50 protein-coding genes and 4 tRNA genes (1 of these 54 running past the window's edge) are annotated in these 57,671 nt (G+C 59.3%); 30 read left to right on the top strand and 24 right to left on the bottom strand.

Translation table 11 applies throughout. The annotated features are described in order from the left end of the window. Positions 1 to 137, top strand: a 137-nt coding sequence (locus HHJ18_RS11455) for an ATP-binding protein (protein ID WP_296913941.1), incomplete at its 5' end; no start/stop codon positions are given. Positions 138 to 147: 10 nt separating this feature from the next. Here the strand turns inward: HHJ18_RS11455 and HHJ18_RS11460 are convergent. The 5 genes from HHJ18_RS11460 to hpnC all read right to left on the bottom strand — a co-directional run bounded on the left by HHJ18_RS11460 (position 148) and on the right by hpnC (position 2,785). Then, positions 148 to 324 (bottom strand): hypothetical protein, encoded by a 177-nt coding sequence (locus tag HHJ18_RS11460; RefSeq protein WP_296915393.1) that lies wholly within the window; start codon positions 322 to 324, stop codon positions 148 to 150. A gap of 40 nt (positions 325 to 364) precedes the next feature. Further along, a complete protein-coding gene (locus HHJ18_RS11465; RefSeq protein ID WP_296915394.1) occupies positions 365 to 757 on the bottom strand; it encodes a hypothetical protein in 393 nt (130 codons plus the stop codon). A gap of 8 nt (positions 758 to 765) precedes the next feature. Beyond that, positions 766 to 1,203, bottom strand: a complete 438-nt coding sequence (locus HHJ18_RS11470; RefSeq protein ID WP_296915396.1) for a hypothetical protein — start codon at positions 1,201 to 1,203, stop codon at positions 766 to 768. A gap of 92 nt (positions 1,204 to 1,295) precedes the next feature. Beyond that, entirely contained in the window at positions 1,296 to 1,859 is a 564-nt protein-coding gene (locus HHJ18_RS11475) for a DUF2867 domain-containing protein (RefSeq protein WP_296915398.1), read from the bottom strand. Next, positions 1,856 to 2,785, bottom strand: a complete 930-nt coding sequence (gene hpnC, locus HHJ18_RS11480; protein ID WP_296915400.1) for a squalene synthase HpnC — start codon at positions 2,783 to 2,785, stop codon at positions 1,856 to 1,858. The genes HHJ18_RS11475 and hpnC overlap by 4 nt, the downstream gene beginning before the upstream one ends. 191 nt (positions 2,786 to 2,976) lie before the next feature. Here hpnC and HHJ18_RS11485 point away from each other — a divergent pair, with 191 nt between their 5' ends. The 11 genes from HHJ18_RS11485 to HHJ18_RS11535 all read left to right on the top strand — a co-directional run bounded on the left by HHJ18_RS11485 (position 2,977) and on the right by HHJ18_RS11535 (position 15,047). After that, complete coding sequence (locus HHJ18_RS11485) at positions 2,977 to 4,146, top strand: efflux RND transporter periplasmic adaptor subunit (protein ID WP_296915402.1); 1,170 nt, start codon at positions 2,977 to 2,979, stop codon at positions 4,144 to 4,146. 7 nt (positions 4,147 to 4,153) lie between these two features. Beyond that, positions 4,154 to 7,519, top strand: coding sequence for an efflux RND transporter permease subunit (locus HHJ18_RS11490; RefSeq protein ID WP_296915404.1), 3,366 nt, complete (start codon positions 4,154 to 4,156; stop codon positions 7,517 to 7,519). Positions 7,520 to 7,632: 113 nt separating this feature from the next. Beyond that, positions 7,633 to 7,719: transfer RNA gene (locus HHJ18_RS11495), tRNA-Leu, on the top strand. Between the two features lie 112 nt (positions 7,720 to 7,831). Continuing rightward, complete coding sequence (gene tig, locus HHJ18_RS11500) at positions 7,832 to 9,142, top strand: trigger factor (RefSeq protein WP_296915416.1); 1,311 nt, start codon at positions 7,832 to 7,834, stop codon at positions 9,140 to 9,142. Between the two features lie 92 nt (positions 9,143 to 9,234). Continuing rightward, positions 9,235 to 9,891: an ATP-dependent Clp endopeptidase proteolytic subunit ClpP gene (clpP, locus tag HHJ18_RS11505; protein WP_296915417.1), complete on the top strand. Its 657-nt coding sequence runs from the start codon at positions 9,235 to 9,237 to the stop codon at positions 9,889 to 9,891. 115 nt (positions 9,892 to 10,006) lie between these two features. Continuing rightward, a complete protein-coding gene (gene clpX / locus HHJ18_RS11510) occupies positions 10,007 to 11,272 on the top strand; it encodes an ATP-dependent Clp protease ATP-binding subunit ClpX (protein ID WP_296915419.1) in 1,266 nt (421 codons plus the stop codon). Positions 11,273 to 11,403: 131 nt separating this feature from the next. Further along, positions 11,404 to 13,833 (top strand): endopeptidase La, encoded by a 2,430-nt coding sequence (lon, locus tag HHJ18_RS11515; RefSeq protein WP_296915421.1) that lies wholly within the window; start codon positions 11,404 to 11,406, stop codon positions 13,831 to 13,833. 63 nt (positions 13,834 to 13,896) lie between these two features. Next, positions 13,897 to 13,972, top strand: a tRNA-Gly gene (locus HHJ18_RS11520). 150 nt (positions 13,973 to 14,122) lie between these two features. After that, positions 14,123 to 14,196, top strand: a tRNA-Cys gene (locus HHJ18_RS11525). Positions 14,197 to 14,262: 66 nt separating this feature from the next. Further along, positions 14,263 to 14,355: transfer RNA gene (locus HHJ18_RS11530), tRNA-Leu, on the top strand. 59 nt (positions 14,356 to 14,414) lie between these two features. Further along, positions 14,415 to 15,047 carry a DUF6806 family protein gene (locus tag HHJ18_RS11535; RefSeq protein WP_296915423.1) on the top strand — a complete coding sequence of 211 codons (633 nt, stop codon included), beginning with the start codon at positions 14,415 to 14,417 and terminating at the stop codon, positions 15,045 to 15,047. On the opposite strand, the gene HHJ18_RS11540 is transcribed toward HHJ18_RS11535, so the two are convergent. Beyond that, positions 15,044 to 15,727 (bottom strand): TetR family transcriptional regulator, encoded by a 684-nt coding sequence (locus tag HHJ18_RS11540; RefSeq protein WP_296915425.1) that lies wholly within the window; start codon positions 15,725 to 15,727, stop codon positions 15,044 to 15,046. The genes HHJ18_RS11535 and HHJ18_RS11540 overlap by 4 nt on opposite strands. A gap of 174 nt (positions 15,728 to 15,901) precedes the next feature. On the opposite strand from HHJ18_RS11540, the gene HHJ18_RS11545 reads away from it, so the two are divergent. Genes HHJ18_RS11545 through HHJ18_RS11555 form a run of 3 tightly spaced genes read left to right on the top strand, consistent with a single transcriptional unit; the run spans position 15,902 to position 21,866 of the window. Beyond that, positions 15,902 to 17,188, top strand: coding sequence for an efflux RND transporter periplasmic adaptor subunit (locus tag HHJ18_RS11545; protein ID WP_296915427.1), 1,287 nt, complete (start codon positions 15,902 to 15,904; stop codon positions 17,186 to 17,188). Positions 17,189 to 17,200: 12 nt separating this feature from the next. Continuing rightward, entirely contained in the window at positions 17,201 to 20,398 is a 3,198-nt protein-coding gene (locus tag HHJ18_RS11550; protein WP_296915429.1) for an efflux RND transporter permease subunit, read from the top strand. Beyond that, entirely contained in the window at positions 20,391 to 21,866 is a 1,476-nt protein-coding gene (locus HHJ18_RS11555) for an efflux transporter outer membrane subunit (RefSeq protein WP_296915430.1), read from the top strand. Before HHJ18_RS11550 ends, HHJ18_RS11555 begins: the two co-directional genes overlap by 8 nt. A 183-nt stretch (positions 21,867 to 22,049) precedes the next feature. On the opposite strand, the gene HHJ18_RS11560 is transcribed toward HHJ18_RS11555, so the two are convergent. The 9 genes from HHJ18_RS11560 to nosZ form a co-directional block, all read right to left on the bottom strand. Further along, positions 22,050 to 22,259: a DUF3079 domain-containing protein gene (locus tag HHJ18_RS11560; protein WP_296915433.1), complete on the bottom strand. Its 210-nt coding sequence runs from the start codon at positions 22,257 to 22,259 to the stop codon at positions 22,050 to 22,052. A 121-nt stretch (positions 22,260 to 22,380) separates the two neighbouring features. After that, the gene (locus HHJ18_RS11565) at positions 22,381 to 22,827 is read right to left on the bottom strand and encodes a c-type cytochrome (RefSeq protein WP_296915435.1); all 447 of its coding nucleotides are present in this window, start codon (positions 22,825 to 22,827) and stop codon (positions 22,381 to 22,383) included. Between the two features lie 85 nt (positions 22,828 to 22,912). Then, complete coding sequence (locus HHJ18_RS11570) at positions 22,913 to 23,617, bottom strand: hypothetical protein (protein ID WP_296915436.1); 705 nt, start codon at positions 23,615 to 23,617, stop codon at positions 22,913 to 22,915. Between the two features lie 34 nt (positions 23,618 to 23,651). Continuing rightward, complete coding sequence (locus tag HHJ18_RS11575) at positions 23,652 to 24,203, bottom strand: nitrous oxide reductase accessory protein NosL (RefSeq protein WP_296915438.1); 552 nt, start codon at positions 24,201 to 24,203, stop codon at positions 23,652 to 23,654. After that, positions 24,200 to 25,024 carry an ABC transporter permease subunit gene (locus HHJ18_RS11580; protein WP_296915440.1) on the bottom strand — a complete coding sequence of 275 codons (825 nt, stop codon included), beginning with the start codon at positions 25,022 to 25,024 and terminating at the stop codon, positions 24,200 to 24,202. Before HHJ18_RS11580 ends, HHJ18_RS11575 begins: the two co-directional genes overlap by 4 nt. Continuing rightward, positions 25,008 to 25,946, bottom strand: coding sequence for an ABC transporter ATP-binding protein (locus HHJ18_RS11585; RefSeq protein ID WP_296915443.1), 939 nt, complete (start codon positions 25,944 to 25,946; stop codon positions 25,008 to 25,010). Before HHJ18_RS11585 ends, HHJ18_RS11580 begins: the two co-directional genes overlap by 17 nt. Further along, positions 25,936 to 27,207, bottom strand: a complete 1,272-nt coding sequence (locus tag HHJ18_RS11590; protein ID WP_296915538.1) for a nitrous oxide reductase family maturation protein NosD — start codon at positions 27,205 to 27,207, stop codon at positions 25,936 to 25,938. Before HHJ18_RS11590 ends, HHJ18_RS11585 begins: the two co-directional genes overlap by 11 nt. A 10-nt stretch (positions 27,208 to 27,217) precedes the next feature. Next, positions 27,218 to 29,392: a 4Fe-4S binding protein gene (locus tag HHJ18_RS11595; protein WP_296915444.1), complete on the bottom strand. Its 2,175-nt coding sequence runs from the start codon at positions 29,390 to 29,392 to the stop codon at positions 27,218 to 27,220. 138 nt (positions 29,393 to 29,530) lie between these two features. Continuing rightward, positions 29,531 to 31,459, bottom strand: a complete 1,929-nt coding sequence (gene nosZ / locus HHJ18_RS11600; protein ID WP_296915446.1) for a TAT-dependent nitrous-oxide reductase — start codon at positions 31,457 to 31,459, stop codon at positions 29,531 to 29,533. A 130-nt stretch (positions 31,460 to 31,589) separates the two neighbouring features. On the opposite strand from nosZ, the gene HHJ18_RS11605 reads away from it, so the two are divergent. The 6 genes from HHJ18_RS11605 (at position 31,590) to oppF (ending at position 37,864) form a co-directional block, all read left to right on the top strand. Beyond that, positions 31,590 to 31,763 (top strand): hypothetical protein, encoded by a 174-nt coding sequence (locus tag HHJ18_RS11605; RefSeq protein WP_296915448.1) that lies wholly within the window; start codon positions 31,590 to 31,592, stop codon positions 31,761 to 31,763. A gap of 486 nt (positions 31,764 to 32,249) precedes the next feature. After that, positions 32,250 to 33,863, top strand: a complete 1,614-nt coding sequence (locus tag HHJ18_RS11610) for a peptide ABC transporter substrate-binding protein (RefSeq protein WP_296915450.1) — start codon at positions 32,250 to 32,252, stop codon at positions 33,861 to 33,863. 142 nt (positions 33,864 to 34,005) lie between these two features. Then, a complete protein-coding gene (gene oppB, locus HHJ18_RS11615; RefSeq protein ID WP_296915452.1) occupies positions 34,006 to 34,926 on the top strand; it encodes an oligopeptide ABC transporter permease OppB in 921 nt (306 codons plus the stop codon). 12 nt (positions 34,927 to 34,938) lie between these two features. After that, the gene (locus tag HHJ18_RS11620; RefSeq protein ID WP_296915454.1) at positions 34,939 to 35,865 is read left to right on the top strand and encodes an ABC transporter permease subunit; all 927 of its coding nucleotides are present in this window, start codon (positions 34,939 to 34,941) and stop codon (positions 35,863 to 35,865) included. Between the two features lie 9 nt (positions 35,866 to 35,874). After that, positions 35,875 to 36,882, top strand: coding sequence for an oligopeptide/dipeptide ABC transporter ATP-binding protein (locus tag HHJ18_RS11625; protein WP_296915540.1), 1,008 nt, complete (start codon positions 35,875 to 35,877; stop codon positions 36,880 to 36,882). Then, positions 36,875 to 37,864 carry a murein tripeptide/oligopeptide ABC transporter ATP binding protein OppF gene (gene oppF / locus HHJ18_RS11630; protein WP_296915541.1) on the top strand — a complete coding sequence of 330 codons (990 nt, stop codon included), beginning with the start codon at positions 36,875 to 36,877 and terminating at the stop codon, positions 37,862 to 37,864. The genes HHJ18_RS11625 and oppF overlap by 8 nt, the downstream gene beginning before the upstream one ends. Positions 37,865 to 38,288: 424 nt before the next feature. Here oppF and HHJ18_RS11635 read toward each other — a convergent pair whose 3' ends face one another. From HHJ18_RS11635 to HHJ18_RS11660, 6 genes are all read right to left on the bottom strand, one after another. Beyond that, positions 38,289 to 39,845 carry a hypothetical protein gene (locus tag HHJ18_RS11635; protein ID WP_296915456.1) on the bottom strand — a complete coding sequence of 519 codons (1,557 nt, stop codon included), beginning with the start codon at positions 39,843 to 39,845 and terminating at the stop codon, positions 38,289 to 38,291. A gap of 50 nt (positions 39,846 to 39,895) precedes the next feature. Next, positions 39,896 to 40,759, bottom strand: coding sequence for a glutamate racemase (gene murI / locus HHJ18_RS11640; protein ID WP_296915457.1), 864 nt, complete (start codon positions 40,757 to 40,759; stop codon positions 39,896 to 39,898). Continuing rightward, entirely contained in the window at positions 40,756 to 41,805 is a 1,050-nt protein-coding gene (locus HHJ18_RS11645) for a GSU2403 family nucleotidyltransferase fold protein (protein WP_296915459.1), read from the bottom strand. Before HHJ18_RS11645 ends, murI begins: the two co-directional genes overlap by 4 nt. Positions 41,806 to 41,901: 96 nt before the next feature. After that, a complete protein-coding gene (locus HHJ18_RS11650) occupies positions 41,902 to 43,452 on the bottom strand; it encodes a fumarate hydratase (protein ID WP_296915461.1) in 1,551 nt (516 codons plus the stop codon). Between the two features lie 80 nt (positions 43,453 to 43,532). After that, the gene (locus tag HHJ18_RS11655) at positions 43,533 to 44,213 is read right to left on the bottom strand and encodes an alpha/beta fold hydrolase (RefSeq protein ID WP_296915463.1); all 681 of its coding nucleotides are present in this window, start codon (positions 44,211 to 44,213) and stop codon (positions 43,533 to 43,535) included. Between the two features lie 106 nt (positions 44,214 to 44,319). After that, positions 44,320 to 44,931, bottom strand: coding sequence for a TetR/AcrR family transcriptional regulator (locus HHJ18_RS11660; RefSeq protein ID WP_296915465.1), 612 nt, complete (start codon positions 44,929 to 44,931; stop codon positions 44,320 to 44,322). A gap of 75 nt (positions 44,932 to 45,006) precedes the next feature. On the opposite strand from HHJ18_RS11660, the gene maiA reads away from it, so the two are divergent. From maiA to fumC, 3 genes are all read left to right on the top strand, one after another. Further along, positions 45,007 to 45,681 (top strand): maleylacetoacetate isomerase, encoded by a 675-nt coding sequence (gene maiA, locus HHJ18_RS11665; RefSeq protein WP_296915467.1) that lies wholly within the window; start codon positions 45,007 to 45,009, stop codon positions 45,679 to 45,681. 93 nt (positions 45,682 to 45,774) lie between these two features. Beyond that, positions 45,775 to 46,719 (top strand): MBL fold metallo-hydrolase, encoded by a 945-nt coding sequence (locus tag HHJ18_RS11670; RefSeq protein WP_296915543.1) that lies wholly within the window; start codon positions 45,775 to 45,777, stop codon positions 46,717 to 46,719. A 139-nt stretch (positions 46,720 to 46,858) separates the two neighbouring features. After that, a complete protein-coding gene (fumC, locus tag HHJ18_RS11675; protein WP_296915469.1) occupies positions 46,859 to 48,238 on the top strand; it encodes a class II fumarate hydratase in 1,380 nt (459 codons plus the stop codon). A 70-nt stretch (positions 48,239 to 48,308) separates the two neighbouring features. Here fumC and HHJ18_RS11680 read toward each other — a convergent pair whose 3' ends face one another. Next, a complete protein-coding gene (locus HHJ18_RS11680; protein WP_296915470.1) occupies positions 48,309 to 48,911 on the bottom strand; it encodes a YqhA family protein in 603 nt (200 codons plus the stop codon). Between the two features lie 158 nt (positions 48,912 to 49,069). Here HHJ18_RS11680 and acs point away from each other — a divergent pair, with 158 nt between their 5' ends. Then, on the top strand, positions 49,070 to 51,067 hold the full coding sequence (gene acs / locus HHJ18_RS11685; RefSeq protein WP_296915544.1) for an acetate--CoA ligase: 1,998 nt from the start codon (positions 49,070 to 49,072) through the stop codon (positions 51,065 to 51,067). A gap of 152 nt (positions 51,068 to 51,219) precedes the next feature. On the opposite strand, the gene HHJ18_RS11690 is transcribed toward acs, so the two are convergent. Then, positions 51,220 to 51,534, bottom strand: coding sequence for a c-type cytochrome (locus tag HHJ18_RS11690; RefSeq protein WP_296915472.1), 315 nt, complete (start codon positions 51,532 to 51,534; stop codon positions 51,220 to 51,222). Between the two features lie 133 nt (positions 51,535 to 51,667). Between HHJ18_RS11690 and HHJ18_RS11695 the strand changes: the two genes are divergently transcribed. Further along, positions 51,668 to 51,910 (top strand): TIGR04438 family Trp-rich protein, encoded by a 243-nt coding sequence (locus HHJ18_RS11695; protein ID WP_296915473.1) that lies wholly within the window; start codon positions 51,668 to 51,670, stop codon positions 51,908 to 51,910. A gap of 62 nt (positions 51,911 to 51,972) precedes the next feature. Here the strand turns inward: HHJ18_RS11695 and ilvD are convergent, their stop codons facing one another. Then, positions 51,973 to 53,667: a dihydroxy-acid dehydratase gene (gene ilvD / locus HHJ18_RS11700; protein WP_296915475.1), complete on the bottom strand. Its 1,695-nt coding sequence runs from the start codon at positions 53,665 to 53,667 to the stop codon at positions 51,973 to 51,975. A 124-nt stretch (positions 53,668 to 53,791) separates the two neighbouring features. Between ilvD and HHJ18_RS11705 the strand changes: the two genes are divergently transcribed. The 4 genes from HHJ18_RS11705 to HHJ18_RS11720 form a co-directional block, all read left to right on the top strand. After that, entirely contained in the window at positions 53,792 to 54,787 is a 996-nt protein-coding gene (locus HHJ18_RS11705; RefSeq protein WP_296915476.1) for a LysR family transcriptional regulator, read from the top strand. Positions 54,788 to 54,925: 138 nt separating this feature from the next. Continuing rightward, entirely contained in the window at positions 54,926 to 55,741 is an 816-nt protein-coding gene (gene lgt, locus HHJ18_RS11710; protein WP_296915478.1) for a prolipoprotein diacylglyceryl transferase, read from the top strand. 355 nt (positions 55,742 to 56,096) lie between these two features. Then, positions 56,097 to 56,765, top strand: a complete 669-nt coding sequence (locus HHJ18_RS11715; RefSeq protein ID WP_296915480.1) for a GntR family transcriptional regulator — start codon at positions 56,097 to 56,099, stop codon at positions 56,763 to 56,765. Next, a protein-coding gene (locus tag HHJ18_RS11720) for a malonyl-CoA decarboxylase family protein (RefSeq protein ID WP_296915481.1) crosses the window boundary here: on the top strand, positions 56,762 to 57,671 show its 5' portion. The gene runs 572 nt beyond the window's last position; the window shows 910 of its 1,482 coding nt (coding positions 1-910); it begins with the start codon at positions 56,762 to 56,764; its stop codon lies off the right edge, out of view. The genes HHJ18_RS11715 and HHJ18_RS11720 overlap by 4 nt, the downstream gene beginning before the upstream one ends.

Here is a 57,671-nt window from a genome sequence, read left to right on the forward strand (position 1 = left end):
CGGCCATGACGCTGGCTGCGGTTGACCGGCTGGTGCATCACGCAACCATTCTGGAGATGAACGTGGAGAGCTACCGCCGCCGCGCCGCACAGGCGGGGCATGCTCCGCCTGCCAGAAAGGCCCGTTCAACAACGTAACCAGTTCCATTCATTCCCCGCTTCCACCGGCCAGGATAGTTGTCGCCGAGCGGTCAAGATAGTTGACGTCGACCACGTTACCGGCTTTTAGAGCATCAATAAGGCCAAAGCCACTTGAAATTAAGTCACCAGTCTTATTGACACTAAAAAAAGCCTCTGCGGCCATTTGTAGATCGGCATACTTCAACAATTCGGCTGTAGTTGGTGTTGTCGTTTTTTAGCTCTCTTTATTTGGATGGTTTGAGTACTTTTTCTACGAACCGTGCTGCCTGATATGGCTGAGCGCTTGAACCATGTTTATCTGCAAATTGCGGACAGGCGTTATTGGCGGCAAACAACCAAGGTGATCGACCACCAGCCTGGCTCCCCTGCGCCCAGTCCACCATGTAGCCGATCCGTTCAGCAATAACTTCGTTGGTTTGCAGATCAATCACTTTCAGAGAGCTGCCTGCAATCCAGTATTCACGTTCTTCACGGGTGGAGATATCGTCATATGTCACGCCATAGCGGGGCGGTTTGCCAGAGGCAGGCGCACGATCCAGAACGAACCGATAAATGTTCGAGTCAAAGTTTGGGTTGCGTTTGAGATCGATTCGAACGTTGGGTGCATTCGCATCCATACGGCCTGTCACTTTAAAACACCTGTAAATCGATACTGCTGCCCATCTTTTGGATCTTTGGCTTCAATATAAGGATAGCCTCTAGGTCGCGTTGGCAAGTCGGCACTAGGATTTTCAACATGCGTAGCTGCATACTGCCCAAGAATAAAGCTTTCAATGTATCCAAGACCCCCCAAATCCCGCCCATACGGGTCATCCATCCTGAATTGATCGCCGTAATTAATATCACTGGGCCTCAGTTTGAGCAGATAAACTCCCTCCACACCCTCCACCGTCCGGTAAATCTTCTCCCCCGCCACCTTGCACCGCTCCTGCCACATCGCCATGGCTTTGGCCTGCCGTTCGCTGGGCTGGGCTGCACGGGGGCTGCTGGTACAGACCACCGGCAGCAGGGCCAGGCTCGGCAGCGGAGCAAGCCATTGGATGCGTTTGGCATTGGGCTTCATGCCGCTTGGCCCCTTGCGGCTTTTTGAGCTGGAGTACCGGCTTTGTGGCAATTCGTTACGTTACGTTACGTTATTGGGGTCAGGTCTTGCATTCATACTTTTTTCACTCCAATTTCAAAACCCGGCAGGCTCTTGGCAACCGCCCGGCTCGCCCGGCGCGTAATAGCGGGCGCTATCACTTTATGCGCCGGTCCAACAAAGGTCATGTAAACGCAGCCCAGGGTGTTGTGAATATGGACGACGGTGCTGATGGTGAGTTTGTCATGCGTGGTGTCATGGCTTTGCTTGAGCACTGACAGTTGCACCAGCAGGTGTTTGTCATCGTCTTGCAAAACCAGTTCGCTGGCCGACACGCTGACCACTTCAAACAAGCCCATGCGCTGGCCTGGCACGGCGGTGGCGCTGCGCGCGGCGGGCACGTTGGAGATGGCGCCTGCGTCTTTCAAGCCAAACGGTTGAACCAACCTGTTGCGCAGCCACATCAGGGCATTGACCCAGCCCGGAGTTTGCCGGGCCACGGCACAGTAAATTTCGGTCGCGCTGAGGTCTGATTTAGGCACCAGCGTTTCGTAGGCATCTGCAAAATCAGCGTCGTGCTGTGTGGGTGTGAGCTGGCAATTGGCGGGTAAAGGGACAGCGCGGGTGATGGAGGTCATGTTTTCCATTGGATGAGCGCCTTCCAGACAATCAGTAAGGCATCCCCTTTGCCAAGTGCGGGGCGCCGGGTGAGTGTGGCGTAGTTCATGGCTTCTATCTTGTCCAGAATACGCAGCCCGCCCTGAATGACGCAGCGCAATTCAAGCGCGGCTCGCCAGCCCGTGAAACCACCCAGCCGCCGACCGACCGTGGCCGGGAGTTCAGAGCCTTTTAGCATGCCAGCCCTTGCAGTACGGGCGCAGTCAGCTATCAAATTAATAGTGTTCTGCTTGCTTTCCAGGCGCAGCAGCTGGGCTTCGTCAACGCCGTGCCTGACCCAGGCGTCGGCCGGCAGGTAGATGCGCCCGCGTGGAATGTCGACGCTGAGGTCTTGCCAGAAATTGATGAGCTGCAGGGCGCTGCAGATGCAGTCGCTTTGCTGGAGCGAGGCCTTGTCATGCACGCCGTACAGGTGCAGCAGCAGCCGGCCCACCGGGTTGGCTGAGCGCGCGCAGTAGTCCAGCAGTTCGGCCGTGCTGGCGTAGCGCTGCTTAACGACATCCTGCTCGAACGCGCTGAGCAGGTCGGCCAGCAAAGAAACGGGCAGGGCGAACTGCGTGATCATTGGGCCCAGCCGCGTAAATACTGCGGCCCAGCGCGGCGAAGGCGCCTCGCCGGCCGCGGTAGCCAGCAGGTCGGCGCGGTAGGCTGCCAGATCGTCCAGGCGCGTTTGCGGTGCAGCGTCGCCTTCGTCGGCGATGTCGTCGGCGGTACGGGCGAACCAGTAGATGGCGGTGATGGCCGGGCGCAGCCGCGGCGGACACAGCCAGGAAGCCACCGGAAAGTTTTCGTAGTGGCTGACGCCTGTTGCGGCCAGTGTTTCGGCTAGTGGTTGAGACAGCGGTTCGTCGAGCGGTTTGGCTAGCGGTGGAGGGCCTTGATGCATGGCGTGGATTGTCGCTTGACAAGTTTTCCCGATTCCCCTAGATTACTAACCAGTCAGTCAGTAGCTGTGTTGCCGGGGCCTGTTTCGGCCTCGTTTATCAAGCCTCGCTTAAGTGCCAAACCGCTGCTGAACCGATTTCCCCTAATCTGCTTCCCCCGAGCTCTCATCGGATATTTCAGTCGAATCAGATCATGAAAAAAACTGTCTTTATGCTGGCCGGCGCAGCGCTGGTGCTGGCCGCCTGTTCACCAACGGCGCCACCCGATGAACCGGTTCGTGCCGTGAAAGTGCTGACGGTCGGTAGCGCCAGCATCGCTGCCGGCGACGAGTACGCCGGGGAAGTCCGGGCCCAGGTTGAGTCCAGGCTGGGTTTTCGGGTGGGTGGCAAGATCATCAAGCGGCAGGCTGAACTGGGACAACGCGTCAAGGCCGGTCAGGTGCTGGCACAACTCGATCCGCAGGATTACAAACTGGCTGCCGATGCGGCGCGCGCGCAGGTTGCCGCCGCAGCTACCAACCGGGACTTGGCGGCGGCTGATTTCAAGCGCTACAAGGCGCTGATGGAGCAGAACTTCATCAGCGGCGCAGAGCTGGAACGCCGCGAAACGGCCTTCAAGGCGGCCCAGGCGCAGCTCGAGCAGGCCCGCTCACAGCTTGCCGTGCAAGGCCATCAGGCCAGCTATGCCGCGCTGCTGGCCGATGTCTCGGGCGTCGTGACGGCCGTAGAGGCCGAGCCCGGCCAGGTGGTGCCGGCCGGCACGCCGGTGCTGCGCATTGCGGCTGACGGCGTGCGCGATGTGGTGTTTTCGGTGCCGGAGGACAAGCTGGCCGGTATCCGGGTAGGCGCGCCCGTCAAGATCAGGTTGTGGGCGCAAAACACCGAGCTGCCGGGACGGGTGCGCGAGGTGGCCGCCAGCAGCGATCCGGTGACGCGCACCTACCCAATTAAGGTGTCCATCGACGCCAAGGAACCGCCCGCACTGGGCGCCACGGTCTACGTGCTGCCGGCGCTGGCAGGCGGCGCAGGCGCAGCGGTCATCAAGCTGCCGACCACGGCCTTGTTCCAGATGGGGCAGTCCACGGCCGTGTGGCTGCTTGACCCGGCCAGCATGACCGTCAAGGCGCAGGTAATAGAGCTTGCCGCCACCGATGGCAACGACGTCATCGTGACCGCAGGCCTGCAGCCGGGCATGCGGGTGGTGAGCGCGGGCGCGCATGTGCTGTCAGCCGGACAGAAAGTCAGTATTTACCAGTCAAATAGGGCTGTAGCCCATACAGGACGGGCGCAAGCAGCTCCTGATTTAATAGCGAAACCGAGCCTGTCCGGGCCTGCCGCCAGCGCTGCATCGGCCGCGAAGTGAGGCCGGCATGACGCAGACAAGCAATCACAGCGGCGCGCCTGCCGGTAACGACGGCGGCAAAGGAAACGGCAACGGCAACGGCAATCCTCGCGCCGACCGCTTCAACCTGTCGCGCTGGGCGCTTGAGCATCCGGCGCTGACACGCTATTTGTTGCTGGTGCTGCTGCTGATGGGTTTTGTCGCCTACTTCCAGCTCGGACAGGATGAAGACCCGCCCTTCACCTTTCGCGCCATGGTGGTGCGCACCAACTGGCCGGGCGCCACTGCGCAACAGGTGGCCGAGCAAGTCACCGACAAGCTGGAGCGCACGCTGCAGGAGGTGCCCTACGCCGACAAGATCCGCAGCTACTCCAAGCCGGGCGAGTCGCAGATCATTTTCCAGATCAAGGACTCCTCCCGGGCCAGCGAAGTGCCCGGCGTCTGGTATGCGGTGCGCAAGAAAATCGGTGACATGCGCGGCACCTTGCCGGCCGGCGTGCAGGGGCCGTTCTTCAATGATGACTTTGGTGATGTCTTTGGTGTGATTTACGCGCTGGAGTCCGACGGTTTTAGTTACGCCGAAGTCAAGACCTTTGCCGACGAGGTGCGCCAGCAGCTGCTGCGCGTGCCCGACGTCAGCAAGGTCGAGCTGTTTGGCGTGCAGGATGAAAAAGTTTTCATTGAAATCTCGCAGAAACGGCTGGCGCAGCTCGGGTTGGACCTGAACCAGGTGCTGGCGCAGTTGGGCCAGCAAAACGCGGTGGAGCCGGCCGGGGCGGTGCAGACCCCGCTGGATGTGGTGCAGGTGCGGGTGGCGGGCCAGTTTGAGGCGATTGAGCAGTTGCGTGCCATGCCGATTCGCGGCGCCGGCTACGGCGCTGGCAGTACGGCCGCGGGCAGCCAGTTGCGGCTGGCGGATATTGCCGACATCAAGCGCGGCTACAGCGACCCACCGGTGGTCAAGGTGCACCACCAGGGCAAGGAGGTGATTGCCCTGGGCGTGTCGATGCGCAAGGGTGGCGACATCATTGCGCTGGGCCAGTCGCTGGCCAAACTGTCCGCCGGCCTGGGCAGGACGCTGCCGGCCGGCATCAAGCTGGTCAATGTGCAAGATCAGCCCCAGGCGGTGACCCGATCCGTCAACGAGTTCGTCAGCACGCTGATTGAGGCGGTGCTGATTGTGCTGGCCGTCAGCTTTGTCAGCCTGGGCCTGCATAAACGCCCAGCTGCGGCGGGCGACCAGAGCGCTGCCCGGTTGCCGCTGTGGCGGTGCTATTACATCGACATGCGGCCCGGCCTGGTCGTGGGCATCACCATTCCGCTGGTGCTGGGCATGACATTTGTCGCCATGTGGTACGCCGGCATCGGCCTGCACAAGATATCGCTGGGCTCACTGATCATTGCGCTGGGCCTGCTGGTCGACGACGCCATCATTGCCGTCGAGATGATGGTGCGCAAGATGGAAGAAGGCTACGACAAGGTGCGCGCCGCCACCTTTGCCTACGAACTCACCGCCATGCCCATGCTGACCGGCACATTGATCACCGCCGTCGGGTTTTTGCCGATCGGCCTGGCCAGATCGGTCACCGGTGAATACACCTTTGCGATTTTTGCGGTGACTGTGATTGCACTGGTGCTGAGCTGGATCGTCTCGGTGTACTTCGTGCCTTATCTGGGCACGCTGCTGCTCAAGCCGCCGCCGGGCCGCCCCAAGGCGGCGGCCCCCCCGGGGGGCAGCGACGCACACGCAGTGGCGAGCGTGGGGGCGAACCTGCCGCCGCATGTGAAGGAGGTGGCCGAGGGGCATGACAGGCCGCACGAGATGTATGACAGCGCGTTTTACATGCGTTTTCGCCGGACGGTGAACTGGTGCGTGCAGTACCGCTGGATCACGATTGGCGCGACGCTACTGATTTTTGCGCTGGGCATCGTCGGCATGGGCCGGGTGCAGCAGCAGTTTTTTCCCGACTCCAGCCGTCCCGAAATCATGGTGGACCTCTGGTTTCCCGAGGGCACCTCGTTTGCCGCCAATGAACTGACCGCCCAGCGCGTGGAGCAGCGCCTGATGCGCGAGCCCGGCGTGACGTCCGTGAGCACTTGGCTGGGCTCGGGCGTGCCACGCTTTTATCTGCCGCTGGACCAGGTCTTTCCGCAAACCAATGTGTCGCAGATGATTGTGTTGCCGAAGGACCTGAAGGTGCGCGAGTCCCTGCGCATCAAGCTGCCAGCCTTGCTGGCAACCGAGTTTCCCGAGGTGCGCGGCCGCGTCAAGCTTTTGCCCAACGGGCCGCCGGTGCCATATCCGGTGCAGTTTCGCGTGGTGGGACCAGACCCGCTGGTGCTGCGCGAGCGCGCCGACGAAGTCAAGGCGCTGATGCGGGAAAGCGGCAACACGCGCGGTGTCAACGACAACTGGAATGAATCGGTCAAGGTGCTGCGGCTGGAGGTGGATCAGTCGAAGGCGCGGGCCCTCGGCGTGACCAGCCAATCGATTGCGCAGGTCTCGCGCACCATTTTGGCGGGTACGCCGGTGGGCCAGTTCCGCGAAGGCGACAAGTTGATTGACATCGTCTTTCGCCAGCCGCTGGATGAACGCAATGCGATGACCGATCTCGGCAATGCCTATTTGCCGACGGCCTCGGGCAAGATGATTCCGCTGACCCAGATCGCCAAACCGGTGTTTGGTTGGGAGCCCGGTGTGATGTGGCGCGAAAACCGAGATTACGCCATCACGGTGCAAAGCGACATCGCCGAAGGCCTGCAGGGCGCCACCGTGACGCAGCAACTGCAGCCCAGGCTAAAAGCGCTGGAAGCGAAGTGGCAGGGCAGCGGCCTCGTTGGCTATCGCATCCAGGTGGCCGGTGCGGTGGAGGAAAGCAGCAAGGGGTCAGCCTCGATCGCTGCGGGGATTCCCGTCATGCTATTCCTGACCTTCACGCTGCTGATGCTGCAGTTGCAGAGCTTTAGCCGCGCGGTGCTGGTGTTTTTGACTGGGCCGCTGGGGATTGCCGGCGTGGCCGGCGCCTTGCTGCTGCTGGGTCGGCCCTTTGGCTTTGTTGCTTTGCTGGGCGTGATTGCGCTGATGGGCATGATCCAGCGCAATTCCGTGATCCTGATTGACCAGATCGAGCAGGACCGGGCGCGCGGCGTGCCGGCCTGGGACGCGATTGTCGAGTCGGCGGTGCGCCGCTCGCGCCCCATCGTGCTGACGGCCGCCGCTGCGGTGCTGGCCATGATTCCGCTGTCGCGCAGCGTGTTTTGGGGCCCGATGGCCGTCGCCATCATGGGCGGCCTGGTGGTGGCAACCGTGCTGACCTTGCTGACACTGCCGGCCATGTACGCGGCCTGGTTTCGCGTCAAGCGCGATGTGAGCGGGCTGCCGGCAAGGGCGTGACGGCATTCGCCAGGGTCCTCCAAGGGAGTTCTGATCGATACAGGCTAAAATCCAAAGTTGACCGATTTCAGGCGGGAGTTCGAAGTGTTCGAATTCCCGTTGTTATTTCAGGCGCGCGGGTGGCGAAATTGGTAGACGCACCAGGTTTAGGTCCTGACGGTAGCAATACTGTGCGGGTTCGAGTCCCGCCCCGCGCACCAACCCTGAGGCCTTGCTGGCGCAATCGTGCGTCCAGGCCTGCAGGAGTTGCTGCATCGCCGCAGCAAGTCAGGGCAAGCCCTGTTTTGATACTTTTGATTTTAGGAAACCATCATGGCCGTGACTGTTGAAACCCTTGAAAAGCTCGAGCGCAAAATGACGCTGACGCTGCCCCTCAATACCATTCAGTCGGAGGTCGATTCCCGTTTGAAGCGCCTGGCCCGGACCGTGAAAATGGACGGTTTTCGTCCCGGTAAGGTGCCAATGACCGTGGTGGCCCAGCGCTATGGCTATTCGGTGCATTACGAAGTCATGAACGACAAGGTTGGCGAAGCGTTTTCGGTGGCGGCCAACGAAGCCAAGCTGCGCGTTGCCGGCCAGCCCCGCATCAGCGAAAAAGAAGGCACGCCCGAGGGCGAACTGGTGTTCGATGCTGTTTTTGAAGTCTATCCCGACGTCAAGATCGCCGATCTGGCTGGTGCGGAAGTCGAGAAAGTCAGCGCTGAAGTCACCGATGCGGCCATCGACAAGACCATAGACATTTTGCGCAAGCAACGCCGCACCTTCGCCCAGCGCGCGGCCGATGCGCCCGCGCAAGACGGTGACCGTGCCACCATTGATTTCGAAGGAAAGATCGACGGCGAAGCCTTCGCTGGTGGCAAGGCCGAGGCTTTCCAGTTTCTGATCGGCGACGGCCAGATGCTCAAGGAATTCGAAGAGGCCGTGCTCGGCATGAAAAGCGGCGAAAGCAAGACCTTTCCCCTGAGTTTTCCAGCCGACTACCACGGCAAGGAAGTCGCCGGCAAACAGGCGGATTTCCTGGTGACCGTGAAGAAAATCGAGGCGGCGCATCTGCCTGAAGTCAACGAAGCGCTGGCCAAGTCGCTGGGCATTGCCGATGCGAGTGTGGAAGGTCTGCGCGCCGACATCAGGAAAAACCTGGAGCGCGAAGTCAAGTTTCGGCTGCTGGCTCGCAACAAAACCGCCGTGATGGACGCCCTGGTGGCCAAGGCCGAGCTCGACTTGCCCAATGCAAGCGTGCAGGCCGAAGTGGACCGCATGATTGAAGGCGCCAGAGCCGACCTGAAACAACGCGGCATCAAGGACGCGGACAAGGCTCCAATTCCTGACGACATCTTCCGTCCGCAGGCCGAAAAGCGCGTGCGCCTGGGTCTGGTCGTCGCCGAACTGGTGCGCTCCAACGACCTCCAGGCCAAGCCCGAGCAGCTTAAGGCCCATATTGAAGAGCTGGCTGCCAGCTACGAAAAACCGCAAGAAGTGGTGCGCTGGTACCTGAGCGACAACCGCCGCATGGCTGAAGTGGAAGCGGTCGTGATTGAGAACAACGTGACCGATTTCGTCTTGGGCAAAGCCAAGGTCACCGATAAAACCGTCTCATTTGACGAGTTGATGGGCCAGAACTGATTCCGCCCTGCGACTGCTGATGTTTTGGGGCTTGTGCTTTGCGGCACAGGCCCCAATTTATTTAGGTACAGTACAAATATCTTTGGAGAAACATGATGGTCCGAAACAGTATTTACGGCGGCGCCTACGTCAGCCCGCAAGCCGCCAGCCAAGAAGTGCAGGGCCTGGGCATGGTGCCGATGGTGATCGAGCAATCCGGCCGGGGCGAGCGCTCGTATGACATCTACTCGCGCCTGCTCAAAGAGCGCGTCATTTTCCTGGTCGGTCCGGTCAATGACCAGACTGCCAATCTGGTGGTGGCGCAATTGCTGTTCCTGGAAAGCGAAAATCCAGACAAGGACATTTCCTTTTATATCAACTCACCGGGCGGTTCCGTGACGGCTGGCATGGCGATTTACGACACCATGCAGTTTATCAAGCCGGATGTATCCACCCTTTGCGTGGGCATGGCGGCCAGCATGGGCGCGTTTTTGCTAGCGGCGGGCGCCAAGGGCAAGCGTTTTACGCTGCCCAATTCGCGCGTGATGATTCACCAGCCCTCTGGTGGCGCACAAGGCCAAGCTTCGGATATTGAGATTCACGCCCGTGACATCCTGAAAACCCGGGACCAGCTAAATCGTATTTTGGCGGCCAATACCGGCCAGACCATTGAGAAAATCGAACGCGACACCGAGCGTGACTATTTCATGTTTGCCGAAGAAGCCAAGGAATACGGTGTTGTCGATCAGGTCATCTCCAAACGCCCCTGAGTAAACAAGCTTAAGTTGCCTAGCAACAACGGCGTTTTCTGTAACAGAAGCGCCGTTTTTTATTGGTTATCATTGGGCAATAGTTATCTCACGGCACCTTAAAGGCATCCCAACAATGGCCGAGAAAAAAGGCTCCTCTAGCGAAAAGACCCTGTACTGCTCCTTCTGCGGTAAAAGTCAGCACGAAGTCAAAAAACTGATTGCAGGGCCATCTGTCTTTATTTGTGACGAGTGCATCGATTTATGTAATGAAATCATTCGTGACGAGCTGCCCGCTGGCGCCGATGTACGCGAAACGCGCAGTGACTTGCCGACACCGGCCGAAATCAAGTCGACGCTGGACGGCTACGTGATTGGTCAAGAGCCTGCCAAGCGAACGCTCGCCGTCGCCGTGTACAACCATTACAAGCGCCTGCGGCACAAGGAAAAAGCCAAAAAAGATGATGTGGAATTGACCAAAAGCAATATTTTGCTGATTGGCCCCACCGGTTCGGGCAAGACGCTGCTGGCGCAAACTTTGGCCCGCACGCTGAACGTGCCTTTTGTCATGGCCGACGCCACGACCCTGACCGAAGCCGGTTATGTGGGTGAGGATGTTGAAAACATCATTCAGAAGTTGCTGCAGAGCTGTAACTACGAAGTCGAGCGCGCCCAGCAGGGAATCGTTTACATTGACGAAATTGACAAGATTTCGCGTAAATCTGACAACCCTTCGATCACCCGTGACGTGTCGGGCGAAGGTGTGCAGCAAGCCTTGCTCAAGCTGATTGAGGGCACGATGGCGTCGGTGCCGCCGCAGGGCGGGCGCAAGCATCCGAACCAGGATTTCCTGCAAGTCGACACCACCAATATTCTCTTCATCTGCGGGGGTGCTTTTTCCGGATTGGAAAAAGTCATTGAGAACCGCACCGAGGCCTCCGGTATCGGTTTTGGCGCTGCCGTCAAAAGCAAAAAATCGCGTACCCTCACTGATGCATTCAAGGAAGTTGAGCCGGAAGACCTGATCAAGTTCGGCCTGATTCCCGAATTGGTGGGCCGCATGCCGGTGGTCGCCACATTGGCCGAACTGAGTGAGGATGCGCTGGTGCAGATTCTGACTGAACCAAAGAATGCGGTGGTCAAGCAGTTCAGCAAACTGCTCGCCATGGAAGGTGTGGATCTGGAGATTCGGCCCTCCGCGCTGAAAGCCATCGCCCGCAAGGCGCTCGCCCGTAAAACGGGTGCGCGCGGGCTGCGCTCCATCCTGGAGCAATCGCTGATTGACACCATGTTTGACTTGCCAAATACGAGCAATGTGGACAAAGTGGTAGTCGATGAGTCGACGATTGAAGAAAACAAGGCGCCTTTGCTGGTGTACCGCGAAACTGCCAAGAAGGCCTGAACGCCACACAGAGTTCTTCAGGCGTGCTTGAAAAGTGGCTGCCGTGCCCCACGTCTAGTTCTGACCACGTTGCGCGTGACCATGAGAGCGGTTTTCGCGTTTTGTCTAACGTCTAAGCTTTAAGGTTTTATATGTCCGGACAAACTTCATTGCCTTCCACCCCCATCGACCTGCCTTTGTTGCCTCTGCGCGATGTGGTAGTTTTTCCGCACATGGTGATTCCGCTGTTCGTCGGTCGCCCCAAAAGCATCAAGGCCCTGGAATCGGCCATGGAAGCCGAGCGCCGCATTATGCTGGTGGCTCAGAAGGCCGCTGCCAAGGACGAGCCCTCGGTGGAAGACATGTTTGAGGTCGGTTGCGTGGCGACGATCTTGCAGTTGCTGAAGCTGCCCGACGGTACCGTCAAGGTGCTGGTAGAGGGTCAGCAGCGTGCCAGGGTCAACAGGATTGACGAAGGCGAGCAGCACTTCAGCGCCAACCTCACGCCGGTTGAACCCGTCGTGGTGATTGGCGGCGACAAGAGCAGCGAAACCGAAGCCTTGCGCCGCGCCGTGATGCAGCAGTTTGATCACTATGTCAAACTGAATAAAAAAATTCCTCCGGAAATCCTGACATCGATCTCCAGCATTGACGATGCTGGTCGATTGGCTGACACCATTGCAGCCCATTTGCCGCTCAAGCTTGATGCCAAGCAGGTGATTTTGGGTCTCGACAACGTCAAGGCCCGTCTCGAAAACCTTTACGAGCAGCTTGAGCGCGAAGTTGACATCCTCAATGTCGACAAGAAAATTCGTGGTCGCGTAAAGCGTCAGATGGAAAAGAACCAGCGCGACTTCTACCTCAATGAGCAGGTGAAAGCCATCCAGAAAGAACTGGGTGAGGGCGAGGAGGGCGCGGACATTGATGAGATCGAGAAAAAGATCAAGGCCGCCAAGATGCCGCAAGAGGCGCGCAAAAAAGCGGAGAGCGAACTCAAGAAACTCAAGCTTATGTCGCCCATGTCAGCCGAGGCGACAGTGGTGCGCACCTACATCGAAGTCCTGACGGGCTTGCCATGGAGCAAGAAGACCAAGATAAAGCACGATCTGGTCAACGCCGAGAACGTACTCAACGAAGACCACTACGGGCTTGAAAAAGTCAAAGACCGCATTGTGGAATACCTCGCTGTGCAGCAACGCGTGGACAAACTCAAGGCGCCGATACTTTGCCTCGTGGGACCTCCGGGCGTGGGTAAAACCTCGCTGGGGCAGTCGATTGCCAAAGCGACGGGACGCAAGTATGTGCGCATGGCGCTGGGCGGTATGCGTGACGAGGCAGAAATTCGGGGTCACCGCCGCACCTATATTGGCGCCTTGCCCGGCAAGGTGCTGCAAAGCCTGGCCAAGGCGGGCACGCGCAATCCGCTGTTCCTGCTTGACGAGATCGACAAACTGGGCACCGACTTCCGCGGCGATCCATCCAGCGCCTTGCTAGAGGTGCTCGATCCTGAGCAAAACCACACCTTTGGCGATCACTACGTCGAGGTGGATTTTGACTTGAGTGATGTAATGTTCGTGGCGACCTCGAATTCGATGAATATTCCTCCCGCCTTGCTGGACCGCATGGAGGTCATTCGGCTGGCGGGTTACACGGAAGATGAAAAAACCAACATTGCCATGCGCTACCTGCTACCCAAGCAGTTGAAGAACAATGGCGTCAAGGAAACCGAACTCGATATCACCGAGCAGGCCGTGCGTGACATCGTGCGCTATTACACGCGTGAGGCCGGCGTTCGCTCGCTGGAGCGCGAGCTCTCGAAGATTTGCCGCAAGGTGGTGAAGGGCATCCAGCTTAAGAAAATGACGCCCAAAGTGGTCGTGGGGCCAGACAACCTCAACGAATTTCTGGGTGTTCGCAAATTCGATTACGGCCGTGCGGAGCAGAAAAATCAGGTGGGCCAGGTAGTCGGACTAGCGTGGACCGAAGTCGGGGGCGATTTGCTGACTATTGAGGCCGCCGTCATGCCGGGCAAAGGCGTAATCACGCGTACTGGCTCGCTCGGCGATGTTATGAAGGAATCGGTGGAGGCTGCCCGCACGGTGGTGCGCAGCCGCGCCAAATTCCTCGGCATCAAGGATGAAATGTTTGAAAAACGTGACATCCACATCCACGTGCCCGACGGTGCCACGCCTAAAGATGGCCCGAGCGCGGGTGCGGCCATGACCACAGCCTTTGTTTCTGCGTTGACCGGTATTCCGGTGCGCGGCGACGTCGCGATGACGGGAGAAATTACCCTGCGTGGCGAGGTGACGGCCATTGGAGGGCTTAAGGAAAAACTGCTGGCGGCTTTGCGGGGTGGCATCAAGACCGTACTGATCCCGCAGGACAACGCCAAGGATTTGCAGGAGATTCCGGACAACGTGAAAAGTGGTCTGGAGATCGTGCCGGTGAAATGGATAGACCAGGTATTGCAGGTGGCCCTTGAGCGTCAGCCCGTCGCACTGCCCGATGAAGATGCTGCCGTAGCGGCCCCGTTGCCGCTCGCGGCACCTGCCGAAATTGCGGGAACAGTGAAACATTAAATCAAGATTCTTCAGCGGCCCCGCTAAGGCGTTGAAACTGAGCTATAATTTGAGACTGAAATCGCGGGAGTAGCTCAGTTGGTAGAGCGCAACCTTGCCAAGGTTGAGGTCGAGAGTTCGAGACTCTTCTCCCGCTCCAATTTAAAGGGCAGCACTTCAAAATGCTGCCCTTTCTTATTGGAGTAATCGGTTGTAGTAGATAGAATCTGGACGGATGGAATTTTGAGTTGTCAGATGGAGTCATTAAGTCGGTAAGGCAAGCGAGCTTTGCCGCATCAGACAGAAACAAGGCGCGGTAACAAAGCGGTTATGTACCGGATTGCAAATCCGGCTAGCCCGGTTCGACTCCGGGCCGCGCCTCCAAAAAGTCATTGCCTTCAGCCCCAAGCATTGGGGCTTTTTTGTTTCACAATACTGTATTACGCTCTGGCCTGAGTGGTGAAATAGGTAGACACAGCGGACTTAAAATCCGCCGCTTCGTGAATAGCGGGCGTACCGGTTCGATTCCGGTCTCAGGCACCATTTACCACCGTTGACCCAGACAACAGGCGTTCTCTTGAAAACTGGGTAAGATAAATTCTATGGCCCGCTACAACACACCTTTTGAAATTCACGTCCACGGTGAGGTGCCTCTGCGTGCGGACGTCAACTTTGACCAGTTGCAGGAAGCGCTCAGGCCACTGTGGAAGTACGCCGGCTCCAAATCTCTGGCTGCGGGCGCTGCCAGTGCCTATGAAGAAGAGCCCGGGATTCAGTTTGATGTTCACAAGCACTTGCTGAACATCTGCTGGACCGTGCCGGGTGACGAGGATTTCCGTCAGGCGCTCGACGAAATGTGCATGGGCCTCAATGATCTGGCTGAAGCGGGTGCACCGATTGAAGTCACTTTTTACGATTCGGACTTTGACGAGGAAGAGGGCGCCGATGACGACGAAGCGCGTGATGACTTTGCCATGTATTTCGTAGGTCCCACGCCAGCCGCCATCATGCAGGTTCAGCGCGACTTGCTGGTGCAAGACATGATAGGTCTGCTGGAGCGGCATTTTGATGGCTCGGAGCTTGGCGAAGTCGTCGCGGCGGTCGACCGGTTGTTCGAGCAGCGCTTTGATGCCTTGGTCAATTCCATGCAACTCGGTAAGCCGCCGCGCGGATTGGGCGGCCCCCAGGGCGGTTCCGGCCATGGAGGCGGTCGCAAGCCACGTCACCTGCACTAGGCAAATTCAGCGGCTGACCCGGCCGGGAGTGCCGGGCAGGCTTCGTTGGCAAAGCCTAAACCGCGAAGATAAACGTTCATCGCTCCCTTGCCAACTTCCAGAAGATTAAAAGCTTGTGGGTCTAGCAGCCAGTTTTGTATCAGCCCATCGATCAGGGCGTGCAAGCCCTGCGCCGCCACTGAGGCAGCCAGAGGCAGTTGCAGGCCGGTCTGACGCGACGCCGCGTTCATGCTTTGTTCAATGCGGTCCAAAAAACCATTTCGGACGGCCAGATGCCGAAGCCGGACGGCCTGAAGTTCTTCCACGTATTCCACTTTCTGTGTCGCGACCTCGAGTACCCGGCGGGTTTGCGCGTCGGTGGCGATCTGCTGCAGGGCTTGGGTGGTGGCAAGCCGTATTTGATGAAGCGCGTTTTCGTCGGAATTATTAACCGCCCCGGCATCGGCATGTCCGGGGTTGAAAGACGCCTCCATCGGCAGCGTCACCCGCTCCATCATGGCGTTGAACAAGTCGGCTTTGTCCTTGAAATGCCAGTAGATAGCACCCCGCGTGGCGCCAGCGCGCCGGGCAATGTCCTGCAGACTGGTGCGCGACACCCCTTGTGCCTGAAACAGGTGTTCAGCTGCATCCAGCAGCTTGTTGCGGGTTGCCAGTGCTTCTTCTTTGGTTCGACGGGCCAATGCTGTCTCCTGAAAACCGATTCCTTAACAGAACTACATACATTCATAAATGTATGTAAACTATATCACTCGTAAAAACCCTTGCATTCTTCGGTTTCGACGCCCGTGCTTCGCCTTGATCTCAAAGGCAGCACTAATTCCTCTGCGCTTCCCTTCAAAAATTCCAGGAATAGCATGCCTACGTTTCGCGTTGTCCATTCATGTGTGTCGCCCCAAGTTATGCGCCGTCCGCTGCTGCTGCTGGCGATTGCCGCGCTTTCATTGCTTTTGGCGGCGTGTGGCAAAGGCGGCAATGCCCCTCCGGGTGTTGGCGCTACGCCGCCGCCGGCGCAGGTCGGTGTCGTGATGGTGACGCCAGGCGATGTCGGCCTGGTGACCGAATTGCCCGGTCGGCTCGAAGCCTCGCGAGTCGCCCAGGTCAGGGCGCGCGCTGCCGGAATTTTGCAAAAGCGGCTGTTCCGCGAAGGCAGTGACGTGAAAGCGGGTCAGGCGCTGTTCAGCATCGACGCCGCTCCTTATGCCGCGGCAGCGGCCAGCGCCAAAGCCGGTCAGGCGCGTGCTCAGGCCAACCTGGTGCTGGCCACCGGGCTAGCCGAGCGCTACAAACCGCTAGTGGAAGCCAATGCCATCAGCAAGCAGGAATACGCCAATGCCGTTGCGGCGCAAAAACAGGCTGAAGCCGACGTCGCTGTCGGCAAGGCCAGCGTGCAGACGGCCAGCATCAATCTTGGTTATGCCTCTGTCACGGCACCGATCTCGGGCCGCATAGGCCGGGCGCTGGTGACCGAAGGCGCTCTGGTCGGGCAGGGCGACGCGACCCAGCTCGCAGTGATCCAGCAGATCAACCCGATGTACGTCAACTTCACGCAGTCCGCGTCGGAGGTGATGAGGTTGCGCGCCGCGATGGACAGCGGTCAGTTCAAGCGTGCCAGCGGCGCGGATGCGGCCAGCGTGCGCATTGTGCTCGAAGACGGCACCGAATATGCGCAAGCGGGTCGTTTGCTTTTTTCTGACCTGACTGTTGATCCCACCACGGGTCAGGTGACCTTGCGGGCTGAGGTGCCCAACCCCGGCGGCCAGTTGCTGCCAGGCCTGTATGTGCGGGTGCGGCTGGAGCAGGCCCAGGCGACCAATGCCATCACACTGCCGCAGCAGGCTGTCACGCGCACGGCGCAGGGCGATTCGGTGATGGTGGTGGGCGCTGACGGCAAAGTCGCGCCACGCACCATCAAGATAGGCTCGGCCAAAGGCGCGCAATGGGTCGTACTGGAAGGCCTGAAAACCGGCGAGCAGGTAATGGTCGATGGTTTCCAGAAGCTGCAACCCGGCGCAACAGTTAAGCCCGTGCCCTGGCAGCCTGGTGGTGCCGCTGCTTCGGCGTCTTCCGTTACCGCCGCAGCCCCGGCTGCCAGCGCTGCGGCACCCGCTGCTTCAGTGACTGCTTCTTCGGCTGCGAAGTAAGGAGCACCGCGCATGGCCAAATTTTTCATTGATCGGCCGATCTTTGCCTGGGTGATTGCCCTTTTCATTCTGGTGGTAGGCAGCGTGGCGGTCACGCAATTGCCAATTGCCCAGTACCCGCCGGTAGCGCCTCCGTCGATTGTGGTGACAGCCAGCTATCCAGGGGCTTCGGCCCAAACGCTGGAAGACAGCGTGCTGAGCGTGATCGAACGCGAAATGAACGGCGCCCCCGGCCTGATTTATATGGAATCGGTAGCGCAGGCCAACGGCACCGGCAACATTACCCTGAGTTTTGAAACTGGTACCAATCCCGATCTGGCGCAAGTGGACGTGCAGAACCGCCTGGCGCGCGCCTCGCCGCGCCTGCCCCAGGCCGTCACCCAGCAGGGTGTGAGGGTTGACAAGGCTCGTTCCAACTTCCTGCTGTTTACCATTCTTTCCTCCACCAACCCGGCGATTGATCCGGTGGAACTGGGCGACTATGCTTCGCGCAATGTCATCCCCGAACTGCAACGCTTGCCCGGCGTTGGCCAGGCCCAGCTGTTTGGTACCGAGCGCGCCATGCGCATCTGGATTGATCCGGCCAAGCTCGCCGCTCTGGCGCTGTCGGCCTCCGATGTGACAAACGCCATCCGCGCGCAAAATGCCCAGATTTCGTCCGGCACGATAGGCGACTTGCCCAATGTGGCGGGGCAGGGCATCGCGGCCACGGTGGTCGTCAACGGCCAGCTCTCCAGCGTCGAACAGTTCGGCAACGTGGTGCTGCGCGCCAACATCAATGGCTCTACCGTGCGCCTCAAAGATGTGGCCCGCATAGAACTCGGCGCGCAGGCCTATGCCACCTCGGCGCGCCTTAACGGCAAGCCCTCCACCGGCATTGGCGTGCAGCTCACGCCCAGCGGCAACGCGCTGGCCGCCGCCAAGGCCGTGCGCGACAAGATGGAAGAGCTCACGCCTTACTTTCCGCCGGGCGTGAGCTACGTCATTCCTTACGACAGCTCGCGCTTCGTCAGTATCTCGATGCGCCAGGTGGCGGAAACGTTGGTCGAAGCGGTGGTGCTGGTGTTTTTGGTGATGTTCCTGTTTCTGCAAAACTGGCGCTACACCATCATCCCGACCATCGTGGTGCCGGTGGCCTTGCTGGGCACCTTTGCCACGCTGCTGGCGTTGGGCTTTTCCATCAACGTGCTGACCATGTTCGGCATGGTGCTGGTGATCGGTATCGTGGTCGACGATGCCATCGTCGTGGTAGAAAATGTCGAACGCATCATGAGCGAAGAAGGCTTGTCGCCGCTGGAGGCGACGCGCAAGGCCATGGGGCAAATTTCCGGCGCCATCATCGGCGTCACCGTGGTGCTGATCTCGGTGTTTGTGCCGCTGGCGTTCTTTGCCGGCTCGGTCGGCAATATTTACCGTCAGTTCTCCGCGGTCATGGTGTCGTCGATTGCGTTTTCAGCTTTTCTCGCGCTGTCGCTCACGCCCGCCCTGTGCGCCACGCTGCTCAAGCCGGTTGAAGCCGGTCATCACCATGCCAAAAGCGGATTTTTTGGCTGGTTTAACCGCGGCTTTTCGCGCACCGCCAAAGGCTATGAAGGACTGGTCGCGCGCTTGCTTAAGCGCGCCGGCCGCTACCTGATTATTTATGCTGCAATCATTGGCGTGGTGGTGCTGCTCTACACGCGCCTGCCAACGTCTTTTCTTCCCGGGGAAGACCAGGGCACCATGCTGGTCAACATCCAGCTGCCGCCGGGTGCCACGCAGGAGCGTACGCGCAGTGTCATCGAACAGGTCGAAGGCTTCATTCTTAAGCAGCCTGAAGTGCAAAGCATGGTCGGCGTGATGGGTTTCAGCTTCTCCGGTCAGGGGCAAAACGCAGCGCTGGCTTTCGTCACGCTGAAAGACTGGTCTGAACGCAAGGAAAAAGGGCAGTCCGCAGAGGCGCTGGCCGGACGGGCCTTCGGCGCCTTGTCAGGCATCCGCGACGCTTTCATCTTCCCCTTGAGTCCGCCGCCGATTCCTGAACTCGGATCTGCCAGCGGCTTTACCTTCCGCCTGCAAGACCGTGCCAGTGCCGGCCACGACGCCATGCTGGCGGCGCGCAACCAACTGCTAGGCATGGCCTCAAAAAGCCCGCTGCTGGCGCAAGTGCGGCCCGATGGCCTGGAAGACGCGCCGCAGTTGCAGATCGACATTGACCGCGACAAGGCCAACGCCCTGGGCGTGAGCTTTGACGCCATTAACAGCGTGCTGTCGACGGCGCTGGGTTCGAGCTACGTCAATGACTTTCCGAACCAGGGGCGTTTGCAACGTGTAGTGGTGCAAGCCGATGCGCCAGCGCGCATGCAGCCGCATGACCTGCTCGAACTGAATGCCAGCAACCGGCAGGGCCAGCAGGTGCCGCTGTCGGCATTTGCCACGACGCGCTGGGTCAAGGGCGCGATGCAGACCATTCGCTACAACGGCTACCCCGCGATGCGCATCAGCGGTTCCGCAGCACCGGGCTACAGCACCGGCGCCGCCATGGCCGAAATGGAAAAACTCGCAGCCCAGTTGCCGCAGGGCTTTGGCTATGAGTGGACCGGCCAGTCACGCGAAGAAAAGCTGGCAGGCTCGCAGGCCATCATCCTGTACGGCTTTGCCATCCTGGCGGTGTTTTTGTGCCTGGCCGCGCTGTATGAAAGCTGGTCCATCCCGATGGCGGTGATTCTTGTGGTGCCGCTCGGCGTGCTGGGCGTCTTGCTGGCCACCTTGCTGCGCGGCTATGCCAATGATGTGTACTTCCAGGTCGGCCTGATCACCATCATCGGCCTGTCCTCCAAAAATGCCATTTTGATCATCGAGTTTGCCAAAGATCTGCAGGCGCAAGGCAAGGGCGTGATCGAGTCGGCACTGGCCGCTGCGCATCTGCGCTTCAGGCCTATTGTCATGACATCGCTGGCCTTCACGCTGGGGGTGCTGCCGCTGGCGATTGCCACCGGCGCGAGTTCGGCCAGTCAGCGGGCCATCGGTACCGGTGTGATGGGCGGCATTTTGACCGGCACTGCGTTGTCGGTCATTTTTGTTCCGATTTTCTTTGTCGTGGTGCGCGGCCTTTTCAAAGGCAGCGAGCGGCAACGAAAAATTTATTCCAGGCATGCGCAAGACGCAGGCATAGAGGCAGAGGGCGGGCGTGAAGAAAATGGAAGCATCAAAGGTGCAGCGCATGAATAAGTGCAGGCTCCCGCAACTTCTGACGGCAGGCGCGCTGGCGCTGCTGGCGGGGTGCTCGATGATTCCTGCCTTTGAGCGACCCGCAGCGCCAGTGGCGGCCAGCTATCCGGCCTACGGCAGCGCCGCCCCCACTGCTGACGCGGCACCGGCATCCGCCGTGGCCTGGCAGGACTTTTTTGCCGACGCCAAACTGCGGCGCCTGATCGCGTTGTCACTGGACAACAACCGTGACTTGCGCGTGGCGGTGCTCAACATCGAGCAGGCCAAGGCCCAGTATCAGATCCGCCGTGCCGATCAGCTGCCCACGGTGAACGGTGTGCTCAGCGGCTTACGCACGCCTGCGGCCAATGGTGGTAGCACCAAGGTGTACAGCGTCGGGCTGGCGGTGACTGCGTATGAGATTGATTTCTTCGGCCGCGTCAACAGCCTGAAGGAAGCGGCGCTGAGCCAGTACCTGGCAAGCGAAGAGGGTCGCAAGACTGCGCAAATCAGCCTGATCGCTGCAGTGGCCAATAGCTATCTAAGCATTCTGGCCGACGAGGAGTTGCTGGACATCACGCGCCAGACCCTGATAACGCGCGAAGATTCCTTGAAACTCAGCAAGCTGCGCTTTGACAGCGGCGTGACCTCCGAGCTCGACTTTCGTCAGGCCGAGTCGCTGCTGGAGGCTGCGCGCGTGGCCTATGCACAGCAGCAGCGGGCGCGAGCGCTTGATGAAAATGCGCTGACCCTGTTGGTAGGCCAGCCGCTGGGCAGTGATCTGTTGGGCGATTTACCCAGCAGCCCCAGCGCTGTCGCGCAAGCCATGCCGCTGGCGCAAGCCCAACCCATGGCCGATGTGCCCGCCGGCCTGCCTTCCGACTTACTCATCAGCCGGCCCGACATCCGCCAGGCTGAGCAATTGTTGCTGGCCTCCAATGCCAATATTGGCGCTGCCCGCGCAGCCTTCTTCCCGCGGATTTCACTGACGGTGGGCGCCGGCAGTGCCAGCGGCCAACTGTCGGGGCTGCTGAAAAGTGGCTCCTGGGGTTTCACGATGGCGCCGCAACTGTTGCTGCCGATTTTTGACGCCGGGCGCAACCAAGCCGGGCTGGATTCGGCCAAAGTAGGCCGCAACATCGCCATCGCGCAGTACGAAAAAGCCATACAAACCGCGTTTCGCGAAGTCGCCGATGCGCTGGCCACGCGCACCACCCTGGTCGATCAGCTGCAGTCGCAGCAGGCGCAGGCCAATGCGGAGGCGATCCGCTTCAAGCTGTCCGACCTGCGCTACCGAAATGGTGTTGCCAGCTACCTTGATCTGCTAGATGCCCAGCGCTCGCTGTTCAGCGCCCGACAGGCCGTCGTGCAGACCCGCCTGGCGCAGCTGCAAAGCCAGGTCACGCTGTACAAAACGCTGGGGGGCGGCTGGAAGGAGGCTGATCAGGGCGCGCCGAGCTTGCGAACGGGCCATCCAACCAAACCTTGAGCGGCCGCCAGCTGGTCGGCCCCAAGCCCCAACCGGCACAGCGCAGCGGTTATATCAAAAAAAACCATCGTTTATGCCTGTAGCCCAATGAATACGGGAGCTAGCAGCTATTAAAAGTATAGCATTCAAACCGTCGACTGCGGTTTCAATGCCGACGCAAAGTCAATGCGCGCTTCGCTCCCGTCAGGGGTCAGTAGCTAAGGGCGGTATTGTTGCAACCACCACTTCTGTTCCTTGTTTGTTGCCCCACTCCAGCCAGTCCTCCCCAAAAAGTTCACACGGGTGGGGCGCGCGTTCGTTCGAGCATGCAAGCGAGTCGGCTGGGCAAAACTTGTCACAGCCCCAACAGATTCGCTCAGGATTGGCTGGATGAATGGGAAATTTTTTAGTCATTTCCAGGGGGAGAAATTAAGTCTATGGGGTTAGCGTGCGCTGGCGTTATACCTCTGATGCACAGGCAAGCATGGATTGCAAGAGCAGCATGCGTTCGAGTTGACCAGCGCGCCAGTCAAGGTCAGTTCACTTTGCTGACCATGTAGTCAACCGCAGCGTTCATTTCGTCATCTTTCAAGGCTGCGTTTCCGCCGCGCGCCGGCATCGTGTTGATGCCTTTAATGGAGTTGGCATAAAGCGTGTCCATTCCCTTGGCGATACGCGGCGCCCACATGGCCTTGTCGCCTAATTTTGGTGCGCCCAAAACGCCTGCACCATGACAAGCCGAGCAAGTGGCTGTGTAAATTTTTTCGCCTTTAGCCAGAACTTCAGCGCTAGGCGCCGGGCCCTTGGCTGCGGGTGCAACCGGTGGCGCCGCAGCAACTGCCGGAGCGGGTGTGGGGTCCGGCGCTGTAGCCGCAGGCGTCACCGCGGCCGGCGCCGTTGTTTGGCTGGTCGGAGAGGATTTGTCGCCGCATCCGGCCAAGGCCGCAGCGATCACGAGCGGCAAAATTTTGTAGACATTCATGAGTGAGTTCCTATTGGGTTAAAAAAGTTGAGACAGCAGAAAAATTATTGCCGGCAAAACGCCGGATGGGGCGGTGCGCTTTTGCTCAGTCATTGAAGCTGGCAACGCCATCTGTTGCAGCATGTCTTGTTGAGGCAGGCGCAGCCCCGAGCGTTTTCAATAAAGGATCTTGCAGCAGCAGATCAAGCAGCCCGGAAAGGTTTGGCCAGCAGTCCGTGTCAGCAGATGTCGCTACGGCAAGCACAAGCGTGCCATCTTCGCCGTGCAGATGGCGTGGAAAAGTCGTGCAGTCAGGGTGCGTTGGTGCGGTATCGATCCGCAACTCGGCATCACGCCAACGCCACATGATGGAATACTCTTGGGCGCTGAAATAGCGCACTTCCACGCTCAGGCCGGTATCGAACGAAAACATCAGCGCGTCTTGCGCAAGCCGTACTGGCTCAGCAAGGCGCAAGGCGTAATGGCTTTGCAGTTTTTCCTTGAGCCCCCAATGCACGCTGATGGACGGTATTTCGGACTCAGGCGCGTGCGTTAACTGCGACAGCATCTCTGCCCTGATCTGCATGCGGGTTTGCTCAAGAATCAAGGCACTAAGGTACAGCTCATAGGCGGGATGTTCGGCAACAGACGCGTGCCTGATTTTTGCAAGCAACTCCGCTTCGCTGCCGACGGCGTAACGCTGCAACACCGCCTTGCGTGACTCACGCAGCTGGTAGTTGATTTCCGAAAACAGCGCCTGCAGCGCTTCCGGGCTCATGTCGGCCTTCGCCATGTGATTTGTGCGGTCCAAGGGGTGGGATGGTTCTTGTATCGGCATGCGGGACTCAACGTGACATGGACGTGTCGTTCACCACACCGCCGCTCAAGTTGACCATGTCCTCCGTGATCTGGGCAAAACGCAGCGCCTTTCCGCCTTCTTGCTGAGCGAATTTTTCAGCGTCCGGCAGGCTGGAAAAAGATCCGAGGGTAGGGCCCATGGAGCCCCGTTTGCGGCTTCCGCTGACATAAAAGGCGGTCCTGGCATCGATCCAGTTGGCACTCGGATGCTCCCAATCGGTCTTGCCCATATCCTGCACCATCACCGCGGTGAGTGCTCGTTTTTGCTCTGGCGCCAGTAACGCACTAAACAACTCGTTCAAGTCACAGAAAAAATCGGGCGTTCCTTCAACATAGTGAATCTGCCCTTTGGGTCCGGGGAAATCCTTCAGCAGCATGCCGTCCAGCACGCAGACGGTGTCACTGCCAGGCTCCTGCGCCACAACCACTTGCGGCGCGGCGCGCTTGCAAGCCGGCAGCAGCGCCAGCAGCGCCAGGCTGCCGGCATATTTCAAAGAGGTGAACAGGCCGTGTCGCCTGCCGATATTGAGCGCTTTCACTTGAATCTCCAGTTGGCGAATAGAAATGGCACGATGATCCAGCCCAGCATGATGCCCATCAACACCATCGGGTTGGTCAGGCCGTCCGGCATCACAGTTGCAAGGCCATACATGGTTTGCACCTGCTGAGAACTGAAGATGTTCAGCAGACGGAAGACATCCGCCGGATTCAGCATCAGCAAGCTGGCAAAGACGGTGCTGCCCAGGCTTCCCTTGCTAAGCACCAGCAGGCCCATCAACAGCAAGTCAAACACCAGCACAAAGAAAAACCAGGTCCCGATGGCCATGCCACTGGCGCGCATGCGGTCTTGCGCCACCACCGACAGCCACAGCGAAAGACTTAAAAAAGCCATTCCCATCAGGATTGCCGAGAAAACAAAACCTGCGTAATGGTAGAAGTCGCGTAGCCCCAACTGAGACGCCATGGGCAGCAATCCCGCTCCGAATCCCACTGCCGTTGCGCATGCGAGCGCAGCCGACAGGCCAAGATATTTACCGAGAAGGATTTCAAAGCGGGTGATTGGCATCGACAGCAGCAATTCCAGGGAGCCGCGTTCCCTTTCCCCGACGATGGCGTCATAGCCCAGGATCATGGCGATCAACGGCACCAGATAAATGACCAGGCTGACCAGACTCGCGATGGTGACGTCAATGCCGTGGAACCCGACGCTGCCCTGCTGCGCCGAGCCGAAGTAGGCAATGGCCAACGCAAACAGCGCAAAAATTACCGCTACCGCCAGCACCCACCAGTTGCGGATGCGCTCACGCCATTCATTGCCGGCTATGACGCGTACCTGCGCCCACTCAACGCGCAGCAACATGCGAGCCTCCGTAACCGAGGAACAGATCTTCCAGCGATGGTTCGTGTATGGCGATGTCCTGCAACTTGCCTTTCAGCGCAAACAGCTGTTCGAGCACCGCAAGCTTTTGCGCTGGCATACAGGAAATGCGTGCGAGATTTCCGCTCATCATGACTTCCACGCCAGTGATGCGCGCCAGCGCAGTTTGTATCCATGCCTCCTGATCAGGCGGCAGCGTCACATGAATGACTGACGGCATGACGCGCTGCGTGCGCAGCTGCGCCAGTGTCCCCTGGGCAGCAACACGCCCATTTTGCAGAATCACCAGACGATCGACCCGTTCTTGAATTTCGGCCAGGATGTGCGAGGTCACGATGATGGTGGCACCATCGGCTTGCACCTGACGAAGAATCTCATAAAAATCATGGATGCCCTGCGGGTCCAGACCGTTGGTCGGTTCGTCGAGAAAAATAAGGTCCGGCTTGCCGAGAAGGACCTGGGCAAAACCCAGCCGTTGGCGCATTCCCTTGGAATAGCCGTTGACGCGCCGGGTCGCCGCATCGGCCAGTCCGACGCGCTCCAGCAGTGCCGCGCAGCTGCTGCGCGGCACCTGCTTCAAATCAGCAAACAAACGCAATACTTCCAACCCGGTCAAATTGTCGTAAGTCACAAAACTTTCCGGCAGGTAGCCGATGCGGCGGCGCACCGTTCTGAAATCGCGACCGTCGATCAGTACATCGTGCACCCGAATCTCGCCCGAGTCTGGCGCAATCAGCCCCAGCAGGAGCTTGAACAGCGTGCTTTTACCGGCACCATTGGGGCCGATCAATCCGAACATCTCGCCTTGCGCCACCGACAGGCTGATGCCGTCAACAGCTGCTACGTCGCCATACCTTTTGCTGACGCCAAGCACTTCAATCACGTTCATTTTTTCACTTGCCATTCCAGCGTCTCCAGTCTTTGTGCAAAGGCTCCATGCGCGGGGTCTTGTCCACAATGCTGGGCGCGCGCAAGACCGGGAACTGGCGCGCGACAAAACGCAGCGTCTGTATCGAGGGGCTAGACAACAGAAGTTTGAGCAGCGGATATTGCCAATTGAGCCGGTCCACCACATCGTTCGCTTCATAGGCCATGTCGCCAAGACCGTCGGCGTTCTGGTCCCAGCCGTTGTAATTACTCCAGTAATTGCCTTGACTGCGGCCCCACTGCACATCGCGCGAAGCCACGTACTTGACTTGCTCCTGGTTGCCGATGAAGTCGTTGCCGTCAACCTTGTTGTTGCCCGAACCGGCCGTCAGGTGGATGCCCACGCGGTTGCCTATGACCAGATTGGCTTTGACGGTGTTGTACTCGGCGTCATAGATAAAAAACCCGCGGCCGTTGCCCGCGACCACATTATTTTCAATCACCGAGTCCTGAATCGTGCGCAGCATGATGCCGTGATCGGTATTGCCCCAGGCAACGTTGTTGCGAACTGTCAGGTCGCGCACTTCCATCAGTGCCAGGCCACCGCGATTGAGGTAGGACTCGTTGTTTTCCCAGGTGCTGTGATGGGTATTCATGTAGTGCGTGCCATAACGCAAATGATGAATCTTGTTGCCGCGAAAAAGCGCATTGCTTGATACGTCGACATATATGCCATCGCGCGTGAAGCTGATGTTGTTGTCAAGAATCTGCACCCCGTTCATGTTGAAGACCTGAATGCCATTGCCGCGCGCCGCCGACAGCAGATCTCGCTTGCCGGTAATGACATTGCCAATCACGCGCGCATCTTTGGATTTCTCAAGCCACACGCCAAAGAGGTTGTAGACCAGCGCGCAATCGCGTACCAACGCGCGATCCGAACCCGCCTCTAAAAAAACGCCGGCGTCTTTGGCGCTCAGATCAACCCCGCTGTCGCGAAGGATGAAACCCTGGATCTGCACATCGGGCGCGCGCACCCGTATCACATGGCCGGTGCCTTGGGCGCTGATGGTGGGCCGGTCAATGCCTTGCAGCGTAAGCGGCTTGTCGATCAACAGCTGTTCGGCATAAAAGCCGCGTGCCACCTGCACCGTGTCGCCCGGTTGGGCGGCGTGGATCATCGCGGCAATCGACTCGCCGGGCTTGACCAGAAGCACGGCGCTCCAGGCCGCCTTGGCCGACAGACCGAGACATCCGGCCAGCAGCGCCGTTGTGGCTAACCTGCTGAATAGCAACGACATGTTCACGACGCTATGCTTTCCTGCTGGCCAGTTCGGCTGTTTTGTCGGACAGATTGCGACGCACGCTGTCAAGGGAAATAAAGTAACCCCCGGCATTAATGGGCGTCAGCGGCAGTCCTTGGTTTTCGCGTGATTTGCGCTCCTTGACCAGCGGTGGACAGGCATGGTCGTCGTAATACAAAACCATGCAATCGAGGCACGTCATGCATTCCATCGGGTCTATCTTGCCGGCCGCATCAATCGCATGGGAGCCGCATCCGGCTGCGCAGGCATGGCAGGTTTGGCATTCCGCCTTGCGCTTGAGCCGGAACAATGGAAACTTTCCGGGAATGGCCAGACCGGCCCCCAAAGGGCAGATGTATTTGCAGTACGGGCGTTCGCTGAAAAACGACCAGCCGAGAATGCCGCCGATAAAAACCCAAAACGGCCAGGTCCGGTTCCACACGCCGACAATGAACGTCGTCTTGAACGGCTCGATTTCAGCCAGCTTTTCGGCCGTCTCCATTGAATAAAACGACACGCCGAGCAGGATGAAGAAGACGCCGTATTTAATCCATTTCAGTTTGTCATGCAGCGCTTTAGGCAGCAGGCGCTGAAATCGCTTCAGGCCCAGCCACTGACCGGCGCTGTGCATGAGTTGCTGCAGTGATCCGAACGGGCACAACCAACCGCAAAACACGCCACGCCCCCAAACCAGCACCGTGACAACGATGAATACCCAGAAAATAAAAATGAACGGGTCCGACAGGAACAACTCCCACTTCCACTGGTTTAGCATCGAATGAAACCAGGTCATCACCTGCGTGATGCTGGGCTGCGCCTTAAGGTAGAAGCCCAGGAAACCGACGCTGGCAATCCATAGTAGATGGTGCGGCACCGCTGTCCAGGGTTTGTGTTTGCGGGTGGACCGGCGCACCAGTTTGTCGCGCAGCGCATACAGCAAGGCAGTCGCGCCGAGGATCAGAACGAACAGGGTGATTTCAATTTTTTGATTTTTCCAGATTGATTTCCATGCCGCCTGAGGCCGGTCCACCTGTGGGCGCCCCCCTTCTAGGTAACGCGCAGGCAACCAGAATTCCTGGTCGAAATGCACGAAGGTCTTGCCGCCGGCGCTATTGGCCTTGTTGGCAAGCACTGTCAACTGCCACGGCCAGGCCGGATTAAAGTTGGGCGAGCGAATGATAAAAATCGCCGACTCTTTGAAACTCGGCACATCGGCCGGCTGCAAATGGTAAAGATTCAAGTAGTCGGTATCGCGAAAAGTGAAGGTCACAGGATCCTGGCGCACCTGTACGCGGTCAAAAATGCCACCACGCACATAACCCGAGCCTTTGAAGGTTTCCTGCCCATTACCAATGATAAAGATGGCGTGCTCATCAGGTTTCAAATCGTCCATCAGCCGCTTGTAGCCATGTTCGCCCAGCAAGCTGCGGCCGATTGACGGCGCATTGAGATAGCCGAAGTACAAGTCCATATAAGGACTGGACTGGTCCGCCAGGCCCATGTCAGACGCTCGCACCACCAGATGCTGCAAGCTGCCTTCTTTCAGCAAGGCTGCCCAGTCGAGCTCCTCCTTGACTGCGGTAAAGCGTGCTGGTGGCCGGGGTGTGCTTTTGATAAGACCAACCTGTCTACCGATTTCATAGGCGCTGCGTGAAATCACCTGGTTTTCGGCTATCGCAGTGACGGTCGCGCCGCTGATGGCATCCAGGCCGATGGCCTTTTCATCCTCCCGATCGCGGCCAATCACCAGCCTGGAAGCGGCAGTTTTTCCAATGTACTGGTCAATAAATTTAAGTAGCGCCGATTCGGGAATTCCGGCCAGCAAGATGGGCTCGGAATGCTTGAGAATGCGCACCCCGGTAATGACGCCGCTGGTGTCCATGCCGATCAACGTGATGATCGGCTTGCCGGAATAAGCAGGAATATCCACCACGTCGGTCGAGAGAAAAACATAACCGACCAAACGAGTTTTCCCGCCTTCGATCGCATATGCATCCACGTAACTGGGTGCGCCCTTGCGCTTGGAAAACTGCTGCGCAGCAGGCATGACGTCGCGGCAGGGCGCTGCCGCGCACAGGTCGGGCCCGTGCAGGGTTTGCTCGGACAACTCGGCGTCGTAAATGGCCGCGTCAGCGTGCGCTGCAAACAGCTGGCTGAACAGGATGGCCAATACGATCAACATGGGGCGCAACAAGCGCCCGTAGTGCACTAAATGTTCCATACGAAAACTACGGTCCAATTGCGTCAGTATCCGGCCCGACGATGTATTGAAGCCAAGCCAGTTGCGCGGTGCGCGCCCTGCTTGGCCTCCGGCGCGAAATTACGCCTCAATCAGCAAGCGGCTGCGCATTTCGAGGTGCAGCGCATGGCAAAAGTGAGTGCAGTAAATCCAGTAAGCACCGACCCGGTCCGCCTTGAATGTCACCGACTTGGTTTCTTGCGGATTGACGATAAAGCAGATGTTGTAAGTCGGAACCGCACACCCATGGGTCAGGTCCTCGACCTTGTCATGGTTGGTCAGGGTGATCGTGACTTCGTCACCCTTTTTGACCTTGATGATCGGCATGCTGAAGGCGGGTGCCTGCGACATCAGGCGCACATGAACCTTGTTACCCTTGCGTTCAATACCGGCGTTCTCGGCCTTGACCGCATTCGGGAAGTCGTCCATGTTGTAGATCTGGCGTGTCTTGACGACATCACGGCGCACGATGATGCCGTCATGTGGCTCGGGATAAGCTGTGTGCTCGGCAATCGTCGCCATTTTTTCGCCACTGATGTTGATCAGCTGTTCGGTCTCCGGATGCAAAGGGCCGACCGGCAAGAAGCGGTCTTTGGAAAACTTGTTGCCCGAATTGAAGTACTTGCCGTCCGATTCCTTGGTTTCACCCATCGACGAATAACCGTGACCGGGCTGAAAATTCACGTCGATCCGGTCGAGCACTACTTTGGCCGCCTTGTCGCCTTTGAACTGGGCGATGGCCTGAGCGATGTTCCATTTGACGACCTGGCTGTCAAGGAACAGGGAGGTGTAGGCGTTGCCCTTGCCATCAAAAGCGGTATGCAGCGGTCCCAAGCCAATTTCTGGCTGAGCCACCACCACCTCTTTCAAGTCTTTCAACTCGCCAGCAAACCATTTCAACACCAGCGCCAGCTCAATCACGGAAGCGGTCGGCGACAGCTTGTCAGCGGTTACAAAATATTTTCCGTCCGGTGAGGCATTCACGCCATGCGGATTTTTTCCCAGTTGGACATAACAGGTGACGGCTGCTTTCGGGTCTGCATTGGCGGCTTTGCGGCCATCGACCACCGGCACCTTGGAGCTGCCTATGGTGGTGAATTTTCCATCCTTGACCATTTTCTCGATGCGCTCGATGTGAAAGAACGTGCAGGCATCGCGTTCGGCCGTCATCATGCCCGCCAGATCCATGGCATTTTCGGTGTTGTAGTTGGTTGAGCCCGCCAGCTTGCCGTCATACGAAGTGGCAACCAGTTCCATGTTGCCATCGATCCGGCACTGCCAGCGCACTTCCATTGTCTCTGCGTCAACGCAGCTGAACAGGCAGCCCCACTTGCTCGGGTCCTCTAGATCACGCCCGTCGTTGGGCAGCGGCGTATGAAATTCCTGACCGCAAAACACGCGTGTGGTGTAGTTAATTTTTTCATCCACCGGATCTCGCTTGTCGGTAAAAATGCCGTGAAAACCCATCACGTTCGGCAACTCGGTAATCTTGTCGCATTCCATGGTGTCCATGCGAATGCGCGCCAAACGGGAATGGATCTTGTCGTTGGTGAACAACCAGCGGCCGTCGTAGGTGCCATCCTTGTAGCTGCCATGCACATGGTGGGTGTCGCCGGTGGTGTACTTCAGGCTGCCATCGGGCTTGGTGCCCATGATCGCCTTCGACTCATTCGTAATGCCCCAACCGACCATTGGATCAATGTTGAAGATGGGAATGCGGCGCAGCGTCCGGCCGGAAGGCACGCCCAGAATTCGGGCTTCGCCTGAGTGGCCGCCACTGGAAAAATGGTAGTAGTCATCAAGTTGCCCTGGCGCCACTTCACGCCCGAGCGCGGGCGCGCTCGCTGCCGCAGCGGCCGGCTTGGCAGCAATTTCGTCCTTGCAACCAGCCAGACCCAGTGACACGCCGGCGCCGGTTAATCCTAGCAAGGCACTTTTGCCGAGGAAGTTTCGGCGCCCGTTGGCTTTCAAGAGGTCTTCATCGAGCCGGTTTTTTTTCACTTCTGTCATCGGTTTTTCCTAACTTTAGTAACTGAAAATTTGCTCTGTCTGCAGCCATGCAGGGGCCGCGAATTGATGGTCTGGCCTTGTCGTGTTGTACCGCGCCGCGAAGGTAGATATGTTGTCATCTCATGCCGTCATGAAAACGATCAGCATTGGTGCGTATCGCGAAGATCCAAAGTTTCCTATTGTCCGGCGGGTGCTTACCTTGCGTTCGTTCGATAGCGAACTTAGTATTGCTTTCTTACAAGTTCTGTCGGTTCGTGCGCGCGCTAAAAACATTTTTTTTAAAACAAATTATTTATGCATTTGAAATGCATCTTATCACAGATGACATGTTCAACTGTTGGATTGCAAGCTGGCGACCATACGGTCCATCTACTTTTTCCGTTTCAGAAACTTTGTCTTGGCCCCTGTCTGGCGACGCCAAAATCGCCAAGTGGTTGCTGCGTCTATGTACACGCTCAACTTTTTCATAGATGCAGTTGCATAACTATTTATGCCTGTAGCCCAGAAAAAACAAGCGCAAGCTGCTATCGAAGTAATAGCAAGTTCGCCAGCTTTTAAAGTTTGGATTCCTGGCGGTCTGAACTGTATTGGCGCCGCGCGAGTGACTGATTTCCGCGAAATGTGCGCGCTCTCAGTCGCTCTGTTCGGCGATATTAAGGCCGGTGATGCTGGGTGTATAGTCGCGGCCAAACTAAAGCCAAGCGTGCTCGTTCCTAACCAGAGCAGGGTCACGGCACAAAACCTTGGGGGCCAAAAGCTCGCCAATTTTTTAACTATGAGTAAGGCAAGCATGAACTCGAAATGCTCTTTGAAGGCGCTTAGCAGCGCCCTGTTGCTGGCATGCGCAGCGCTGGCCCATGCCGCAACGGTGCCTGCTGGCGTCAAGTTGCACGACAGCCAGGAATTGGTTCGCAACAATGGCTCGGAACCCGAAACGCTGGACCCCGCTTTGGCTTCCGGGGTACCGGCTAACAATGTCATCCGCGATCTTTTTGAAGGCCTGACGGCGACTGATGGCCACGGCAAGGTGGTCCCCGGTGTTGCCGAGAGCTGGAAGCAGAGCGACAAAAACACCTGGCTTTTCAAGCTGCGCAAGAACGCCAAATGGTCTAACGGCGACGCGGTGACCGCCGCAGATTTTGTTTACGGCATTCGGCGGTTTGTTGATCCGGCCACGGCGTCAACGTATGCGGCCACTTACGGCATCTTCCTGCTCAACGCCAAGGAAATCACTGCGGGAAAAAAGCCCGGCAGCGAACTTGGCGTGAAGGCGATTGATCCGTACACGCTGGAAATCAAGACACCTTTTCCCGTCGGCTTTCTGCCCGATGTTCTCTCCAACCTGCAGGTCGGTCCGGTACACAAGGCGAGCGTTGAAAAATTCGGCAAGGACTGGACCAAGCCGGCCAATATCGTCGGCAATGGTGCTTTCATGCTGAAAGACTGGCAGGTCAACAGCAAAATCACGCTGGCCAAGAGCCCCACGTACTGGGACGCAAAAAATGTGCAGTTGAGCAAGATGACCTACCTGTCGGTAGAAGACGGCAACGCCGATGTCAAGCTGTACGAATCGGGCGAGAACGACTGGGTCTACCAGCTGCCGCCGGGCAGCTATGAAAAATACAAGGCGCAGTACCCAAAAGACATTCGCAACACCGACATGTTGGGCCTGCGCTACTACTCGCTCAACAATGCAGACCCGGCGTTCAAAGACGTTCGCGTGCGCAAGGCGCTGTCGATGGTGATTGACCGCGACATCCTGGCCAAGCGTGTGACGGCCGATGGGCAAACACCGGCTTACGGCGTGATTGTCAAGGGCACTTCAGGCGCCGATGTCACCGCGTATGACTGGGCGACCTGGCCCATGGACAAACGCCTGGCCGAAGCGAAAAAGCTGATGGCGGCTGCCGGCGTTGCGCCCGGCACGAAATTCAAATTTGCCTACAACACCAGCGACTACCACAAGAAGATGGCCATTTTTGCGGCCTCCGAATGGAAAACCAAGCTGGGCATTGATGTGCAACTGGAGGCACTGGAGTTCAAGGTGCTGATCAAGAAGCGCACCGACAAAGACTACCAGATCGCCCGCAACGGCTGGGTGGCCGACTACAACGATGCCACCACCTTTTTGACGCTGGTGCAGTGCGATTCGGACCAGAACAACCAGGGCAACTGCGACCGCAAGGCCGCCGCGCTGATCGATGAGGGCAACCAGTCCATGGACCCGGCCAAGCGTAAAACGCTGCTGACCCAGGCTGCCAAAATGATCATGGACGACTACCCCATGATTCCCTTGCTGCAGTACACCGTGCCGCGGCTGGTCAAGCCTTATGTCGGCGGTTACTCCAACACCAACGCGCTGGACCGCTACCGCGCCAAGGACATGTACATCATCAAGCACTGATGGTGGGCGCCTGATTGGGTGTCATGAGAAAGTGAAACAGGCGCTGCGTGGCGCCTGCATTTTTTTAATTCACCCCGACGAGGTGGGCGCCGTATCAATGATTCAACGTGTACGGCATTAGGTTCCTTCGGAGAAAAGTTTCATGTGGTCCTACACCTTCAGGCGCATTCTCGCGACGATTCCGACGCTGCTCGCCGTTGTGACCGTTTGCTACCTGCTGCTGCATGCCACGCCGGGTGGGCCGTTTGACGCCGAGCGTAAGGTTTCTGCGGCAGTCCTGGCCAATCTGCAGGCCAAGTACCACCTTGATCAGCCGCTGTGGCAGCAATACCTGCATTACCTCAACAATTTGCTGCATGGCGACTTGGGCGCCTCGTTTCGCTACGCCGACTGGTCGGTCAATGAACTGGTCGCCAACGCGCTGCCGGTCTCAGCGGCGATAGGCGGCGGGGCGATTGTGATTGCGCTGTTTGTCGGGATTTTTCTCGGCACGATTGCCGCCTTGCGCCAGAACAGCGCGGTCGACTACTTGGTGATGCTGCTCGGCAACGCCGGCCATGCGTTCCCGTCGTTTGTTGTTGGACCGGTGCTAATTCTGGTGTTCGCAATCTGGCTCAGGCTGCTACCTGCCGGAGGCTGGGATAATTTTTCGCCGCGCTTCATGGTCTTGCCCATGCTGCTGCTGGTGTTCATCAACGTCGCGACCATCGCCCGCGTCATGCGCGGCAGCCTGATTGAAGTGCTGCACAGCAACTTCATCCGTACTGCGCGCGCCAAGGGCCTGCCCATGCGCACCATCATCCTGCGCCACGCCCTCAAGCCCGCCTTGCTGCCGGTGGTGTCCGTCATTGGCCCGCTGGCCATTTCCTCCATCACTTCGGCCATCGTCACCGAGTCGGTGTTCTCGCTGCCGGGCTTGGGAAAACTGATTGTGAACGGAGCTGCCAACCGCGACTACACGCTGGTGCTCGGGCTGGTGGTGCTGGTGACGGTGATTGCGGTGCTGTTCAATCTGCTGGTCGATCTGGCTTACGCCGTGCTCGATCCGAAGATTCGCTATTGAGCGGGGGCTGACATGCTGTTGAAGAATAAAAACGATTCGCTGGTTGCCGCCTTGGGCGGTAGCCTGGGCCAGAGCCTGGAGGGAGCGGTGGTGGGACGCAGCCCGTGGGCCGATGCGCGCGGCCGCTTTGTGCGCAACAAGGCGGCCCTAATCAGCCTGTGCCTGCTGCTGCTGATCACGCTAACCTGCATCGTCGGGCCTTGGCTGCTGCCTCACGCCTTTGACAGCGCTGACTGGGACGCCATGAGCCTGCCGCCCAGCCTGAAGAACTGGCACTTGTTTGGCACCGACGAGGCCGGCCGCGACTTGCTGGTGCGCAGTCTGGTGGGCGGCCGCATCTCTCTGATGGTTGGTTTTCTGGCGACCCTGTCTTCCGTCACGCTGGGCATTGTCTGGGGTGCGACGGCCGGCTTCATGGGCGGCAAGGTCGATGCCTTCATGATGCGCGTGGTCGACATGATGTACGCCGTTCCGTATTTGCTGATTGCCATTTTGATGGTGACCATCCTGGGGCGCGAGTTTTACCTGGTGGTGCTCACCATCACGGTGTTCTCCTGGATGGACATGGCGCGGGTGGTGCGTGGCCAGACCCTGTCTCTGCGCTCCAAAGAATTCATCGAGGCGGCGCGCGCCCTGGGCGTGCCGACGCGCCGCATCATCTCGCGCCACATCGTTCCCAACCTGCTTGGCGTGGTGGTGATCTACACCACGGTTACCGTTCCCGGCGTGATATTGACCGAGTCGGTGCTGTCCTTTCTGGGCCTGGGTATCCAGGAGCCCATGACGAGTTGGGGCGTGCTGATTCACGATGGCGCGGCGGTCATGGAAGTGTCGCCCTGGATGCTGCTGTTTCCGGCGGGCTTGTTGTCGGTGACGCTGTACTGCTTTAACTATATCGGCGACGGCCTGCGCGATGCGCTCGATCCCAAGGACCGTTGAGGCAACCACATCATGAGTCTGCTAGAAGTCAAAAACCTCGGTGTCCGGTTTCAAACCCAGGACGCGCTGATCTACGCCGTCAACGGCATCAACTTTTCGCTCGAACGCGGCCAGACCCTGGGCATAGTCGGCGAAAGCGGCTCCGGCAAAAGCCAGAGCGTGCTGGCCATGATGGGCCTGCTCGCCCGCAACGGCGCGACCACCGGCCAGGCGTTTTACAAGGGCGAGGATTTGCTGACGATGAAGCCGGTAGCGCTCAACAAGATACGCGGCAACCGCGTGGCGATGATTTTTCAGGACCCGATGACCTCGCTCAATCCCTATCTGACGGTGGAGCGGCAGATGACCGAGGTGCTGCAGTTTCACAAGGGAATGAATCGCAAGTCGGCGCGCGCCCGCTCGGTCGAACTACTGGACGCCGTGAAAATACCCGAAGCGGCGAGCCGCATCACGATGTACCCGCACGAATTTTCCGGCGGCATGCGCCAGCGCGTGATGATCGCGATGGCGCTGCTGTGCGAGCCTGAAGTGCTGATCGCCGACGAGCCGACGACCGCGCTAGACGTCACAGTGCAGGCGCAGATCCTGGCGCTGCTGCGCGACTTGCAGCGGGACTTCGGCACCGCCATTGTCATGATCACGCACGATCTGGGCGTGGTTGCCGGCTTGTGCGACGAGGTGATGGTGCTGTACGGCGGGCGCGTAATGGAGCAGGGCGCGGCCGAGAGCATTTTCTACAGCGCCTCTCATCCCTACACCGTGGGTTTGCTCAAGGCCATACCGCGACTCGACGCCGACGATGCCGCGCTGGTCGCCATTCCAGGGGCGCCGCCCAACATGGCCAGGCCGCCTCTCGGCTGCCCGTTCAACGAGCGCTGCGCGCTGGCCAGCGCCGATTGCCGCGAAACCCTGGCGCCCTTGCAGGCCGCCGCCGGCCATCCCGGCGTGCTGCGCGCTTGCCACCAGTCAGTGCAGGCGGTGGCCGAACTGAGCGCCGGGGATGTCAGCCATGCTTGATGCGGCCCAGCCCATTTTGTCGGTGCGCGACTTGAAAGTGCACTTCCAGGTCAAGAGCGACAAGGGCTGGCCCTGGTCGCCCGCCCGCACCTTGAATGCGGTCGATGGCGTTTCCTTCAACATCCGCGCCGGCGAAACATTGGGCGTGGTCGGTGAGTCGGGTTGCGGCAAATCGACGCTGGCACGCGCCGTGCTCAACCTGATTCCGGCGACTGCCGGCAGCATTGTCTGGATGGGGCAGGAGATGAACGGCGCCTCGCCCCAGCGCTGGCTGGCGGCGCGCAAGGACATCCAGATGATTTTCCAGGACCCGCTGGCCTCGCTGGACCCGCGCATGACGATTGCGCAAATCCTTGCCGAGCCGCTGCAGACGCACCACGCCGCCATGCCGCGCGACCAGGTGATGGCGCGCGTCAAGGCCATGATGCTGCGCGTCGGCCTGTCGGCGCAGCAGATCAACCGCTACCCGCACGAGTTTTCAGGCGGGCAATGCCAGCGCATCGGCATTGCGCGGGCGCTGATTCTTGAGCCCAAGCTGATCATTTGCGACGAGCCGGTGTCGGCGCTCGACGTCTCGATTCAGGCGCAAATCATCAACCTGCTCAAGGAGTTGCAGCAGTCCATGGGCCTGGCGCTAATTTTCATCGCCCATGACCTGGCGGTCGTCAAACACATCAGCGACCGCATTTTGGTGATGTATCTGGGGCACGCGATGGAGCTGGCGCACAAGAAAGCGTTGTATGCGACGCCGCGCCATCCGTATACGCGGGCGCTGCTGTCGGCCATTCCGATTCCCGATCCGCGGCTTGAGCGGCAAAAAGTCATCCAGATTTTGCAGGGCGATTTGCCGTCGCCGATCAACCCGCCCTCGGGCTGTGTGTTTAGAACCCGCTGCCCGCAGGCGATAGAGCGCTGCGCCAGCGAGGTGCCGGAACTGCGCCGGCTGGATGGGCTGAGTGAAGCGGCTTGCCTGCTGGCTTGAGGGCTGAGTTCGCCTGTTTAGGGGTCTTCTAGGCCTCTAGCCCAATAGCCACGGGCGCAAGCAGCTATCAAAATCATAGTATTCGTAGGTCGGGTTAGCGCAGCGTAACCCGACGATTGCGCGTATGGCGGTGCTGCCTTGAGCGGGATTTTTGATTTTGGCCGGATGAGTACTGGAAGAATAATTGCATGATTACAAGACCTGACCCCGGGCCTTTGACCCCGAGACCCTGGATGAGTAAATGCTTGACTACAAAATCTGACCCTGATGATCCCCAATTAGCGTGCCGCAGCTCTTTGAATTAGGATTTCTAATCTCGGCCGAACGGTTAACGGTTACAGGGTGAGTAACTGCATGATTGGGGATACCTCACCGTGGAGCGTCCACTTCAGTAAAGTGCGAATCACGAGAATTTTCATGTACGTTACTTTAATTTCACCAAGCCGCTATCAATCGACACCATTTCAAAAACTAAGCCCTGCCCTCGCGACGATAAACTTTTAAGTTCGGGCTCAATATTGCCAATCCTTGCGTTTTTTCGCAGGCTTTTACGGTAAGCAGCCAACATGGTTTCAGGTCCAGGCTCCATGGACAACACTGCAGGTAGCGCCGAAATGCGCATGTTTTTAGTTGCAACAAATCTGCTTGCCTCGTCCAGCGACGTGAATGTCACCCGGACAAAAGGCTGATCAGGGTATTGCCCGAGCATGGCCTTGTCCCAACGCTGCATAGATTCTGAGCAAGGGGCACAAACTGCATCAGACGCGAGCATTTGCACTATGAATCGCTGGTTGCGATCAATCATCTGAGTCAATGAAGCTATATCAATCACCTTAAATCCAGGCGACTCCGTCATTCCATTGCCAGCAGGATTATTCGCAGTGAACAGTTTCTTTTGCAGATCTAATACGCTCAAATCGCCATCGACCCGATTGATCAAACGGCCATCCTCGTACAGTAAATACGTGGGTATGCCGACAATACCTTGTGCAACCAAAATTTCGTGTTTAAAGGCCTCTAGCCATGGCTCCCAATACACAGCAATGTATCGCCCTGAATTGGGATTGAGTTTCGATAACTCCGAATAACGCCCAATGGCGCGCGTACAAAAACCGCAGGCCTTGTCATGCGAAGACAAAAGTACGATCAATTTGCCTCTCGTCTGACTAATGGCCGCTTGCAGCCTGCCCGGAGCGATATTTTCCACGATGTCGATTTCAGCGGGCGCCTTACTGGTTGTAGGAGTAGCGGTCTGAGTGGAATTTAATGGCAGTAGTGTGGCGATGTAATCGTCCAGATCACGGCGGTTGGTGATTTTCCCATCAATAATTTTGATGAATGAAGAGTATCTATCGTCCCCCCAGCGCCCAATCGCTACAACGGCAATCGCATTCTCTTTGTACGCCACCAAGTAGCTTGGGTGATTTGGGAAAAACAACCGGCTGACCGCACGAGATGGATCTAGCATTGGCATCCAGTTGTTCTCATAGCCGCCAGACGCACAAGGTATCGCGCACGCGATGAAACGATTAAACCCGTGCTGGGCAAAAAGAGTGTCATAGTGCCGCTGAATGAGCGTGGGAGAGTCGTCGCGCTGATGCAAATACTGCAAAATAGTGGTTTGACCTTCAACTGCTACGGCGTAGCGAGCCGAGGTGGCACCCGCCTCGGGCATCGATAGCGGAATTGTTGAGGCTTCAAATGGATTAAAAAATTCCTTTTTTAGTTCTGCGCGTGGGTAAGCCGACAACCAATCTGGTTGATAACGTTTACCGATTTGAGGTGTACTAGTTGCGGCGCTGTCGCTTAGCCTGTCCATATTAGCTGGACTGCCTGAGTTACCTCCCGCCAACCCATCGCCTGCAAATTTTTGAACTTGCCCAATGACTTTGAAAATATCATCCAAACCGGCCGCAAACGAGACTGAGCCGACTGAGGAAATGGAAAAAATCCAAAAACCAACGACTATTCTTTTAATCATGACTTCCCTTGAATTCTAGTAAACCTACTAATTATTTTATTGCAACAGAATCAACTGGAGGGCGTCGAGTGCAAGCTGTTCGAGCGTGTTGGGAGCAGATCAACCGGCTCATGCAGAGCCAGCCAGTGCGCCGCAGCCGCCTTTAGGGTGTACGCATCGCCCGTGGTGAGCAAGCTGATACGACCTGGGCCAGTTACTGCCGGGCCGATGCTGCCTGCAGCGGCGCGCAGCAAGCGCTGCGTTTGCCGCGCCACAGCCTCGCCTGTTTCTACCAGCGTCACGTCGGCGCCCACCAGCGCCTGCAGGTGATCGCCGGCGAAGGGGTAGTGGGTGCAGCCCAGTACCAGCGTGTCGATCTCGCCATTTTCAAGGCCGAATTGGCCCATAGCCCTTATGTTACGGGCACAGGCAGCTATGATTTCAGTAGCGCTTTCGGCCCCGGCCTGCGCCTTGATGCCGCGCTCGATGGCGTCTGCTAGGCCGTCGCAGGGCTGAAGCACAAACTCCGCCTGGCTTGCCAGCGAGTCCAGCAGCAGCTTGAAGCGGCTGCTGGCCAGCGTGCTGCGCGTGGCCATGACGCCTATGCGCCTGGTCCGGCTCAGCAGGGCGGCGGGCTTAAGGGCCGGCTCAACGCCGATGATGGGTAACTGCGGATATTCGGCGCGCAGCTGGTTGATGGCCGCTGCGGTGGCGGTGTTGCAGGCAATCACCACTGCCTTGACGTTTTTTTGGACCAGGTGAGCGGTGAGGGCGCGCGAGCGCGCCAGCACATGCGCGTCATCGCGCTCGCCATAAGGCGCGTGGCCGCTGTCGGCAATGTAGATGAAGTCTTCGAGCGGCAGCTCGGCCCGCAGCGCCTTCAGAACGCTCAGGCCGCCTATGCCGCTGTCGAAAACGCCGATGGGGGCGTTCATGCTGCGGGAATGAACTGGCGCTCCGCGCACCATGCGTCGAAGGTGTGCCTAAGGTCGTCAGGAACCGAGAACAGAAAATCGACGTTGAGGGGGTGGCTCGCCACCATGAAGTGGCGCACGGCGTCGAGCAGAACATCGCCTTGCCGGCGGTCTTTGTCGCGCTTGACGGGGTTGCGCTCGGGTTTGTCGGCCAGCCAGAGCTTGTGTAAGCCCATGAAGCGGGGGTCGGGCACCGTCAGCGGACAGGCTCTGCCGCGTTCGGTGGCGACGACAGCGCTTACTGGGCTGCCCAGTAACAGCCATTCTTGCTCGATTAATGTTTGCATGGGTAAAAAGGCTTCTTCTTTTGGCAAGGGGTGGCAACTGGGTGCCGCCAAAAGCTCTACCTCGTAGCCGTCAGCGTCCAAGGCCTGGTAGGGCTTGCGCGGGTTGATTTTGTAGCTGGGGTCAATGCTTCTTAAAACGCTGAAAAGGGTTTTGCGCGTTCCTTTTTTTTTGAAATCGGTCCCTGCGAAGGTCAACGACGCCGGAGTGTCCCGGCACCACGTCAAGTCAAAGTCTTGCGTTTCTTCGTTGCCTGCTGGAAAGATGGCATTGGCGGCCCATTCATAGCCCGAAAATGCGTTTGTCCCCACGACCATCAGGTCCGTGCCCAGCAAACCTTCAATATCCAGCTTACGCAGGATTTCAGCCTGCTTGTCGGGTAGCGTGGGCATCCGCAAGCGGCGGTATAGCGTTGCGCGGGTTTGAATCAGCGCGTCTGCGGAAGCTGCCCGCTCAAGCGCCTGCTTTTTCTCTTCGGTAAACGATGCAAACGTCTGCTCGGTTTCTGGGCTTCGCGCGCCGTGGCTGGTGCCGTTGTCAGTTCCGTTTTGTTTGACGTACAGGTACTGAGTGCCCGAGCGTTCGGCCCAGTACATTGACGCTGGTAGAGCCTGCAGAGACTGACGAGCGCTCAGCCAGAAGCTGTAAGCCTGTTCAAGATTGGCTGCTATGCGTTGTGCGTCGCTCGAAAACGGCAAATACTGATGCTTTTCATAGATCATAAGTCTATGATTTTAAACGATTTGCACCGAAAGCGCGGATTTTGACGTGAATCCGGTGCAAAACGGCGGCGAATGGGTGTTACCGCCAGAGTGCACTCACCCCGCAGCGACCGCAATCCCCTTGAATTCGCCGCTGGCAATCTTTTTTTGCCACTCCGCCGGGCCGGTGTTGTGCACGCTCGTTCCCCCGGCATCGACCGCCACGGTGACGGGCATATCGACCACGTCAAACTCGTAAATCGCTTCCATGCCCAGGTCGGCAAAGCCCACGACTTCAGCATGCTTGATCGCCTTGGACACCAGGTAAGCGGCGCCGCCGACCGCCATCAGGTAAGCGCTTTTGTGCTTCTTGATGGCTTCAATCGCGACCGGGCCGCGCTCGGCCTTGCCGACCATGGAGATCAAACCGGTCTGCGCCAGCATCATCTCGGTGAAGCCGTCCATGCGGGTCGCCGTCGTTGGGCCGGCTGGGCCAACGGCTTCGCCCTTGACCGGATCGACCGGGCCGACGTAGTAAATCACGCGGCTGGTGAAATCGACCGGCAGCTTTTCGCCCTTGGCCAGCATGTCGGCAATGCGCTTGTGCGCGGCGTCGCGGCCGGTCAGCATTTTGCCGTTGAGCAGCAAGGTCTCGCCCGGCTTCCAGCTAGCGACTTCTTCACGGGTCAAAGTGTTGAGGTCAACCTTCTTGCTCTTGACGTAATCAGGCGTCCAGTTCACGTCGGGCCAGGTATCGAGCGATGGCGGCGTCAAGTACACAGGGCCGCTGCCGTCCATCACGAAATGCGCATGGCGCGTGGCGGCGCAGTTCGGAATCATGGCGATCGGCTTGCTGGCCGCGTGCGTCGGGTACAGCTTGATCTTGACGTCGAGCACGGTGGTCAGGCCGCCCAGGCCCTGCGCGCCGATACCCAGCGCATTGACCTTTTCAAACAGTTCCAGGCGCAGCGCCTCGACCTTGGTCAGCGGTGCGCCGGAGGCGGATTTGGCCTGCAACTCGTACATGTCCAGGTCGTCCATCAGGCTTTCCTTGGCCATCAGCACGGCCTTTTCGGCGGTGCCGCCAATGCCGATGCCGAGCATCCCCGGCGGGCACCAGCCGGCGCCCATGGTCGGCACGGTCTTGAGGACCCAGTCGACTACCGAATCGCCGGGGTTGAGCATGGCCATCTTGCTTTTGTTCTCGCTGCCGCCGCCCTTGGCCGCCACGGTCACTTCCATCGTGTTGCCGGGAACGATTTCAGTGAAGATCACGGCCGGCGTGTTGTCCTTGGTGTTCTTGCGGTCAAACTGCGGATCGGCCACTACGCTAGCGCGCAGCGTGTTGTCGGGATGGTTGTAGCCTTGGCGTACGCCTTCGTTGATGGCGTCGTCAATGCTGCCGGTGAAGCCGTCCCAGCGCACATCCATGCCGACTTTCAAAAACACGTTGACGATGCCGGTGTCCTGGCAGATCGGGCGGTGCCCGGTCGCGCTCATCTTGCTGTTGGTCAGGATCTGCGCAATGGCGTCCTTGGCGGCCGGGCTTTGCTCGCGCTCGTAGGCGCGCGCCAGATGGGCGATGTAGTCGGCCGGGTGGTAGTAGCTGATGTACTGCAGGGCGGCGGCAACGGATTCGATGAGGTCGGCTTGTTTGATCGTGGTCATGGCGGGTTCTGTGGGTTTTTGGATTCCGGCGATTATCCCCCCGGCAAAACCGCAGGCCACGCCAAACAAGCTGGACCGCTTCAGTGAGCGTTGCGAAGAAAGTTGGCGAAGAGCGCTGCCGATTCCGCCGGCTTTTCGAGCGTCGGCAGATGGCCGCAACCCGCCAGCTGGTGGAACTTGGCGTTCGGCAGGGCATCGGCCAGCTTGCGCCCGATAGCGGCCGGGACCAGTACGTCTTCTGCACCCCACAACGCCAGCACTGGCATCTTCAATTCTTTCAGGCGAGCGGTGAGTTCTGCCCGCACAGCCAGTGCCCTGGCTTGGGCGGCACCCGCAGCGCCGCCAACCGCCCGCGCCATCTCTAGAAAAGTTACTGCCGAACCGGTGGCTTCCTTGTGCACTACCAAGCCGGCCAGCATGCCATAGACCGCGTCGGGCGTCGCTTCAAGACCGCTGGCCAGATCGGGACCGCCAGCTTGCGGCGCTGCAGGGTCGCAGCCCATCAGCCAGAGCGCCGTGACCCGCTCGGGCGCCGCCAGGGCGATTTCCATGGCCAGGTTGCCTCCGTAAGAGGTCCCGACCAGCGCAAACGTTGCGGGTGCTCTCGCCAGGATGTCAGCCACGCTGTCGGCTAAAAGAGGCTTGGGTGACATCATTACCCGGGCGTCAATCTGGTCGCCCAATTTGGCGATCACGTCGCTGTACAGGCGTTCGTCGCACAGCAGTGCGGGAATGAAGAGGGTCGCAATGGAGGTGGACATTGGCAGCTTTCTGAATAACGAAGGGAGGGTTAGATATCAAGGGATCAAAATCAGCTCGGTGTCAGGCCGAAGGCTGGTGGCGCCCGTGCCTGAATGAAGGCAGCGGTCATGGCAAGGCCAGCAGCATCTGCGCCTGATCCAGCAGCATCTTGATGCGGGCCGCAGGAATCCCGGCCTTGCGCAAGGTGATGGCGCCCATGGCCAGCGCCAGCGCTGCGCCGGCACGGTCTTGCGCAAGCTGCGGTGCAAAACCGGCGCGCACCAGCAAATCCGTGACGAGCGCGGCAACCCTGGCGATGTGGCCCTGGCTGTAGGCGGTGAGTTCCACATCGTGAGGCGCAAGTTCGGTCACCGAGTTGACGAAAAAGCAACCACGCGTCCCGCCGTCGACATCGGCGACAGCGGCCAGCACGGCCCGCACGGCGGCAAGCGGGTCAGGCGCGGCCTCGGCGGCGGCGCTGAATGTGGTGAAGCATTCATCGGCATACGCATGGACGGCCGCTGTGAAAACTCCCTGCTTGGAGCCGAAGCAGCCGTAAAAACTCGACCGGCTGAGCCGCATGGCACCTAGCAGGTCATCCAGCGAGGTCGCCTCGAAGCCTTTGCGCCAGAACAACTCAAGGGCGGTTTGTAAAACAGTTTCCGGCAGGAACTGGCGCGGCCGGCCCGCAGCGACAGGCGTTTTTTGCAGATGAACGGAGGCAGCGATTGGCAACATGCCGTACATTATGGACCAATCAGTCCGAAAATCTGCGGATTTAATTCAATCCACTTCAACCCCATAAAGGTCATCATGAACAGCCCGCAAAACCAGCCGCACTTTGAACTTTTCGCCTTCTGGCGCACCTCGGCCACCTACCGCGTGCGGGTAGCCCTGAACCTCAAGGGATTGACCGCGCATGAACGCATCGTGAACCTGGACGCTGGCGAGCAGCGCAGCGAAGCATTTTTGAAGATCAATCCGCTGGGTGCGATTCCGGCGCTCGTGGAGCCTGGCCATGCGCCGCTGACCCAGTCGCTGGCGATTCTGGAATTCCTCGATGAATTTCAGCCGGCCCCGCCCCTGCTGCCCAAGGACCTGCATGGCCGGGCGCGCGTGCGTTCGCTGGCTGCCATGCTGGCGGCCGACACGCACCCGCTGATCACCCCGCGCGTGAAGAAATACCTGGCGTCTTCGGCAGCCGGTTTTGACGATGCCGCCTGGCGCGCCTGGCAAATCCAGTGGTTCGGCACCGGCCTGGCCGCTGTCGAGCAGCGTCTGGCCGCTGACCAGGAAACCGGCTCGTTCTGCCATGGCGACACCCCCACCGTGGCCGATATCGTGCTGGCCAGCATCGTGGTGATGACTCGCCTGTTCAAGATCACGGTGCCCAACACGCCCACCATAGACCGCATCATGCAGTCGTGCGATGCGCACGCCGCGTTCGCCAGCGCGGAGCCTGCCCGCCAGCAGGGTGCTCCGGCCTGAGCCGTTCTGGATGCGATTTGCCCTTTTTCTTTTTCCTCAACTTCCCAATCTCTCATGAAAACCCACACAAGCAAACAGTTCCGCACCTACTTGATGGCTGCCCTGACCGCCAGCGCCACCCTCGGGCTTGCACCGCTGCAAAGTGCGCATGCCGCCGCGCCATTCGTTAAAACGTCGGCACCCGGCTACTACCGCATGATGCTGGGCGACTTTGAAGTCACCGCCTTGTCGGACGGCACCGTGGACTTGCCGGTGGCCAAGCTGCTGACCCACACCACACCGGCCAAAGTCAACAAGGCACTGGCCCAATCGTTCATGAAAGCCCCGGTCGAAACATCGGTCAACACCTACCTCATCAACACCGGCAGCAAACTGGTCCTGATTGACACCGGCGCGGCCAAACTGTTTGGCCCGACCCTGGGCAACCTGCTGGCCAACCTGAAAGCTGCAGGCTACCAGCCCGAACAGGTCGATGAAATCTACATTACCCACATGCATCCTGACCACGTCGGCGGCCTGATGGACGGCGACAAGATGGCCTTCCCGAATGCGACGGTGCGCGCTGACAAGCACGATGCTGATTACTGGCTGAGCCAGGCCAATCTGGACAAGGCTGCGCCTGAGGCCAAAGGTTTCTTTCAAGGCGCGATGGCGTCGTTGAATCCTTATGTCAAGGCCAGCCATTTCTCGACTTTTGAAGGCAGCACCAACCTGGTGCCCGGCATCAAGGCGGTCGCCGCGCCCGGCCATACCGCCGGCCACAGCGCCTACATGGTGGAGAGCAAGGGACAAAAGCTCCTGCTGTGGGGGGATGTGGTTCACGCGGCGGCGGTGCAATTTGACGATCCTGCCGTCACCATCGAGTTTGACGGCGATGCCAAATCAGCAGCGGTGCAGCGCAAGCAGGTCTTTGCCGACGCCGCCAAAAACGGCTACCTGGTGGGCGGCGCCCACATTTCGTTTCCAGGCATTGGCCATGTGCGTGCGAGCGGCAAGGGTTACGCCTGGGTGCCCGTGAACTACGCCGTGGTTCGCTAGACCCGACGCGCGTCATCCGATAAAAGGGAAGGACCGCTTTGCGGCCTTTCCCATTGCCGGCACAGGCATCTTGGGGTGACATCGGGTGGTTTTGGACTGATACTTGCCGTCCCACCATTCGACAGCCCCAGGCTCTGCCATGAAGACACGTACCGAACGCGATACCTTTGGCCCGATTGAGGTGCCCGCCGAAAAATTATGGGGGGCGCAAACGCAGCGTTCGCTGCAGAACTTTGATATTTCGGGCGAGCAGCCGCCGCCCGAGCTGATCCGGGCGCTGGCGCAGATCAAGCGCTCGTCGGCCCTCGTCAATCACGCGCTGGGCCTGCAGGACGAGAATAAAACCCAGGCCATCGTGACGGCGGCCGATGAAGTGATTGCCGGCCAGCACGCGAACGAATTTCCGCTGGTGGTCTGGCAGACCGGCTCGGGCACCCAGACCAACATGAACGTCAACGAAGTGCTGGCCAACCGCGCCAGCGAACTGCTGGGCGGCGAGCGCGGCGATGCGCGGCTGGTGCATCCGAATGACGACGTGAACCGCAGCCAGTCGTCGAACGATGTGTTTCCAACCGCCATGCATGTATCGGCGGTAGAGGGCATCACCAATCGGCTGCTGCCGGCGATTGAAAAGCTGCGCCCGACTTTGGCGCGGAAGGCCAGGGATTTTGACGGTATCGTGAAAATCGGCCGTACCCATTTGCAGGATGCGACGCCGCTGACGCTGGGCCAGGAGTTCTCCGGCTACGCGACGCAACTCGCGCACGGCGCGGCGCATGTGCGCGATGCGCTGCCGCATCTGTATGAACTGGCGCTGGGCGGAACCGCCGTCGGAACCGGGCTCAACGCGCCCAAGGGCTATGCCGAACAGGTGGCGGCTGAACTGGCGCGGCTGACCGGTTTGCCGTTTGTCACGGCGCCCAACAAGTTCGAAGCGCTGGCCTCGTGCGACGCGCTGGTCCATGCCCACGGCGCGCTGAAAACGCTGGCCGCCAGCCTGATGAAAATCGCCAACGACGTGCGCTGGCTTGCCAGCGGCCCGCGCAGCGGTATTGGCGAGCTGAGCATTCCCGAGAACGAGCCGGGCTCGTCGATCATGCCGGGCAAGGTCAATCCGACGCAAAGCGAGGCGCTGACCATGCTGTGCTGCCAGGTGTTCGGCAACGACGTGGCGATCAACTTTGGCGGCGCGTCGGGCAACTTCGAGCTGAACGTGTTCCGGCCGATGATTGCGCACAACTTCTTGCAAAGTGTGCGCCTGCTGGCCGACGGCATGGTGAGTTTTAACGACCATTGCGCCGTCGGCATCGAGCCGAATCGCGAGCGCATTGCAGAGCTGGTCGGCCGTTCGCTGATGCTGGTGACGGCGCTCAATCCGCATATCGGCTACGACAAGGCCGCTTTCATCGCCAAAAAGGCGCACAGGGAGGGAAGCAGCCTGCGCGAGGCGGCGATTGCCTCGGGCCATGTCACGGCCGAACAGTTCGACGCCTGGGTGGTGCCGCAGAACATGGTCTGAAAAAGGCGCTATCTGCTATCGTTTAAATAGCTGATAGCACCCGTCCTGATTGCGCTAGAGGCTTATTTGATCAATGTTTTTGGGCCGCGATGCCCGACATGATCTTGTCGGTGTAGGCAATAGCCAACGCAGAAAGCAGGAACGCGATGTGAATCACCGTCTGCGCAATCAGCACCCGGTCGCTGTAGTTGTCGGCATTGATGAAGGTTTTTAGCAGGTGAATTGAACTGATGCCAATAATGGCCGTGGCCAGCTTGACCTTCAACACTGAAGCATTCACATGGCTCAGCCACTCGGGCTGGTCGGGGTGTCCTTCCAGGTCCATGCGGCTGACAAAGGTTTCATAGCCGCCCACGATCACCATGATCAGCAGGTTGGAAATCATGACCACGTCGATCAGCGCCAGCACGACCAGCATGATGACGGTCTCATTCAAGGCCGTGATGGGCGTGGTGGTTTTGTAGCCGATGCTGCTGATCAGCGCCTGCACGGCGGTCTGGCTGCCAAAGGCGGCTTCGATCAGATGCATCAACTCCACCAGGAAGTGAACCACGTAGACCGCCTGCGCGGCAATCAGCCCCAGGTAGAGCGGCAACTGTAGCCAGCGGCTGGCAAAAATCAGCTTGGGCAGCGGGCGAAGTGGGGAGGCTTTGGGCGCGATGGGTTCTGTCATGGAGGGGTTCTGAGTTTTGCTGGATTGTAGAGGCCCACCATAAGCCCCGAGTGGCGCCTGGAACTTGTAAGATTCAAGCCAGTCAGTGCTTTGTAAGTGCGAAACCCGACAGTAACGCGCATTCCCATGTCAAACCGGAGACAACAACCATGACCACGATCACTTCCCCTAGCGCTTCCACCGAATCCATGCTGGTTGAAAACCGCGTATTTCCGCCCAGCGAAGCCATGGTCAAAGCCGCCCGTATCTCGGGTATGGGCGCTTACAACGCGCTGTGCGCAGAGGCCGAAAACGACTTCGAAGGTTTCTGGGCTCGGCTGGCGCGCGAAAACGTCGTCTGGAACAAGCCATTCACCCAGACGCTGGATGAGTCCAACGCGCCGTTTTACCAATGGTTTGCCGACGGCGAACTCAATGCCTCGGCCAACTGCCTGGACAAGCACATGGGCACCCCGGTCGAGAACAAGACCGCGGTGATTTTCGAGGCCGACGACGGGACCGTCACCAAGACCACGTACAAGCAATTGCTGGCCCGGGTCAGCCAGTTTGCCAATGCGCTCAAGGCCGAAGGCATCAAAAAGGGGGACCGGGTGCTGGTCTATATGCCAATGACGCTGGAAGGCGTGATTGCCATGCAGGCCTGCGCGCGCATAGGCGCCACACACAGCGTGGTGTTTGGCGGCTTTTCGGCCAAGGCGCTGCAAGAACGCATCATCGACGCCGGAGCGGTCGCTGTCATCACGACCAATTTCCAGATGCGCGGCGGCAAGGAATTGCCGCTCAAGGCCATCGTCGATGAAGGCCTGGCGATGGGCGGCTGCGAGTCCATCAAAACCGTGCTGGTGTACCAGCGCACGGCCACCGCCTGCAACATGGTGGCTGGGCGCGACAAAACCTTTGACCAGGCACTGGCCGGCCAAAGTACCGAATGCGCGCCGGTGCCCGTGGGCGCCGAGCACCCGCTGTTTATTCTTTACACCTCGGGCTCCACCGGCAAGCCCAAGGGCGTGCAGCATTCGACCGGCGGCTACCTGCTGTGGGCCAAGGTCACGATGGACTGGACCTTTGACCTGAAGCCGGCCGACGTGTTCTGGTGCACCGCCGACATCGGCTGGATCACCGGCCACACCTATGTCGCCTACGGCCCGCTGGCCGCTGGCGCCACACAAATCATTTTTGAAGGCATTCCGACCTACCCGAACGCCGGGCGCTTCTGGCAGATGATCGAGCGTCACAAATGCTCGATCTTTTACACCGCGCCAACGGCTATCCGCTCGCTCATCAAGGCGGCAGAGGCCGACGAAAAAGTGCATCCGGACCGTTCGGATCTGTCCAGCCTGCGCATTCTGGGCTCGGTCGGCGAACCGATCAACCCCGAGGCCTGGATGTGGTACTACAAAAACATCGGTCATGAGCAATGCCCTATCGTCGACACCTTCTGGCAGACCGAAACCGGTGGCCACATGATGACGCCGCTGCCGGGCGCCACGCCGCTGGTGCCGGGCAGTTGCACGCTGCCGCTGCCGGGCATCATGGCGGCGATTGTGGACGAGGTCGGCAACGACATTGCCAATGGCACGGGCGGCATCCTGGTCGTGAAGCGGCCCTGGCCGTCAATGATCCGCACCATCTGGAATGATCCGGCGCGCTTCAAGACCAGCTATTTCCCGGAAGAAATGGGCGGCAAGCTCTACCTGGCCGGCGATGGCGCGGTGCGCAGCGCCGACCGCGGCTACTTCCGCATCACCGGTCGCATCGACGACGTGCTCAACGTCTCAGGCCACCGCATGGGCACGATGGAAATCGAATCGGCGCTGGTGGCCAAGAGCGACCTGGTGGCCGAAGCCGCCGTGGTTGGCCGTCCCGATGATTTGACGGGCGAGGCCATCTGCGCCTTTGTGGTGCTCAAGCGCCCCTTGCCGACAGGCGAGGAGGGCAAGAAACTGGCCAAGGAATTGCGTGACTGGGTGGCCAAGGAGATCGGTCCGATCGCCAAGCCCAAGGACATCCGCTTCGCCGAAAACCTGCCCAAGACCCGCTCCGGCAAGATCATGCGCCGCCTGCTGCGCTCCATTGCCAAGGGCGAAGCGGTTACACAGGACACCTCGACACTCGAAAACCCGGCGATTCTGGACCAGCTGGGCCAAGCTTATTAAGAACGCGATGGCACCTCAGGGTGCTATTAAAGTGATAGCTGCTTGCGCCCGTGGATAATGGGCTAGAGCCATAAATTGTTATGAAGTGGCAGAAAAAGCCATAAAAAAAACCCGCTCAGTGAGCGGGCTTTTTGCTGGCAGATAGACGCTGATTACTTCTGCGTCAGGATCCAGGCCACCAATTTCTTGGCTTCGTCAGGCGTGACCTGGGCATTGGCGGGCATGGGCACGGGGCCCCAGACGCCGGAGCCGCCTTTGATCACTTTGGTTGCGAGCTTGTCGGCGGCGTCTTTCTGGCCGGCGTACTTGGCTGCGACATCCTTGTACGAAGGTCCCACCAGTTTTTTATCGATAGCGTGGCAAGCCATGCAGTTCTTGGCGGTGGCCAGCGCCATATCGGCCATTGCGGGCGTGGTTACTGCAAAACCTGCAGCCAGGGAAGCGATTGCCAAAAGAATACGTTTCATCGGATGTCCTCTAAAGGGTAGTGATGGAAAGGTTACAGTCAACCAACGTTATTGTAGTGGTGCCGGTTGACTCATGGTCCGGGCAGGCGATTGGGAGCACCGCTTGTTCCGGCAAGAATTTTTGGAGTTTGCTGTGTATTTTTTAATGATTGGCTTGGTCGCATTGACCCTGAAATATCTGGAGATTGGGCCGGTCGCCGACTGGAGCTGGTGGGTCGTATTGCTGCCTTTTGCGCTCGCAGCGGCCTGGTGGGCCTGGGCTGACGCCTCGGGCTATACCAAACAAAAGGAAGTCGACAAGATGGACAAGCGCAAGCAGGACCGCATTGACCGGCAGCGCGACGCTATGGGCTTGCAGCCAAAAAAAAGAAAGTAAAGAGCCCGCGAAGTCTGTAACTTACGGGCTCTTTCAAAACGCCACAAAGTAGCTAGCTGGACTCAATAGTCGTCGAGCACCGCACCCTTGCTGGCGCTTGATGCATTAAAGGCAAACTTGGCCTGCACGCCGCGGGTGTAGCGTGGCGCCGGCGCTTTCCAGCCGACCTTGCGGCTTTCCAGTTCGGCATCGCTGATGTTCAGTTGCAGCAGCAGCTGTCTGGCATCAATCGTGATCGAGTCGCCTTCCCGGATGAACGCGATGTTGCCGCCAGCCGCCGCCTCTGGCGCGACGTGGCCTACCACCATGCCCCAGGTGCCGCCGGAAAAGCGCCCGTCGGTGATCAGGCCCACACTTTCGCCCAGACCGGCGCCAATCAGCGCGCCGGTGGGTGCCAGCATTTCCGGCATGCCGGGGCCGCCCTTGGGGCCAAGGTAGCGCAAGACCATCACGTCGCCGGCGACGATCTTTCCGGCCAGGATGGCGGCGAGGCCGGACTGCTCATCATCAAACACGCGCGCTGGCCCGGTCATCACGGGGTTCTTCAGGCCAGTGATTTTGGCGACGCAGCCTTCGGGCGACAGATTGCCCTTGAGAATGGCCAGGTGACCCTGGGCGTACATCGGCTTGTCGATAGGCCGAATCACGTCCTGGTCGGCCCGCGGGGCATCGGGCACGTCTTTGAGTACTTCGGCAATGGTCTGGCCCGAAATTGTCACGCAGTCGCCGTGCAGCAGGCCGGCCACCAGCAGCGTCTTCATGACTTGCGGAATGCCGCCTGCCAGGTGCAGGTCGACCGCCAGATATTGGCCGGACGGTTTGAGGTTGCACAGAACCGGGGTTTTCTGGCGCACGCGCTCGAAGTCGTCAATCGTCCACTGCACGCCTGCCGCATGCGCAATTGCCAGAAAGTGCAGCACGGCGTTGGTCGAGCCGCCGGTGGCCATGATCACGGCGACGGCATTTTCAATCGATTTTTTTGTCACGATGTCGCGCGGCTTGAGGTCCTTTTTGACCGCTTCAATCAATACCTTGGCCGATTCTTTGGCCGAGTTCATTTTCTCGTCGTGCGGATTGGCCATGGTGCTGGAGTAGGGCAGCGAAATGCCGAGCGCCTCGAAGGCACTGGACATGGTGTTGGCCGTGTACATGCCGCCGCAGCTGCCGGTACCGGGAACGGCGCGGCGCTCGATCTGCAGCAGGTCCTCGTCGCTCATGCGGCCGGCGGCATTTTCGCCGACGGCTTCAAACACGCTGACGATGTTCAGGTCTTTGCCCTTGTAAGTGCCCGGCAATATGGTGCCGCCATAGACATAAATCGCCGGCACGTTGGCGCGCAGCATGCCCATCAGGCCGCCCGGCATGTTCTTGTCGCAGCCGCCGATGACCACCACGCCATCCATCCACTGGCCCTGCACGCAGGTTTCGATGCAGTCGGAAATGACTTCGCGGCTCACCAGCGAGTACTTCATGCCCTCGGTGCCCATGGCCATGCCATCGGAAATGGTCGGCGTGCCAAACACCTGCGCGTTGCCGCCGGCTTCTTCAATCGCCGCAATAGCTGCGTCCGCCAGCTTTTGCAGGCCGCTGTTGCACGGCGTGATGGTGCTGTGCCCATTGGCGACGCCGATCATGGGCTTCTTGAAGTCGGCTTCTTCGTAACCCATGGCGTAGTACATGGATCGGTTGGGCGCGCGCGACTTCCCTTCCGTGATGTTTTTGCTGCGCGGGTTGAGTTGGATGGTTTTGGTTTCCATGGGGCGCCTTTTTGAGGTCTGGTGAAGTCAGGTGATGAGGACGAGGTGGACGAAACGCCAAGTATCGGCGCTTTGACTGATTCTTTCTAATCCATTATTTATGCTGTATTAATATCTACTGCATATGAAAGATCCCGTCGCCCGCACAGTCACCCGCACAGTCACCCGCACTTATTCCCGCCAACCACCGTTGATCGAGCTGCGGCTTTGGCGCCAGTTCATCGCCGTGGCCGAAGAGCTCCATTTCAGCCGCGCCGCCCAGCGCCTGAACATGACTCAGCCGCCGCTGACCCAGGCGATTGCCCAGCTGGAGGCCGCGCTCGGGCTCAGATTGTTCGAGCGCACCAAGCGCAGCGTTCAACTCACTGCCGCAGGTGCCGCTTTGCTGCCCGAGGCGCACGACCTGCTGGCGCGTGCCAGCGCCTTGCCCGCCTATGCGCGCGCCAGCGCCGACGGCGAAGCGGGGCGCTTGCGGCTGGCCTTTGTCTCCACCGTCGGCTTCGATTTGCTGCCGCGCTGGGTGCTGGCCTTTCGCGCGCAGCACCCCAAGGTGCAGCTCGAGCTGATCGAAGCCACTGGCGATGTGCAGCTGCTGGCTTTTGAGCGCGCCGAAATCGACGCCGGTTTTATCCTTCATTCGCCTGGCTTTGCACCGCCCGGCCTGGCGTGCCAGCGGGTGGCGCACGATCCGCTGCGGCTGGCGCTGCCCGAACACAGCGCTCTGGCAGCCAAGACCAGGCTCACGCTGAAGGACTTGCTGGACCAGCCCCTGGTGATTTTTCCGCGACGCATCCTGCCTTCGCTCTACGACGCGATTTTTGCGATGTACCATGCCGCCGGTCAGTTACCGAGCGTGGCGCAGGAAGCCATCCAGATGCAGACCATCGTCAATCTGGTGTCGGCCGGCCTCGGTATCGCCTGGGTGCCCGATAGCGTGCGCCAGTTCCAGCGGCCGGGCGTGGTGTACCGCTGTGTTTCGGCGGGCAGCTCGAAGGGCGCCTCAAGCGGCAGGGCGCCAATTCAAATGCCGGGCTGCGAAACCAGCCTGGTCTGGTCCGAGGCTAGCAGCAACCCGGTGCTGCAGCGTTTTGTGGCATTTATCGGCCAGCCCCTCGGCTGAGGACGGCGCCCCGGCCTCGTCGAGGGGGGCCACCAAACGAAGCGCTGGGCCGCCTCAAACAGAGCTCGGTCTCTGCTCGAGAAACAAGAGGCAGCATAGCGCCGAAGGCACCCGCAGTGACAAGGCAAAATATCCCCCATGCTTATTCATCCCGAAATCAATCCCGTTGCACTCCAGCTGGGCCCGCTCGCCATTCACTGGTACGGCCTGACCTACCTGGCGGCTTTTGGCCTGTTCTTTTTGCTGGCTACCTTGCGCCTGCGGCATCAACCGTATGCCGCCATCACCGGCCCCGGCGCCTGGTCCCGCCGGGACATTGAAGACATTCTGTTTCTGGGCGTGATGGGCGTGATCATCGGCGGGCGCCTCGGTTACTGCCTGTTCTACAAGCCCGCGTACTACGCCGCTCATCCGCTGGAAATTCTGGCAGTCTGGCAAGGCGGCATGAGCTTTCATGGCGGCTTGTTGGGCGTGCTGGTTTCTCAGCTCTGGTTTGCGCGCTCGCGCCAGCGGCCCTGGCTGCAGGTGATGGACTTTGTGGCGCCTTGCGTGCCAACCGGGCTGGCGGCCGGGCGCGTCGGCAACTTCATCAATGGCGAACTGTGGGGGCGTTTCAGTGCGCCTGATTTGCCGTGGGGCATGGTTTTCAGGCACAGCGGCTCGCTGCAGCCGCGGCATCCCTCGCAGGTTTACCAGTTTTTGCTGGAAGGTCTGCTGCTGTTCGTGCTGCTGTGGCTGTACGCGCGCAAACCGCGCAAGATGGGCCAGGTTTCGGGCGCCTTCCTGGTCGGCTATGGGGTGTTCCGTTTCATTGCCGAGTTCTTCCGCGAACCCGACGATTTTCTCGGCATTCTGGCGCTCGGCATGAGCATGGGCCAATGGCTGTGCATCCCCATGATCGGGGCCGGCGTCTGGCTCTGGATGTGGGCTTCAAAACGGCCGCAGCCCATATAAAACGGGCGTGAGTAGCTATTTATTTGATAGCGATCGATTTCTGCCTCACGCCCGATAGGGTGTAGCACCTTCTCGCGGTTCTGCGGTTCTGCGGTTTTGCGGCGCTGTCTGCGGCGTCGCACTGCGGCGCGCCTCGTCGCGCATCGGCTTGGAAGATCGAAGATGAAAGATGGCTGCGCCTCCAGGAGCCCGGCAGTAGTGGCGAGGTCGCCCGGCGGCTTCGGGTTTACACGGGTGATTTAGGCGCGCCACCGGCTTGAAACCAGTTCTGGTCTTATCCATAATTACGGGTAATTACCAAAAATTATGCTTATCCGAAGCCGGCAAGTTTGAACGTCCAGCAGGAAACCCAGCCATGCGCCTTGTCCCCCATTCGCTGCATCAGGAAGTCGCCGCTACCTTGCGCGAGCAGATTTTCGCGGGCCAGTTGGTGCCTGGCAGCTTTCTGGACGAGGCCGCACTGTGCGAGCGGCTGGAGATTTCCCGCACGCCGCTGCGCGAGGCGCTCAAGGTGCTGACGGCCGAGGGCCTGCTGCGCCATGAGCCGCGGCGCGGCTGCTTTGTCAATGAAGTGACCGAGCAAGACCTTGACGATATTTTCCCGGTGATTGCGTTGCTGGAAGGGCGCTGTGCCTACGAGGCGGCGCGCCATGCCACAGATGCCGATCTGGCGGCGCTCGCCACGCTGCACGAGCGGCTAAATAACTATGCACGGGCCGGCCGCATCAATGATTACTACGCCACCAATTTCGCGATTCACGAGGCGATTATTTTGCTGGCCAACAACCGCTGGCTGGCGCAAGCGATTGCTGATTTGCGCAAAATTCTCAAGCTGGCCCGTCTGCAGCAGTTGCATGCGCCGGGACGCCTGGCGCAAAGCCTGTCGGAACACATGACGGTGTTTGCCGCGCTGAAAAGCCGTGACAGCGAGGGTGCGGAAGCCGCCATGCGCACGCACCTGACGCGCCAGCGGGAGGCGCTGCGCGAGCTGGCGCGCAGCCAACACTCCAGGGTTGCATCATGAGCGCCGCTGACTGGTTCAGCCGCAAGGTCTCGCGCTTCACGGCAACCGATAAAAAAGAAACAAAAGTGGCTGTAGCCCAATCAGAACGGGCGCAAGCAGCTCCTAAAAAAATAGCACCCGGAGCCGGGCAACCGGCCCGCAGCAGCCACGAACGGCTGAAGGCCACGCTGAGCCAGAAAGACGAGGCGCTGTCGCCGCGGGTGCTGCGCCGCACGCTGCAGGAGCTCCAGGCCATCGTCGATCCTGGCGTGAGCGAGGTCGAGGGAGGGCGTCGCGCCATGGCGGTTGCCGCCTGGTATGCGGGGGCGACAACGGAGCGGCGCCGTGACCTGTGGCTGCTGATGAGCGAGCAGTTCGTCGCCAACACGCAAAAGGTCAATGTGGCGCAAGCCCAATTGGCCGCCGCCGTGGGCACACCGGATGAAGCGGTGGCCGAGGTGCATTACCGGCGTGCCACCGTGTCGCCGCGCCGTCGCTTGCTGCAGCGTTTCAGCGTGTATCCCGGAGGGATCCAGTTTCTGGTGGATATGCGTGCCGAAATGCAGCATAGCCTGAGGACCGACAAGCGGCTGCTGGCGTTGGATGTCGAGATGGAATACATGTTTTCCACCTGGTTTGACGTGGGTTTCCTGGACCTGCGCCGCATCAGCTGGGACTCGCCTGCTTCGTTGATAGAAAAACTGATCAAGTACGAGGCGGTACATGACATCAAGAGCTGGGCCGACGTCAAGAACCGGCTCGACAGCGACCGCCGCTGCTACGGGTTTTTTCATCCGCGTCTGCCCGAAGTGCCCTTGATTTTTGTTGAAGTCGCGCTGGTCGACAGCATGACCGGCGACATCATGCCGCTGCTCGATGAACTGGCCGCAGCGGAGGATCTGAAAAAAGCGACGACGGCTATTTTTT

The sequence above is a fragment of the Polaromonas sp. genome (genome assembly GCF_012927455.1).
Taxonomy (GTDB): Bacteria; Pseudomonadota; Gammaproteobacteria; order Burkholderiales; family Burkholderiaceae_C; genus Polaromonas.

Coding starts and splice junctions, on each gene's coding strand:
- HHJ18_RS11705 (WP_296915476.1), top strand. CDS start 53,792: ATGAAAGATCCCGTCGCCCGCACAGTCACCCGCACAGTCACCCGCACT.
- HHJ18_RS11585 (WP_296915443.1), bottom strand. CDS start 25,946: ATGGCAAGTGAAAAAATGAACGTGATTGAAGTGCTTGGCGTCAGCAAA.
- HHJ18_RS11670 (WP_296915543.1), top strand. CDS start 45,775: ATGGCTGCCCTGACCGCCAGCGCCACCCTCGGGCTTGCACCGCTGCAA.
- HHJ18_RS11465 (WP_296915394.1), bottom strand. CDS start 757: ATGGATGCGAATGCACCCAACGTTCGAATCGATCTCAAACGCAACCCA.
- fumC (WP_296915469.1), top strand. CDS start 46,859: ATGAAGACACGTACCGAACGCGATACCTTTGGCCCGATTGAGGTGCCC.
- HHJ18_RS11565 (WP_296915435.1), bottom strand. CDS start 22,827: ATGAATGTCTACAAAATTTTGCCGCTCGTGATCGCTGCGGCCTTGGCC.
- HHJ18_RS11680 (WP_296915470.1), bottom strand. CDS start 48,911: ATGACAGAACCCATCGCGCCCAAAGCCTCCCCACTTCGCCCGCTGCCC.
- lgt (WP_296915478.1), top strand. CDS start 54,926: ATGCTTATTCATCCCGAAATCAATCCCGTTGCACTCCAGCTGGGCCCG.
- HHJ18_RS11650 (WP_296915461.1), bottom strand. CDS start 43,452: ATGACCACGATCAAACAAGCCGACCTCATCGAATCCGTTGCCGCCGCC.
- HHJ18_RS11590 (WP_296915538.1), bottom strand. CDS start 27,207: ATGTCGTTGCTATTCAGCAGGTTAGCCACAACGGCGCTGCTGGCCGGA.
- HHJ18_RS11560 (WP_296915433.1), bottom strand. CDS start 22,259: ATGACTAAAAAATTTCCCATTCATCCAGCCAATCCTGAGCGAATCTGT.
- HHJ18_RS11635 (WP_296915456.1), bottom strand. CDS start 39,845: ATGATTAAAAGAATAGTCGTTGGTTTTTGGATTTTTTCCATTTCCTCA.
- HHJ18_RS11475 (WP_296915398.1), bottom strand. CDS start 1,859: ATGACCTCCATCACCCGCGCTGTCCCTTTACCCGCCAATTGCCAGCTC.
- HHJ18_RS11620 (WP_296915454.1), top strand. CDS start 34,939: ATGCTGTTGAAGAATAAAAACGATTCGCTGGTTGCCGCCTTGGGCGGT.
- HHJ18_RS11535 (WP_296915423.1), top strand. CDS start 14,415: ATGGCCCGCTACAACACACCTTTTGAAATTCACGTCCACGGTGAGGTG.
- HHJ18_RS11595 (WP_296915444.1), bottom strand. CDS start 29,392: ATGTTGATCGTATTGGCCATCCTGTTCAGCCAGCTGTTTGCAGCGCAC.
- HHJ18_RS11545 (WP_296915427.1), top strand. CDS start 15,902: ATGCCTACGTTTCGCGTTGTCCATTCATGTGTGTCGCCCCAAGTTATG.
- HHJ18_RS11490 (WP_296915404.1), top strand. CDS start 4,154: ATGACGCAGACAAGCAATCACAGCGGCGCGCCTGCCGGTAACGACGGC.
- HHJ18_RS11660 (WP_296915465.1), bottom strand. CDS start 44,931: ATGTTGCCAATCGCTGCCTCCGTTCATCTGCAAAAAACGCCTGTCGCT.
- murI (WP_296915457.1), bottom strand. CDS start 40,759: ATGAACGCCCCCATCGGCGTTTTCGACAGCGGCATAGGCGGCCTGAGC.
- maiA (WP_296915467.1), top strand. CDS start 45,007: ATGAACAGCCCGCAAAACCAGCCGCACTTTGAACTTTTCGCCTTCTGG.
- ilvD (WP_296915475.1), bottom strand. CDS start 53,667: ATGGAAACCAAAACCATCCAACTCAACCCGCGCAGCAAAAACATCACG.
- clpX (WP_296915419.1), top strand. CDS start 10,007: ATGGCCGAGAAAAAAGGCTCCTCTAGCGAAAAGACCCTGTACTGCTCC.
- HHJ18_RS11485 (WP_296915402.1), top strand. CDS start 2,977: ATGAAAAAAACTGTCTTTATGCTGGCCGGCGCAGCGCTGGTGCTGGCC.
- tig (WP_296915416.1), top strand. CDS start 7,832: ATGGCCGTGACTGTTGAAACCCTTGAAAAGCTCGAGCGCAAAATGACG.
- HHJ18_RS11690 (WP_296915472.1), bottom strand. CDS start 51,534: ATGAAACGTATTCTTTTGGCAATCGCTTCCCTGGCTGCAGGTTTTGCA.
- HHJ18_RS11610 (WP_296915450.1), top strand. CDS start 32,250: ATGAACTCGAAATGCTCTTTGAAGGCGCTTAGCAGCGCCCTGTTGCTG.
- HHJ18_RS11580 (WP_296915440.1), bottom strand. CDS start 25,024: ATGTTGCTGCGCGTTGAGTGGGCGCAGGTACGCGTCATAGCCGGCAAT.
- HHJ18_RS11605 (WP_296915448.1), top strand. CDS start 31,590: ATGAAAACGATCAGCATTGGTGCGTATCGCGAAGATCCAAAGTTTCCT.
- lon (WP_296915421.1), top strand. CDS start 11,404: ATGTCCGGACAAACTTCATTGCCTTCCACCCCCATCGACCTGCCTTTG.
- HHJ18_RS11470 (WP_296915396.1), bottom strand. CDS start 1,203: ATGAAGCCCAATGCCAAACGCATCCAATGGCTTGCTCCGCTGCCGAGC.
- HHJ18_RS11655 (WP_296915463.1), bottom strand. CDS start 44,213: ATGTCCACCTCCATTGCGACCCTCTTCATTCCCGCACTGCTGTGCGAC.
- oppB (WP_296915452.1), top strand. CDS start 34,006: ATGTGGTCCTACACCTTCAGGCGCATTCTCGCGACGATTCCGACGCTG.
- nosZ (WP_296915446.1), bottom strand. CDS start 31,459: ATGACAGAAGTGAAAAAAAACCGGCTCGATGAAGACCTCTTGAAAGCC.
- HHJ18_RS11550 (WP_296915429.1), top strand. CDS start 17,201: ATGGCCAAATTTTTCATTGATCGGCCGATCTTTGCCTGGGTGATTGCC.
- oppF (WP_296915541.1), top strand. CDS start 36,875: ATGCTTGATGCGGCCCAGCCCATTTTGTCGGTGCGCGACTTGAAAGTG.
- HHJ18_RS11715 (WP_296915480.1), top strand. CDS start 56,097: ATGCGCCTTGTCCCCCATTCGCTGCATCAGGAAGTCGCCGCTACCTTG.
- clpP (WP_296915417.1), top strand. CDS start 9,235: ATGATGGTCCGAAACAGTATTTACGGCGGCGCCTACGTCAGCCCGCAA.
- hpnC (WP_296915400.1), bottom strand. CDS start 2,785: ATGCATCAAGGCCCTCCACCGCTAGCCAAACCGCTCGACGAACCGCTG.
- HHJ18_RS11555 (WP_296915430.1), top strand. CDS start 20,391: ATGAATAAGTGCAGGCTCCCGCAACTTCTGACGGCAGGCGCGCTGGCG.
- HHJ18_RS11645 (WP_296915459.1), bottom strand. CDS start 41,805: ATGATCTATGAAAAGCATCAGTATTTGCCGTTTTCGAGCGACGCACAA.